This window comes from Escherichia sp. MOD1-EC6162 (assembly GCF_002965125.1).
Classification (GTDB): Bacteria; Pseudomonadota; Gammaproteobacteria; order Enterobacterales; family Enterobacteriaceae; genus Escherichia; species Escherichia marmotae.
This window is the reverse complement of sequence record NZ_PTSB01000015.1, coordinates 56563-113537: the sequence shown is the minus strand read 5'-3', so window position 1 is coordinate 113537 and position 56975 is coordinate 56563. Positions and strand designations below refer to the sequence as shown.

Sequence of the window (56975 nt, the reverse complement as noted above, 5' to 3'; positions counted from 1 at the left end):
TCATTTTTAGTGCATGGGCAAGGGCGTGGGAGGATTCCAGCGCCGGGATGATCCCTTCATGCAGGCACAGTGTTTTGAACGCTTCCAGTGCTTCATCATCGGTAATTGAAACGTAATCTGCGCGCCCAATGCTGTTGAGATACGCATGTTGTGGGCCGACGGACGGGAAATCCAGACCGGCAGAAATGGAGTAAGACTCTTCAATCTGCCCGTCTTCGGTCTGCATCATCGGTGATTTCATACCGAAATAGATGCCCACGCGACCATGTTTCAACGGTGCACCGTGCTCGCCGGTTTCGATGCCATGACCACCTGGCTCAACACCTATCAGACCGACGTCAGTTTCATTAATGAAATCAGCAAACATACCGATAGCATTCGAGCCGCCGCCAACGCAGGCAATGACGGCATCCGGCAGGCGACCTTCTCTTTCCAGAATTTGCGCTTTCGTTTCTTCGCCAATCATCCGCTGGAACTCTCGCACAATGGTTGGGTAAGGGTGCGGGCCGGCAGCAGTACCCAGCATATAGTGAGCAGTTTCGTAGCTACCAGACCAGTCGCGTAACGCCTCGTTACAGGCATCTTTCAGTGTTGCGGAACCGCTATGTACAGGAATCACTTCTGCACCCATTAAGCGCATCCGAAAAACGTTTGGCGACTGGCGTTCGACATCTTTGGCACCCATATAGATGCGACATTTCAGACCGAGCAGGGCGCTGGCAAGCGCAGAAGCCACACCATGCTGACCGGCCCCGGTTTCCGCGATGATTTCGGTTTTACCCATCCGCTTTGCCAACAATGCCTGCCCCAACACCTGGTTGGTTTTATGCGCGCCGCCGTGGAGTAAATCTTCACGTTTCAGGTACAGCGTGGTGTTAGTTCCCGCCGTGATGTTCTGGCATTTGGTGAGTGCGGTCGGACGCCCGGCATAATTTTTCAGCAGGTCGTTAAACTGCGCCTGAAACTCAGGATCTTTTTGCGCGCTGACGAAGGCTTCTTCCAGTTGGCGCAGAGCAGGCATCAGGATTTGTGGCACGTACATGCCGCCAAATTCACCAAAATAGGGGTTAAGTAATGTTGTCATTGTTCCTTTCCTTAATATGCGCGCAGTGTCTGGAAAACCGAGGCCAAAACGCGTGCATCTTTAATGCCCGGTTGAGACTCTACAGCAGAATTAAAATCAAGCCCGGCGCAGCCGGTTTGTGCCGCTTCCACGCAGTTATCTGCGCCTAAACCACCCGCCAGCAGAACGTTGCTTAGCGATTGACCATGTAACAGTGACCAGTCGAAACGTTGTCCGCTGCCGCCCTGGCCGTTGTCGAAAATATATTTATCGACGAACTGAAGATCGCGTGCAGGCAGGACTTCACCGACGCTTAATGCTTTCCAGATGGCAACATTTTCAGGCAGAGCGTCACGTAGGGCGTCGATATACTCCTGATCTTCACTGCCATGCAGTTGTACTGCCGCCAATGCCAGGGTATTCGCTTTATCAACGACCTCATTAATATCGTGATTGCGGAACACGCCGACATATTGCAATGGTGCTGCAGCTATCACTTCCAGCGCCTGTTCAACGCTGATATAGCGCGGTGATGTGGCAACAAAAATCAATCCGCCGTAAATAGCACCAGCGTCATAAGCCGCTCTGGCATCTTGCCCACGAGTCAGGCCACACACTTTATTCTCACCCAGTAACACCCGACGCACGGCGGCGTTCAAATCGTCATGGGCCATCAGCGCCGAACCAATCAGAAAGCCGTTAGCAAAGTGGCTCAACTCGCGCACCTGAGCATAAGTATTGATGCCGGATTCGCTGATCACCGTCACGTTGTGCCCCAGTTTCGGCGCAAGCTCACGGGTACGGTTGAGATCAATCGACAAATCACGCAGATCGCGGTTGTTGATGCCAACGACTTTTGCTCCCAGCACAATGGCGCGTTCCAGTTCCTCTTCATTACTGACTTCGGTCAGCACGCCCATACCCAGACTATGGGCGACGGCGGAGAGCTGGCGATACTGTTCATCGTCCAGCACTGAAAGCATTAATAAGCAGGCATCAGCCTGATAATAGCGAGCCAGATAGATCTGGTAAGGGTCGATAATAAAGTCTTTACATAAAATTGGCTGTGGTGCGATTTGGCTGACAATAGGGAGGAAATCAAAACTCCCCTCGAAATATTTTTCATCAGTCAGCACCGAAATTGCTGAAGCGTAATGTTTATAAATGGAGGCAATACGTGCAGGATCGAAATCATCACGGATCACACCTTTTGACGGTGATGCTTTTTTGCACTCCAGAATAAACGCGGTGCGTGCGCCCTGCAGCGCATCATAAAAATGTCGTGTGCTCGGCTGAATTTCATTCTGGAAACTGGCCAGCGGTTGTTGCTGTTTGCGGGCTTCTACCCAAATCGCCTTGTCTGCGACAATTTTCGCTAAAACGGTTTGCATCATTTACCCTCGTGCCGCCAGTGCGGTGACTCTGTCGTAAGCGGAACCACTGCGCAGTACCGCAAGAACGGTTTGCGCATTGGCTTGCAGATCTTCATGGCCATGCAGGCGCATTAACATGGCGACATTCGCCGCGACGGCTGCTTCATGAGCGGCGTCACCTTTACCTTGTAACAAGCGTGTTAAAATGTCACGGTTTTCTTCCGGAGTCCCACCAGCCAGTTGCTCCTGGTGGTAGGGCGTCAGGCCAAAATCTTCAGCAGTCAGTTGATAACTTTTGATTTCTCCATCGTGCAATTCCGCAACAATCGTTGGCGCGTGCAAAGAAACTTCATCCATTCCGCCGCTATGCACCACTGCTGCACGTTGATACCCCAGTACGCGCAGGGTTTCGGCAATAGGCAGTACCAGTTCCGGGCTATAAACACCTATTAACGCCAGCGGCGGATGCGCCGGGTTAATCAATGGCCCCAGCACGTTAAACAGGGTGCGGGTTTTCAGTTGCTGGCGAACTGGCATCGCGTGGCGAAAACCGCTGTGGTACTTCGGCGCGAAGAGGAAACAGACACCTAACTCGTCCAGCGCCTGGCGCGATTTATCGGCATTCATATCCAGGTTAATACCAAATGCTGCCAGCAGATCGGACGAACCGGATTTACTGGAAACGCTGCGGTTGCCGTGTTTCGCAACTTTCAGTCCACAAGCCGCGGCGACAAAAGCACTGGCGGTAGATATGTTGATGCTGTTGCTGCCGTCACCGCCGGTGCCGACGATATCGGCAAACAGATAATCAGGTCGCGGGAACGGCGCAGCATTTTCCAGCAGGGCAGTTGCCGCCCCGGCGATTTCATTCGGGTGCTCGCCGCGAATTTTCATGCTCACCAGCGCCGCCGCCAGTTGTTCGGACTTCAGTTCGCCGCGAACTACGGCTGAAAACAACAGGTGGCTCTCCTGCTGGCTAAGCGTCTGTGCCTGATACAGCTTTTCCAGAATCGGTTGCAGCGTGTTGGCCGGTTCCAGCTTCTGTTGCGCCCACGCCAGCGTTTGCTCCAGCAGTTGTGCGCCCTGGGTGGTGAGAATCGATTCCGGATGGAACTGGAAACCGCAAACGCGATCTGCATCATGACGCACCGCCATCACCATGCCATTAAAATGGGCGTTGATGGTTAAACCGGCCGGAATGTTACTGCCAACCAGCGAGTGATAACGCGCCACCGGCAGCGGGTTGCTTAACCCGGCAAACATCGCCTGACCATCATGTTCAATACTGGAAGCTTTGCCGTGGAGTATTTCCCCCGCCTGGCCGACATAACCGCCGTAAGCCTCGACAATCGCCTGATGACCGAGGCAAATACCGATAATCGGCAGCTTGCCACGCAGACGGGTGAGTAGCTCCGGCATACACCCGGCTTCACTCGGCACACCGGGGCCGGGTGAAAGCATCAGCACCGGATTGCTCATCGTCGCCAGACGTTCAATTAAGGTTTGCGCCGGAATATGGTTGCGGTAAATCACCACGTTATGACCATTGCTGCGCAACTGATCTGCCAGGTTGTAAGTAAAAGAGTCGATATTATCGAGCAGCAGAATGTCAGCCATCAGAAAATCTCCTGTGCATGATGCGCGGTGGCGATAGCGCGCAGTACAGCGCGGGCTTTATTACGGGTTTCGTCGGCTTCCGACTGCGGAACAGAATCAAGCACCACGCCAGCACCGGCTTGCACGGTAGCGACGCCGTTTTCCACCAGCGCCGAACGGATGACAATGCAGGTATCGAGATCGCCGTGCGCGGTGAAATAACCTACCGCGCCGCCGTAGCTGCCGCGTCGACGACCTTCTGCTTCGGCAATTAACTGCATGGCGCGCACTTTCGGCGCACCGCTTAACGTGCCCATATTCATACAGGCGCGGTAAGCGTGCAGGGCGTCAAGGTCGTGGCGCAGTTCACCGACCACGCGGGAGACGAGGTGCATCACGTAGGAATAACGGTCAACTTTGGTGAGGTCGGCTACGTAGCGGCTGCCGGGGGTGCAAATGCGCGCGAGGTCGTTACGGGCGAGATCCACCAGCATCAGATGCTCGGAAAGCTCTTTATGGTCGGTACGCATCGATAGTTCAATCCGGCTGTCGAGGTCTCTGTCCAGTGAACCATCGGCGCGACGACCGCGTGGGCGTGTTCCGGCAATCGGGTAGATTTCAATCTGACGACTGGTGGCGTCGTATTTGAGTGAACTTTCCGGCGACGCGCCGAACAGAGTGAAATCATCATCCTGCATAAAAAACATGTACGGGCTGGGGGTACTCTTTTTCAGCACGTAATAAGCTGCCAGCGGTGACGGGCAGGGCAGTGAGAAACGGCGAGATGGCACGACCTGGAAAATCTCTCCGGCGCGAATCGCTTTTTGCAACGAACGCACGACACCGCCGAACTCTTCATCGCTCTGATTACATTCACAACGCATATGCGGCACGGAAACCACTGGCAGTGGCGGCGCGATTTCGGTGAGTTGCTGGCGAAGTTCGTTCAGGCGAGCAGTGAGGCGCTGTTTTTCTTCTTCATTCTGACCAAAAAGGCTGGCCTGGATGCGTGTGCTTTTCTTCTGATGGTCAATCACCATCAGCGTTTCAGCAAGATAAAAACAGAAATCAGGGCAGTTATTTTCAGCCGCCAGTTGCGGTAAATCTTCAAATCCTGCGACCAGGTCGTAAGAGAACAGGCCGCCAAAGAACATCGCTTCTCGTTCTTCCTTCGGCACATTCACCAGATCCTGCAACAAACGAAAAGTGTCAAAAACCGAAAGGGAGCATAAACGGGCATCTTCATCCAAAAGAGTGCTGACGGGCGGAAAACGCAGCACGCGACAATCTGGCGATTGTTCATTTTCTACGCCAGCAGGCAGAGTGCTATCCAGCAATGCAAGCAGAGATGTCCCATTGTCAGTTAGCGCTTTAATTGTGACAGTGTCACCTAATGCGGTAATACGCAGCGCACTATCCACTAACAGCAGACTTTTCAGATCATCTTTGCTGTCAATATCTGCCGATTCCAGCAGCAGCGTAGCAGAGCGTGCTCCGCACAACTGGTGAAAAAGCGCGGTCGGATTATCGCGATAAGCACCTGCGCAGGTTAACAGTTCGAGAGTCGGTTTTTGTGTTTGCATTGTTATTCTCTAATTTTGTTCAAAAAAAAGCCCGCTCATTAGGCGGGCTGGGTATCTGGTTGCTTTACGCATGGTGAATACACTGCCCGTTTCAGGAAGTGCGCCACCAACCTTTCAGTACGAAAATCGATTTCATTGTCGATACCCTTTTTACGTGAACTTTCGTACTAGTTAACTAGTTCGATGGTTAATTGTCAACAGCTCATTTCAGAATATTTGTCAGAACCGTTATGATGACGACGCAAAAAACATTATCCAAAATGGGAGTGCGCCTTGAGCGACACGAATTACGCAGTCATTTATGACCTGCACAGCCATACTACGGCTTCCGATGGCTGCCTGACACCGGAAGCGCTGGTACACCGTGCCGCAGAAATGCGCGTCGGCACTCTGGCGATCACCGACCATGACACCACGGCAGGGATCTCGCCAGCAAGAGAAGAAATTTCACGTTCGGGACTGGCACTGAATCTTATTCCTGGCGTGGAAATTTCCACCGTATGGGAAAATCATGAAATTCATATTGTCGGGTTGAATATTGATATTTCTCATCCGGCAATGTGTGAATTCCTGGCACAGCAAACTGAACGGCGTAATCAGCGGGCGCAGTTAATCGCAGAAAGGCTGGAAAAAGCGCAAATACCGGGCGCGCTGGAAGGGGCGCGAAGACTAGCGCAGGGCGGCGCGGTAACTCGCGGACATTTTGCTCGTTTTCTGGTCGAGTGTGGCAAAGCCAGTTCAATGGCGGACGTCTTTAAAAAATATCTGGCGCGCGGGAAAACCGGATACGTTCCGCCACAGTGGTGTACAATAGAACAAGCTATTGATGTCATTCATCATTCTGGCGGTAAGGCGGTGCTGGCTCATCCAGGGCGGTACAATCTTAGTGCTAAATGGCTGAAAAGATTGGTTGCGCATTTTGCCGAACATCACGGCGACGCGATGGAAGTCGCGCAATGCCAGCAATCGCCCAATGAACGCACCCAACTGGCGACACTTGTACGCCAGCACCATTTATGGGCATCACAAGGCTCTGATTTTCATCAGCCGTGCCCGTGGATTGAACTGGGGCGTAAACTCTGGCTGCCCGCAGGCGTTGAAGGCGTCTGGCAGCTTTGGGAACAGCCACAGAACAAGACAGAGAGGGAAGTATGAGTCAGTTTTTTTATATCCATCCAGATAATCCGCAACAGCGTCTGATCAACCAGGCGGTGGAGATTGTGCGTAAAGGTGGGGTGATTGTTTATCCTACCGATTCAGGCTACGCACTGGGCTGTAAAATTGAAGATAAAAACGCGATGGAGCGTATTTGTCGCATTCGCCAGTTGCCGGACGGTCACAACTTTACCCTGATGTGTCGTGATCTTTCCGAACTCTCGACCTATTCCTTTGTTGATAACGTCGCGTTTCGCCTGATGAAAAACAACACGCCAGGTAACTACACCTTCATCCTGAAGGGAACGAAAGAGGTGCCGCGCCGACTGTTGCAGGAAAAACGTAAAACCATTGGTATGCGCGTGCCATCTAACCCCATCGCCCAGGCATTACTTGAGGTGCTGGGTGAACCGATGCTTTCTACCTCGCTGATGCTACCTGGCAGTGAATTTACCGAATCCGATCCGGAAGAAATTAAAGATCGTCTGGAAAAACAGGTGGATTTGATTATTCACGGCGGCTATCTCGGACAGAAACCGACAACGGTTATCGATCTCACCGATGACACACCAGTCGTGGTGCGTGAAGGCGTAGGTGATGTGAAACCTTTCTTATAAGAAATTGCGTTCCACGGATGGAAGATTATGGCAGGGATATATCGCTGCATTTTGCTGTTGATAGTTGGGCTTTTTTTCTCTTCGTTGAGTTATGCGAAAAACACGGAGATCCCTTCATATGAAGAAGGGATCTCGCTCTTTGATGTTGAAGCCACTCTGCAACCGGATGGGGTGCTCGACATCAAAGAGAATATTTATTTTCAGGCGCGAAATCAGCAGATTAAGCACGGATTTTCTCGTGATTTTCCACGACTATGGATGCAGTCTAATGGGGACACTGCACTGCTGAACTATCGTATTGTTGGCGTTACCCGTGACGGCGTTCCTGAACCCTGGCATCTTGACTGGCATATTGGGTTAATGAGTATTGTCGTGGGCGATAAACAACGTTTCTTGCCTCAAGGCGACTATCATTATCAAATTCATTATCAGGTTAAAAATGCTTTCCTGCGTGAGGGAGATTCTGACCTGCTAATCTGGAACGTGACCGGTAGCAACTGGCCGTTTGAAATCTATAAGACCCGATTTTCACTCAAGTTCTCTAATATTGCGGGTAATCCATTTAGTGAAATCGATATCTTTACCGGAGATGAGGGCGACACATATCGAAATGGCCGCATCCTTGAGGACGGAAGAATTGAATCTCGCGATCCGTTTTATCGAGAAGACTTCACGGTTCTCTACCGTTGGCCTCATGCCTTGCTGGATAATGCCCCGGCACAACACACAACGAATATTTTTAGCCATCTTTTTTGGCCCTCAACATCGTCTCTTATCATTTGGTTACCGTGTTTGCTCCTGGCGTGTGGATGGTTATATCTCTGGAAGCGCAGGCCGCAATTTACGCCGGTAGATGTGATTGAAACCGATGTCATTCCGCCAGATTACACGCCCGGAATGTTACGTCTCGATGCGAAGATGGTTTACGACGATAAAGGTTTTTGTGCCGATATCGTAAATCTGATTGTGAAAGGAAAAATTCATCTGGAAGATCAGTATGACAAGAATCAGCAAACCCTGATCCATGTTAATGAAGGCGCCACCAGAAATAATGCGGTATTACTGCCCGCAGAGCAGTTATTACTGGAAGCGTTATTTCGTAAAGGCGATAAGGTCGTTCTCACGGGGAGGCGCAACAGCGTCTTACGCAGAGCATTTTTACGGATGCAGAAATTTTATCTGCCGCGTAAAAAGTCTTCCTTTTACCGACCTGATGCGTTTTTGCAATGGGGGGGAATGGCGATATTGGCGGTCATTCTCTACGGTAACCTGAGTCCCATAGGTTGGGCAGGAATGAGTCTGGTGGGCGATATGTTTATTATGATCTGCTGGCTTCTTCCTTTTTTATTTTGTTCCCTTGAGCTTTTGTTGGCCCGCGATGATGACAAGCCTTGCGTTAATCGTGTAATAATCACTTTGTTTTTACCACTGATTTGTTCAGGCGTGGCCTTCTATTCTCTCTACATCAATGTCGGAGATGTATTCTTTTACTGGTATATGCCAGCGGGTTATTTTAGCGCTGTTTTCCTGACCGGTTATCTCACTGGCATGGGGTATATTTTTCTGCCAAAGTTTACCCAAACTGGGCAGCAACGTTATGCCCACGGTGAAGCTATCGTTAACTATCTTGCGCGTAAAGAGGCGGCAACGCACAGTGGGCGGCGGCGGAAAGGGGAAACACGGAAACTGGATTACGCTTTGTTAGGTTGGGCTATATCAGCAAATTTGGGGAGGGAATGGGCGTTACGCATCGCCCCTTCGCTCTCTTCGGCTATTCGCGCTCCAGAGATTGCCCGTAACGGCGTTTTATTCTCATTACAGACGCACCTGAGTTGCGGGGCCTATACCAGTTTGTTGGGGCGGAGCTATTCCGGTGGTGGTTCTGGCGCTGGTGGCGGTGCGGGAGGTGGAGGCGGTGGTGGTTGGTAACCAAACCGATGTTAATCGAAACAAGCTTTAACCATAAAGATAGTGTAGTATGTTGCGCCTCAAAGCCAGGCCAGTTAAAACGTCGAGTCGTTTACTTAAGGCCTGAAGAGTTCAAACAGACTTTACTATCAGTGAGTCAGATGTAAGTTCTGACTCATTGTTGCACAAAAGCATATCAGACGCCTGGGAAGGCGACACCAAAAGGAAGCTCTATGAGCGAAAAGCTACAGAAAGTGCTGGCGCGTGCCGGCCACGGTTCTCGCCGTGAAATTGAATCTATTATTGAAGCCGGTCGTGTGAGTGTTGATGGCAAAATTGCTAAACTCGGCGATCGCGTTGAAGTTACCCCTGGGCTGAAAATCCGTATCGATGGTCACCTGATTTCGGTACGCGAGTCCGCTGAACAAATTTGTCGCGTTCTGGCCTATTACAAGCCAGAAGGCGAGTTGTGTACTCGTAATGACCCGGAAGGGCGTCCGACCGTGTTTGATCGTCTGCCGAAGCTGCGTGGGGCGCGCTGGATTGCCGTTGGCCGTCTCGACGTTAACACCTGTGGTCTGTTGCTGTTCACCACCGATGGTGAACTGGCAAACCGCTTAATGCACCCAAGCCGTGAAGTTGAACGTGAATATGCCGTGCGTGTATTTGGTCAGGTTGACGACGCGAAACTGCGTGATTTGAGTCGCGGCGTGCAACTGGAAGATGGTCCGGCAGCCTTTAAAACCATCAAGTTTAGTGGCGGTGAAGGGATCAACCAGTGGTATAACGTCACTCTTACCGAGGGCCGTAACCGTGAGGTTCGTCGTCTTTGGGAAGCGGTTGGCGTGCAGGTTAGCCGCCTGATTCGTGTGCGTTACGGTGATATCCCACTGCCGAAAGGTCTGCCACGTGGTGGCTGGACGGAGCTGGATCTCGCCCAGACTAACTATCTGCGTGAGCTGGTGGAACTGCCGCCAGAAACCAGTTCTAAAGTTGCCGTAGAAAAAGATCGTCGTCGTATGAAGGCGAATCAAATTCGACGTGCGGTGAAACGTCACAGTCAGGTGAGCGGCGGTCGTCGTTCTGGCGGACGTAATAATAACGGTTAATTTAAGTTAAGTATAAAATAAAGGCCCTGCGGGGCCTTTTCTTCATTTGAAGCATGATAAATAGTCGCAGCATTTTAATTTAATTTCATACTTGCTTATGAATAATGCCCGGAAATAGCCACATTACTATTTAATTATCTGAGATAAACTCAACGTCAAGAGGTGGGTTATGATTAGATATAGTGGAGTATTTCTATCGCTGTTAATGATTTCAGGTTGTGCAACCGATGCTTTGAAAAATGAACAAGCTGAAACTGTTATTACTGCGGGTAACAAGGCGGTGGCGGCGAATGCAAGTTTCTTTAAACAATACTATGCTTCTCGTGAAAACTTTCTTGTTAATTTTTATGCGACTAATCCGGAGTGTGCACCCCGACCAGATTATGAGGTAGTTATTGAAAACAGTACCAGTAATGAGTCATTGTGTCAGCAACCTGGAGATAAGCACAAAAAATCTCAAGAAGATCTTTTTACTACAAAGATAGTCACTACTGAAAAAGAAAGATTGCTGGCTTCTATGGAAATCATTAGCAGTATGAGTTCTTATGTCGAACTTTTGAATGAGGATTTAGATGTTAAAGACAGCAAACAGTTCATATTGCTTAAACAAGCTCTGGATCACGCGAATAATGCGGGGGCACTTCTGGGCATCAATGATGGTGGAACATTAACAAAATCTGCAGCAGCGGTTAAAGATTTAGTGGTTTATTTCAATGGGTTGTATAATACAAGGGTAAGCGCAGGGAATATAGGTAGTACGGTAAATAATCATTGGCAAAGAATAAAAAATGATCTAACTGATATACGAAACGATATCGCGACAAAAGGTAAACAAACCGGAAGAAATACCTTTGCGACGGTACATAATAATCTCGTTTATTACAATGCCTCCTTAAAAAAAGGAGGAGGTAATGAATTTAAGACATTGAAGAGCAGACAAGAATTCCTGGCTGCGATTATCAGCATTAATGAAACACGTCTTCGTGCAGCAGATCCTGCAATTCCAGCAATACAAGCACTGAACTCATTTCTTGACGAGGGGAATCACCTTAAGGATTTATACACTAATAAAACACGCACAGCGGCTGAACAAAAAAGGCTAAATGAAATATTACGTGCACAAGTAATTAGTGGGTTAAAGGCGTCTGAGGGGCTGGCAAAACTACTTATTGCTAGCGGAATAATGTTATAGGAGGCTTTTTATGAACGATGTACAAAATCGTAGAATACTGGCATTACTCGACATGCTGTATAATACCCTGGGCAATAAAACCACATGTAAGGTTTGTCATAAATATTTTATCCTTATCCTCTCGATTATGAACAACCTGACGATTAACTATGGTTCTGAAACCTCACCAGAGTTAAGCGGAATTAGTTATGAAGATGCGAATGCGTTAATTACTGAACTGATATTATTTATTGAAGATGTTGACGCTGAGAATCATGAAGCATATCCGGGACATTTGAATGAGATTAAACGCATTCTGAATTTCGCTATTGCCGCTTGAATATAATTATGATTAAAGCACCTCAAGAGGCAATCTTTTGAGGTGCTTTCACTTAATAATCAATCCCGATTTGTGCTTTAACTCCTGCATCAAACGCATGTTTGACGGGGCGTAATTCACTGACGGTATCTGCCAGTTCAAGTATATCCCGATGACAGCCACGACCCGTGATAATCACCGTTTGCTGATGTGGACGCTCATTTAAGGCTTGCACCACTTCTTCCAGTGGCAAATAGTCATACGCCACCATATACGTCAGCTCATCGAGCAAAACCATATCCAGCGAGGAATCAGCCAGCATTCGCTTTGCATGTTGCCAGACTTCACGGCAGGCAGCGGTATCAGCTTCGCGGTTTTGCGTATCCCAGGTAAAACCTGTTGCCATCACCTGAAACTCGACGCCGTGTGGTTCCAGTAGATTGCGCTCGCCGTTAGGCCAGGTGCCTTTAATAAACTGCACGACGCCCACTTTTTTTCCGTGACCTACCGCGCGTGTTGCCGTACCAAATGCCGCAGTGGTTTTGCCTTTTCCATTGCCAGTAAAAACAATAATAATGCCGCGCTCATCCTGGGCCTGCGCCACGCGGGCATCCACTTTTTCTTTAACACGTTGCTGACGCTGTTGGTAGCGTTCGTCACTCATTGGGAAATTCCTGGTTTACGGCCCGGTTGGGCGTCAAAGGTCATACCGGTTTTACGGCGGCTGTCATCGCCCATCAGCCAGAGGTATAGCGGCATGATATCGGCGGGTGTTTTGAGCTTCAGCGGATCTTCCGTAGGGAAGGCACTGGCACGCATGGCGGTGCGCGTACCGCCCGGGTTAATGCAGTTCACACGCAGACGCTGCTGATATTCATCGGCCAGTACCTGCATCATCCCTTCGGTGGCAAATTTAGAGGCAGCATATGCGCCCCAGTTGGCACGCCCCTGACGTCCAACGCTTGATGAGGTAAAGACCAGCGAACCGGCGTCCGATTTGAGTAATAAAGGAAGAAGTGCCTGGGTCAGCATAAAGGTAGCATTTACGTTGACCTGCATGACATCCTGCCAGACCTGCGGATTTTGTTCGCTCATCGGGCAAACTTCGCCAAGCAATCCGGCATTATGCAGAACGCCGTCCAGACGCGGATAATTAACGGCAATGCGCTGTGCCAGTTGATGGCAATCTTCGGATGTGCAGGTCAGCAAATCGAGAATAAACCACTGTGGCTGGTGTCCGGTCTCTTCGAACATACGCCGGGCGACCTGACGTAATTTTTCTTCGTTACGACCCAGTAAAATCACCGTCGCGCCATAACGCGCATAAGTCTGAGCGGCTTCACGACCAATTCCGTCGCTGGCACCGGTCACCAGGATAATACGATCATTGAGTAAATCTTGTTTTGGTTGGTAATGCATGGCTACTCCTCAACGACATTATCCGTCGCGTTGCCAGTGTACTTATGACTTTGAGGGGTTATGCCTTAAACAGAGGCGCATTTCAATCAGCCAGGAGCGATAACGCCGTAAAATGAATACTTTGTCATACTTTCTCGTCAAGAATATCTCTGCGAGACGGCTTAACATGCCTGTTGTAAACTGTGAAGCAAAGCGTTGTTTAACCAAGGTGGGACTCGTGGAATTGTTGTCTGAATATGGTTTGTTTTTGGCGAAAATTGTCACTGTTGTGGTGGCGATTGCGGCTATTGCCGCCATTATTGTCAATGTTGCCCAACGTAATAAGCGCCAGCGTGGCGAGTTACGGGTTAATAATCTCAGCGAACAATATAAGGAGATGAAAGAAGAACTGGCCGCAGCGCTGATGGATACACATCAGCAAAAACAGTGGCATAAAGCGCAGAAGAAAAAGCACAAGCAAGAAGCGAAAGCAGCGAAAGCGAGAGCCAAACTGGGCGAGGTGGTGACTGACAGTAAGCCCCGTGTCTGGGTGCTGGATTTCAAAGGCAGCATGGACGCGCATGAAGTGAACTCGCTGCGTGAAGAGGTCACAGCGGTACTCGCGGCATTTAAGCCGCGTGACCAGGTGGTTTTGCGTCTGGAAAGCCCCGGCGGTATGGTTCATGGTTACGGTCTGGCAGCCTCGCAGTTGCAGCGTCTGCGCGATAAAAACATTCCTTTAACCGTTACGGTAGACAAAGTGGCTGCCAGCGGCGGCTACATGATGGCCTGTGTTGCGGATAAAATTGTTTCCGCACCGTTTGCCATTGTTGGCTCCATCGGTGTGGTGGCGCAAATGCCCAACTTTAACCGCTTCCTGAAAAGTAAAGATATTGATATCGAACTGCATACTGCCGGGCAATATAAGCGGACGTTGACATTGCTGGGTGAAAACACCGAAGAAGGGCGTGAGAAATTCCGTGAAGAACTGAACGAAACACATCAGCTATTTAAAGCTTTTGTAAAACGTATGCGTCCGTCTCTGGATATTGAAGAGGTGGCTACTGGCGAACACTGGTACGGGCAACAGGCGGTAGAGAAAGGTCTGGTTGACGAAATAAACACCAGTGATGAAGTGATTCTGAGTCTGATGGAAGGCCGTGAAGTGGTTAACGTGCGTTATATGCAGCGTAAACGGTTAATAGACCGATTTACCGGCAGTGCGGCAGAGAGCGTCGACCGATTGTTGTTACGCTGGTGGCAGCGCGGGCAAAAGCCTTTGATGTAAAAGACAAACGCGAGGTTCAGGCCTCGCGTTTTGCTTTAATCTACCAGATGATATTTTTCCGAGAGCACGTGAGCCAGGTGTTTAAACATATTAAACACCGCGGTGCTTTTCGCAGTCGGCAATCCTTGTTCATCTAAAAAGTAATCGCCGGTAAACACCAGTACGCCATTACGCTGCGTAACGCCGGTGGCTTCAATTCCTGCGAGCGTATCCTCATGCTCACGAATGATTTTGTTGGCCTCTTTCAACAGCGTTTCGCGGTCGATGGGTTGTGTCTCTTTGTTCATTATTTACTCCTTAAACAAGGACATTAGTCTACGCCAGGCATGGCTTGCAGACAAATATACCACGCTGGCGTCAGGTGCGCCTTACTGGCAACTTTGGATTTTGCATGCTAATAAAGTTGCGTAACGGATTTTATCAGGTACAGTGTGACGCTTTCGTCAATCTGGCAATAGATTTGCTTGACATTCGACCAAAATTCCGTCGTGCTATAGCGCCTGTAGGCAAAGACCTGCTAACTCAGTCACCTGAATTTTCGTGAACAGAGTCACGACAAGGGGTTGATATCCGCAGAGAGCGAGTCCATATCGGTAACTCGTTGCCAGTGGAAGGTTTATCAATGTGCGACGCATTCCTGGAAGAATCAAATTAGGTAAGGTGAATATGGGTAAAGCTCTTGTCATCGTTGAGTCCCCGGCAAAAGCCAAAACGATCAACAAGTATCTGGGTAGTGACTACGTGGTGAAATCCAGCGTCGGTCACATCCGCGATTTGCCGACCAGTGGCTCAACTACTAAAAAGAGTGCCGACTCTACCTCCACCAAGACGGCTAAAAAGCCTAAAAAGGATGAACGTGGCGCTCTCGTCAACCGTATGGGGGTTGACCCGTGGCACAATTGGGAGGCGCACTATGAAGTGTTGCCTGGTAAAGAGAAGGTCGTCTCTGAACTGAAACAACTGGCTGAAAAAGCCGACCACATCTATCTCGCAACCGACCTTGACCGCGAAGGGGAAGCCATTGCATGGCACCTGCGGGAAGTGATTGGTGGTGATGATGCGCGCTATAGCCGGGTGGTGTTTAACGAAATTACTAAAAACGCGATCCGCCAGGCTTTCAACAAACCTGGCGAGCTGAATATTGATCGTGTTAATGCCCAGCAGGCGCGTCGCTTTATGGACCGTGTGGTGGGTTATATGGTTTCTCCGCTGCTGTGGAAAAAGATTGCTCGCGGTCTTTCTGCCGGACGTGTGCAATCAGTGGCGGTTCGCCTGGTGGTCGAGCGTGAACGAGAAATTAAAGCGTTCGTACCGGAAGAGTTCTGGGAGGTGGATGCCAGCACGACCACACCATCAGGCGAAGCGTTGGCCTTGCAGGTGACCCATCAGAACGACAAACCGTTCCGCCCGGCGACTAAAGAACAAACTCAGGCAGCGGTAAGTCTGCTGGAAAAAGCGCGCTATAGCGTGCTGGAACGTGAAGACAAACCGACAACCAGTAAACCTGGCGCGCCTTTTATTACTTCCACATTGCAACAGGCTGCCAGTACCCGTCTTGGTTTTGGCGTGAAAAAAACCATGATGATGGCGCAGCGTCTGTATGAAGCTGGCTATATCACTTACATGCGTACCGACTCCACTAACCTGAGTCAGGACGCGGTAAATATGGTTCGTGGATATATCAGCGATAATTTCGGTAAGAAATATCTGCCGGAAAGCCCGAACCAATACGCCAGCAAAGAAAACTCTCAAGAAGCGCACGAAGCGATTCGTCCTTCTGACGTCAATGTAATGGCAGAATCGCTGAAAGATATGGAAGCGGATGCGCAGAAACTGTACCAGTTAATCTGGCGTCAGTTCGTTGCATGTCAGATGACCCCGGCGAAATATGACTCCACCACGCTGACCGTTGGCGCAGGTGATTTCCGCCTGAAAGCGCGCGGACGTATTTTGCGTTTCGACGGCTGGACGAAAGTGATGCCCGCGCTGCGTAAAGGCGATGAAGATCGTATTTTACCGGCTGTCGATAAAGGTGACTCACTGTCGCTTGTTGAGCTGACACCTGCTCAGCACTTTACCAAACCGCCAGCCCGTTTCAGTGAAGCTTCGCTGGTTAAAGAACTGGAAAAGCGCGGTATTGGTCGTCCTTCCACCTATGCGTCGATCATTTCGACCATTCAGGATCGTGGTTATGTGCGCGTAGAAAACCGTCGTTTCTATGCGGAAAAAATGGGTGAGATCGTAACTGATCGCCTGGAAGAAAATTTCCGTGAGTTAATGAACTACGACTTTACCGCGCAGATGGAAAACAGCCTCGACCAGGTGGCGAATCACGAAGCAGAGTGGAAAGCCGTACTGGATCACTTCTTCTCGGATTTCACCCAGCAGCTCGATAAAGCGGAAAAAGATCCGGAAGAGGGCGGTATGCGGCCGAACCAGATGGTTCTGACCAGTATCGATTGCCCGACCTGTGGCCGCAAAATGGGTATTCGTACTGCCAGTACCGGGGTATTCCTCGGCTGTTCCGGCTATGCGCTACCGCCGAAAGAGCGTTGCAAAACCACCATCAACCTGGTGCCGGAAAACGAAGTGCTTAACGTGCTGGAAGGCGAAGATGCTGAAACCAACGCGCTGCGCGCCAAACGTCGTTGCCAGAAGTGTGGCACGGCGATGGATAGCTATCTCATCGATCCGAAACGTAAATTGCATGTCTGTGGTAATAACCCAACCTGCGACGGTTACGAGATCGAAGAGGGCGAATTCCGCATTAAAGGTTATGACGGCCCGATCGTTGAGTGTGAAAAATGTGGTTCTGAAATGCATCTGAAAATGGGGCGTTTCGGTAAATACATGGCCTGCACTAACGAAGAGTGTAAAAACACGCGTAAGATTTTACGTAACGGTGAAGTCGCGCCGCCGAAAGAAGATCCGGTTCCGCTGCCAGAATTACCGTGCGAAAAATCGGATGCTTATTTCGTGCTGCGTGATGGTGCTGCCGGTGTGTTCCTGGCTGCCAATACCTTCCCTAAATCACGTGAAACGCGTGCACCGCTGGTGGAAGAGCTTTATCGCTTCCGCGACCGTTTACCGGAAAAATTGCGTTATCTGGCCGATGCGCCGCAGCAGGATCCGGAAGGTAATAAGACAATAGTTCGCTTTAGCCGTAAAACCAAACAGCAATATGTTTCTTCGGAAAAAGATGGAAAGGCAACTGGCTGGTCAGCATTTTATGTAGATGGCAAATGGGTTGAAGGGAAAAAATAACCTTTAACTTTTTCCGGTTTTTATAAACAAAGGGTCGCGAAAACGGCCCTTTTTTATTACATATTATTTTTTCTGCACACCTATACACTAAAGCTATAAATGATATAGTGGTTATAGTTATCGCTTTTTTTATTATTAAATCGTATTAGTCACCCGCCAGGTGTGACGAAAAAACGATGTTCAGATGGCGTCTAAGTGGATGGTTTAACATGAAATTACAACAACTTCGCTATATTGTTGAGGTGGTCAATCATAACCTGAATGTCTCATCAACGGCTGAAGGACTTTACACATCACAACCTGGGATCAGTAAGCAAGTCAGAATGCTGGAAGATGAGTTGGGCATTCAAATTTTTTCCCGCAGCGGCAAGCATTTGACGCAGGTTACTCCAGCCGGGCAGGAAATAATTCGTATTGCTCGTGAAGTCCTGTCGAAAGTAGATGCCATTAAATCGGTTGCCGGAGAGCACACCTGGCCAGATAAAGGCTCATTATATATTGCCACTACTCACACTCAGGCACGCTATGCGTTACCAAACGTCATCAAAGGTTTTATTGAGCGTTATCCTCGCGTTTCTTTGCATATGCACCAGGGATCACCGACACAAATTGCCGATGCAGTCTCTAAAGGTAATGCCGATTTCGCTATTGCCACGGAAGCACTTCATTTGTATGAAGATTTGGTGATGCTGCCATGCTATCACTGGAACCGGGCTATTGTGGTGACCCCGGACCACCCACTGGCAGGCAAAAATGCAATCACCATTGAAGAACTGGCGCAGTATCCGTTGGTGACGTATACCTTCGGTTTTACCGGACGCTCTGAACTGGATACCGCTTTTAACCGCGCAGGGTTGACGCCGCGTATCGTCTTCACGGCAACGGATGCTGATGTCATTAAAACCTACGTCCGGTTGGGACTGGGGGTAGGGGTGATTGCCAGCATGGCGGTCGACCCGGTTGCTGACCCTGACCTGGTTCGTGTCGATGCACACGACATTTTCAGCCATAGCACAACCAAAATTGGTTTTCGTCGCAGTACGTTTTTACGCAGTTATATGTATGATTTCATTCAGCGTTTTGCCCCGCATTTAACGCGAGACGTCGTTGATGCCGCTGTGGCACTGCGTTCTAATGAAGAAATTGAGGTCATGTTTAAAGATATCAAGTTGCCTGAAAAATAATTACCTGCGTTATTTCCGGCACCTTTATGTTACTAGGGGGCCGGAATATATTCTCTGCTCCTTCTTATTCGTACGCACCCACAATATAATTACCCCTGAAATCTTTATGGTAAATCGATCATAAAGTAGTGCCTAATTACCCGCCTCGCAAACTTCAATCTTCAAATATCTATATCAGGTCAAAAGATTGAATTATTCACTGGATACGATTCGTAAATTAGCTGGATTTTTGGCTAAAGTTTCATTAGGATTTGTCTCATCGTTTGATTAATTTTACCAATTGGTTAACGTCTTACTGATAAGTGATGGCGATCATATGAGGTTAGCAATGCCTTCTGGAAATCAGGAACCCCGCCGGGACCCTGAATTAAAACGCAAAGCCTGGCGTGCAGTATTTCTTGGTTCTGCACTCTTCTGGGTGGTTGTCGCACTACTGATATGGAAAGTGTGGGGATAACGATGGTTGTTCAGGAGCAGCATCAGGAATCGTCACCATTATGTCAGCATAGTGACAACGAAATGGAAACGAAACGAGAATGTTCCGTCGTTATTCCAGATGACTGGAAACTAACGTCGCAGCAGCAAGCCTTTATAGAGATGTTTGCTGAAGATGATCAGCAGAAACAATAATTATCATCATTCTTATTATCCGATATATTCGTGAATTAAACGCTTTTTAATACACCACTGCAATAAAAGGTTGAGTAATTTCAACATAAAGTAATAACAAATAAAGGGTGTAGCCTATGATCATCACAAATACGAAATACTGGTCCTGGATGGGCGCATTTTCTCTGTCGATACTCTTCTGGTCCGAACTCATCTGGATAGTTGCTCACTAATCTCTGACCTCGCTGCGGCGAGGTTTTTCTTTGTGTGCCGGGCATGTTCAGCAGCTCGGGGGTGAAAGTCCCCTGTCCAGCCTGATGGTGGCGAAGGACTAGCGAAGCGCAAGGGCGTCGTCGTGAGGCGGGGTCTGAAGGAAGCGTGAAGCAAATCCATGACCTGACGAACAGAAATCCGATACGAGGCCTACCCGGTTGGCGGAGCAAGCAAAGAATTGCGAAGGCCATAACCATCAAGAACCGGGGTGGTAAATCGGACAGGTGTGTGGTGAAGGCGGCTGAACTTACCCCGGGAGGCCTGTCCGTCGTTCTGTATCCAGAACTGAGCGTACCGTAAGGGGCGCTGACCGGCGGACAGGAGTCAGCAGAGGGCATAGTAGGGCATGACACCCGAAGGCCCGAACGGTAATGAGTGACGAGTATCAACGGAGGTTCTGAACGTTCATGCAGCAGAAAACGCATCGCGACCCTGAGGCCGGGGAACGGGGTGAAGCCCCGAACGCCGCCCTTCCGGGGGCTGAAACCGTGCAGGCACCGACGAACAGAGAAAGTCCGTCGTCAACAGTGTGGCTGATGGAAGCCATTTGTGAACCAGTCAATCTCAGGCAAGCCCTGAAAAGAGTTAAAGCCAACAAAGGTGCAGCGGGAGTCGATGGTATGCGCGTAAGCGAACTGCCGGACTACCTGAGGCACCACTGGCCAGAGCTGAAAGCGCAACTGCTGTCCGGCAGATACCGCCCATCTCCTGTGAGAAGAGTGTCCATACCGAAGCCCGGCGGCGGCGAACGTCTGCTGGGCATCCCGACGGTGGTGGATCGCTTCATCCAGCAGGCGATGATGCAGGTATTGCAGGCACAGTGGGATAGCTCGTTCAGCGACAACAGCTACGGGTTCCGTCCCGGTCGTTCGGCCCATCAGGCAGTGATACAAGCCCGGGAACATATCGGGGCCGGGTATCACTGGGTGGTCGACCTCGATCTGGAGAAGTTCTTCGACCGGGTAAATCACGATGTGCTGATGAGCCGGATAGAGAAACGAGTATCGGATAAACGGGTGTTGTCACTTATCCGCAGGTTCCTGAATGCAGGGGTGATGGACGCAGGTCTGGTAAGGCCGGTGACAGAAGGAATGCCGCAGGGCGGCCCACTGTCGCCGCTGCTATCGAACCTGCTGCTTGACGACCTCGACAAGGAACTGGAGAAACGTGGTCTGAAGTTCGTGCGGTACGCAGACGACTGTAATGTCTACGTGAAAAGCGAACGGGCAGGCAACCGGATCATGGCGGGGTTGACGCACTGGCTGAGCCATAAACTGAAGCTGAAGGTCAACGCGAAGAAGAGTGCTGTAGCACGCCCTGAAACGCGCAAGTTCCTTGGATACAGCTTCATAAGGGGGCGGAAGGTATGGTGCGTGGTATCGCCGGAGTCGATAAAACGGTTCAAAATGCGGATAAGAGCACTGACCGGACGCAACACAGGGAGAAGCCTTGAACAGCTAACTCAGCCGCTAAGACGATATCTGACGGGCTGGAAAAGTTACTACGGGCTGAACCAGAGGCCATCGCTGATGCGAGAGCTGAACGGATGGATAAGGCGCAGGCTGCAAAGCATACTCTGGAAACAGTGGAAAACGGGCCGCAACCGCTTCAGGGAGTTGCGCAGTCGAGGCGTAAGCAAGGACCTTGCGGCGCAAACAGCAGGAAGCTGCCATAAAGAGTGGCGGATAAGCTGTAGTCCGGCACTGAATATAGCACTCCCCAATAAGCTGTTCTCCAGACTGGGCCTGCCAGAAGTATAGGCAGGCGACGATCAACATAACCGAACCGCCGTATACGGCCCCGTACGTACGGTGGTGTGGGAGGAAGCTGATCGTGAGATCAGCTCCTATCCCGATTTATCCCTGTAAGGCCTCTCCTCTTTTATCAATTTGGGTTGTTATCAAATCGTTACGCAGTGTTTGTGTTATCTTTAATATTCACCCTGAGGAGAATCAGGGTATCGCAACCCTGTCATTAAGGAGGAGCTATGTCGTCAACCCTACGAGAAGCCACTAAGGACACGTTGCAGGCTAAAGATAAAACCTACCATTACTACAGTCTGCCGCTTGCTGCCAAATCACTGGGCGATATTACCCGTCTGCCTAAGTCACTCAAAGTTTTGCTCGAAAACCTGCTGCGCTGGCAGGATGGCAACTCTGTTACCGAAGAAGATATACATGCGCTGGCAGGATGGCTGAAAAATGCCCATGCTGACCGTGAAATCGCTTACCGTCCGGCAAGAGTGCTGATGCAAGACTTTACCGGCGTGCCTGCTGTCGTTGACCTTGCGGCGATGCGTGAAGCGGTAAAACGTCTCGGCGGCGATACCGCGAAGGTGAACCCGCTCTCACCCGTCGATCTGGTGATTGACCACTCGGTGACCGTCGATCGGTTTGGTGATGATGAGGCCTTCGAGGAAAACGTGCGCCTGGAAATGGAGCGCAACCACGAACGTTATGTATTCCTGAAATGGGGACAGCAGGCATTCAGTCGTTTTAGGGTGGTGCCGCCAGGCACTGGGATTTGCCATCAGGTTAACCTCGAGTATCTCGGTAAAGCGGTGTGGAGCGAATTGCAGGGCGGTGAGTGGATTGCTTACCCGGATACGCTTGTCGGCACCGACTCGCACACCACGATGATCAACGGTCTTGGCGTGTTGGGGTGGGGTGTTGGTGGGATCGAAGCGGAAGCAGCAATGTTAGGTCAGCCGGTTTCCATGCTTATCCCGGATGTTGTGGGCTTTAAACTCAGCGGAAAATTACGTGAAGGTATCACCGCCACAGACCTGGTTCTTACCGTCACTCAGATGCTGCGTAAACATGGCGTAGTGGGTAAATTCGTCGAATTTTACGGCGATGGACTGGATTCGCTGCCGCTGGCAGATCGCGCGACGATTGCCAACATGTCACCGGAGTACGGCGCGACCTGCGGCTTCTTCCCAATAGATTCGGTTACCCTCGATTACATGCGTTTAAGTGGACGCAGTGAAGATCAGGTCGAACTGGTCGAAAAATACGCCAAAGCGCAAGGAATGTGGCGTAACCCGGGCGATGAACCGATTTTTACCAGTACATTAGAACTGGATATGAATGACGTTGAAGCCAGTCTTGCCGGACCAAAACGGCCGCAGGATCGCGTTGCGCTGGCAGATGTACCAAAAGCTTTTGCCGCCAGTAACGAACTGGAAGTGAATGCCACGCATAAAGATCGCCAGCCCGTCGATTATGTTATGAACGGGCATCAGTATCAGTTGCCTGATGGCGCAGTGGTTATTGCCGCAATAACATCGTGTACCAACACGTCTAACCCCAGCGTGTTGATGGCTGCCGGGTTGCTGGCGAAAAAAGCCGTAACTCTGGGGCTGAAACGACAACCGTGGGTTAAAGCGTCGCTGGCTCCCGGCTCGAAAGTGGTTTCTGACTATCTGGCAAAAGCCAAACTGACACCGTATCTCGATGAACTTGGCTTTAATCTTGTAGGCTATGGCTGTACAACCTGTATCGGTAACTCTGGCCCATTACCCGATCCTATCGAAACGGCGATCAAAAAAGGTGATTTAACCGTTGGAGCGGTGCTGTCTGGTAACCGTAACTTTGAAGGGCGTATTCATCCACTGGTTAAAACCAACTGGCTGGCCTCGCCGCCGCTGGTTGTTGCTTATGCGCTGGCGGGCAATATGAACATCAACCTCGCTTCCGATCCACTTGGACATGATCGCAAAGGCGATCCGGTATATCTGAAAGATCTCTGGCCATCAGCACAAGAAATTGCTCGCGCGGTTGAGCAAGTCTCAACAGAAATGTTCCGTAAAGAATATGCGGAAGTTTTTGAAGGCACGGCGGAGTGGAAAGAGATTAACGTTGCGCGATCAGATACCTACGGATGGCAGGATGATTCGACCTATATTCGGTTATCGCCTTTCTTTGATGAGATGCAGGTAACACCAGCGCCAGTGGAAGACATTCACGGTGCGCGAATCCTGGCAATGTTGGGGGATTCGGTTACCACTGACCATATTTCTCCGGCAGGCAGTATTAAGCCCGACAGCCCGGCAGGGCGATATTTGCAGGGTCGTGGCGTTGAGCGTAAAGACTTTAACTCCTACGGTTCGCGGCGTGGTAACCATGAAGTGATGATGCGCGGCACGTTTGCCAATATTCGCATTCGTAACGAAATGGTGCCTGGCGTTGAAGGAGGGATGACGCGCCATTTGCCTGCCAGCGAGGTTGTCTCTATTTACGATGCAGCGATGCGCTATAAGCAGGAGAAAACACCGCTGGCGGTGATTGCCGGGAAAGAGTATGGATCTGGTTCCAGCCGTGACTGGGCAGCAAAAGGTCCGCGTCTGCTCGGTATTCGTGTGGTTATTGCCGAATCGTTTGAACGTATTCACCGTTCGAATCTAATTGGTATGGGTATTCTGCCGCTGGAGTTCCCTCCAGGCGTGACGCGTAAAACGTTAGGGCTGAGCGGGGAAGAAAAGATTGATATTACCGATCTACAAAGTCTACAACCGGGCGCGACGGTTCCGGTGACGCTAACGCGAGCGGAGGGGAGTCAGGAAGTTGTGCCGTGCCGTTGTCGTATCGACACCGCGACGGAATTAACCTATTACCAGAACGACGGTATTTTGCATTATGTCATTCGTAATATGTTGAAGTAACTGTGCTTTACTTGCCGGATGAGGGGCATCCGGCAAGCAGGCCGAATTTGCATTAAACGAGGATTATTTGTTCAGCAAATGGCCCATTTTTTCCGCTTTGGTATCGAGATAATGCTCGTTATTTGGGTTACGACCGACAATCAACGGCACGCGTTCAACAATGTTAATCCCTGCTTCGGTCAGAATTTCGACTTTTTTCGGGTTGTTGGTTAACAGACGGACTTCGTTGACACCAAGTAACTTGAACATATCGGCGCAAAGAGTGAAATCGCGTTCATCAGCGGCGAAGCCTAACTGGTGATTAGCCTCTACGGTATCGTAGCCTTGATCCTGCAACGCGTAAGCGCGAATTTTATTCAGCAGACCAATGTTACGTCCTTCCTGACGGTGATACAGCAAAATACCACGGCCTTCTTCGGCTATTTGTGTCAGTGCCGCTTCAAGCTGGAAGCCACAATCGCAGCGCAAGCTGAACAGGGCGTCACCGGTCAGACATTCGGAATGGACGCGCGCAAGTACCGGGGTATGCCCGGAAATATCGCCATAGACTAGCGCGACATGATCGTGTCCGGTTGCCAGTTCTTCAAATCCCACCATCAGGAAATCGCCCCAGGGGGTTGGCAGTTTAGCTTCTGCCACACGTTTAAGCTGCATGAAATTCTCCAGATAATGCTGGTTCTGTATCGGCTTATTTTGCCATAACGCGAAGGTGTTCACCTAATCACGACGCGTCAATCGTTCACTGAATGGCACAAATCTGTCAATTTTTCCAGGTCAGAGCATTTTCAGTTATGATTGTGAGACTTATAAGGAAGGAGAGACCATGCGTTCGATTGCCAGACGTACCGCAGTTGGAGCAGCACTATTACTTATCATGCCGGTAGCGGTATGGATTTCTGGCTGGCGTTGGCAACCTGGAGATCAAAGTTGGCTGTTAAAAGCGGCCTTTTGGGTCACTGAAACCGTCACTCAGCCCTGGGGCGTCATTACGCATCTTATTTTATTCGGCTGGTTTCTCTGGTGTCTGCGTTTTCGCCTCAAAGCCGCAGTTATGTTATTTGCTATTCTGGCAGCGGCAATTCTTGTCGGACAGGGAGTTAAATCCTGGATCAAAGGTAAAGTTCAGGAGCCACGCCCTTTTGTTATCTGGCTGGAAAAAACACATCATATTCCGGTTGATGAGTTCTACACTTTAAAGCGAGCAGAGCGCGGTAATTTAGTGAAAGAACAGTTGGCTGAAGAAAAAAATATCCCGCAATATTTACGTTCTCATTGGCAGAAAGAGACGGGGTTTGCCTTTCCTTCCGGCCACACGATGTTTGCCGCCAGTTGGGCCTTGCTCGCCATTGGGCTGTTGTGGCCACGTAGGCGAACTTTAACCATTGCGCTCTTGCTGGTCTGGGCAACGGGAGTAATGGGAAGCCGCTTGCTGCTGGGGATGCATTGGCCGCGCGATCTGGTGGTGGCTACGTTGATTTCGTGGGCGCTGGTGGCGGTGGCAACCTGGCTCGCGCAACGTATTTGTGGGCCATTAACACCACCGCCGGAAGAAAATCGTGAGATAGCGCAGCGAGAACAAGAAAGTTAAAACTGGTTGAATTTCCGAATTTAACCCTCAAATCATCAACAATGATTGTGGCTACCATTTCGCAGACGTCGTGAAAATGGTACTTTAAAGGGCTATTGCGGTAAGTTGACCATAATTTATTCGCTCTAACCACATAACGGGAAGTAATGTGAAATATTTACTCATTTTCTTACTGGTGTTAGCGATTTTTGTGATTTCTGTCACGTTAGGTGCGCAGAATGATCAGCAGGTAACGTTTAATTATCTGTTAGCGCAAGGGGAGTATCGTATCTCTACTTTGCTGGCGGTATTGTTTGCTGCGGGGTTTGCTATCGGTTGGTTGATTTGTGGCCTGTTCTGGCTGCGAATTCGTGTTTCTCTGGCACGCGCTGAACGTAAAATAAAGCGACTGGAAAACCAGCTTTCACCTGCGACTGGCGTGGCGGTAGCGCCTGATTCGTCAGTAGCGAAGGAATAACTTTCTATGCTGGAGTTGTTGTTTCTGCTCTTGCCTGTAGCCGCTGCCTATGGCTGGTATATGGGCCGCAGAAGTGCGCAACAAAACAAGCAAGATGAAGCCAACCGCCTGTCACGTGATTACGTAGCAGGGGTTAACTTCCTGCTTAGTAATCAACAGGACAAAGCGGTGGATCTGTTCCTCGATATGCTGAAAGAGGATACAGGCACCGTTGAAGCCCACCTTACGCTCGGAAACTTATTCCGTTCGCGTGGCGAAGTCGATCGCGCTATTCGTATTCATCAAACCTTAATGGAAAGTGCCTCGTTGACCTATGAGCAGCGTCTGCTGGCAATTCAGCAACTGGGGCGTGATTACATGGCGGCGGGTTTATACGATCGCGCGGAAGATATGTTTAATCAACTGACTGATGAAACCGACTTCCGAGTTGGCGCATTGCAACAACTGTTGCAAATCTATCAGTCCACCAGTGAATGGCAGAAAGCAATTGATGTTGCAGAACGCCTGGTGAAGCTTGGTAAAGATAAACAGCGAGTCGAAATCGCCCATTTCTACTGTGAATTAGCCCTTCAGCACATGGCCAGTGACGATCTCGATCGCGCTATGGCCTTGTTGAAAAAAGGGGCGGCAGCCGACAAAAACAGCGCCCGCGTGTCCATTATGATGGGACGTGTTTTCATGGCAAAAGGGGAGTACGCAAAAGCGGTCGAGAGCCTGCAACGCGTTATCTCCCAGGACAGAGAGCTGGTCAGCGAAACGCTGGAAATGCTGCAAACCTGCTATCAGCAACTGGATAAAACTGCCGAATGGGCAGAGTTTCTCCAGCGTGCGGTGGAGGAGAATACGGGGGCAGATGCTGAACTGATGCTTGCCGACATCATTGAAGCGCGCGATGGCAGCGAAGCCGCACAGGTCTATATTACGCGCCAGCTACAACGCCATCCGACGATGCGCGTGTTCCACAAGTTGATGGATTACCACCTTAACGAAGCGGAAGAAGGGCGCGCCAAAGAGAGCCTGATGGTGTTGCGTGACATGGTGGGCGAGAAGGTGCGTAGTAAGCCGCGTTACCGCTGCCAGAAGTGTGGTTTTACTGCATACACGCTTTACTGGCATTGTCCATCCTGCCGTGCCTGGTCAACCATTAAACCGATTCGTGGCCTGGATGGACTGTAATTTATAAAAAAAACTATCTTTAGTTACAACATACTAATGGTTATTTTTACAAATAGCTTCGGTAACGCCTGAGCAGAAAAAGACTGGCAGGGGGAAAATCGTAACTGTTAATTTTTTATTTCCACGGGTAGAATGCACGCCGTTTACCTGTTTTGCGCCACTTCCGGTGCCCATCATCAAGAAGGTCTGGTCATGACGTTAACTGCTTCATCTCCTTCCCGCGCTGTTACTCATTCTCCTGTTGTTGTTGCCCTTGATTATAATAATCGTGACGCTGCGCTGGCGTTTGTCGACAAGATCGACCCACGCGATTGCCGTCTGAAAGTAGGCAAAGAGATGTTTACCCTGTTTGGGCCGCAGTTTGTTCGTGAACTGCAACAACGTGGTTTTGATATCTTCCTCGACCTGAAATTCCACGATATTCCCAATACCGCAGCGCACGCCGTGGCAGCGGCGGCTGACTTAGGCGTGTGGATGGTAAACGTTCATGCCTCTGGCGGCGCACGTATGATGACCGCAGCACGTGAGGCGTTGGTTCCGTTTGGCAAAGATGCGCCGCTATTAATCGCTGTGACTGTACTCACTAGTATGGAAGCTAGCGATCTGGCCGATCTTGGTGTGACACTGTCACCGGCAGATTATGCAGAGCGTCTGGCGGCGCTGACGCAAAAATGCGGCCTTGACGGTGTTGTGTGTTCAGCCCAGGAAGCTGTGCGGTTTAAACAAGCATTTGGTCAGGATTTCAAACTGGTGACGCCGGGTATTCGCCCGCAGGGGAGCGACGCTGGCGATCAGCGCCGCATCATGACCCCGGAACAGGCGCTGGCGGCAGGCGTTGATTATATGGTGATTGGTCGCCCGGTAACGCAATCGGCGGCCCCGGCGCAAACGCTGAAAGCGATCAACACCTCGTTACAACGGAGTGCATGATGAGTGATTCTAACAGCCGTCTGGTCTACTCAACGGAAACTGGACGTATTGATGAACCCAAAGCGACCCCTGTACGACCAAAAGGCGACGGAGTGGTGCGCATCCAACGGCAAACCAGTGGGCGTAAAGGTAAGGGCGTATGCCTGATTACCGGCGTCGATCTCGATGATGCCGAACTGATAAAGCTGGCGGCTGAACTGAAGAAAAAATGCGGCTGCGGCGGGGCAGTAAAAGATGGAATTATCGAAATCCAGGGGGATAAGCGTGATTTATTAAAATCACTGCTTGAAGCGAAAGGGATGAAGGTAAAACTCGCAGGCGGTTAACAAAAAAAGCCACGGAAATATTTTCGTGGCTTTCGTTTATTTCACTGTGTGTATTATTCAGTTATTTCGTACTGAACAGAGTCAAGCGTATTATAATAGCGAGTTGCTAATCGACATTTATTTACGATTATTTACCGACCTGGTGACCGATAATACCACCAACTGCTGCACCACCTAATGTACCCAGCGTGCTGCCATCAGTCAGTACTGCACCGCCTAAAGCCCCTGCACCTGCACCGATTGCGGTGTTTCGGTCCCGTTTAGACCAGTTAGAACAGGCACTTAGAGACATTGCCAGTGTAATTGCCAGAACAGCCGCGGTCATTTTTTTGCTCGTTACAAACATAATACTCTCTCCTGAATTTATGATTCACGGAAGTAAGCTCTCTATAACTATAATAGTTCAGAATAGGCCATGTAAAATTATTCCGTGAAATCCTCTCGCGCGCAGGGTTATATCACGCAGGTGATAGTGACTTCCTGTTATATCGCTGATAATAAGTTTATAACGTTAGGGTGTTAATAACAGGTAAATAGTCTTAATTATCAACCAGGAATCATCTTAGTGCGGATGATTTGCGTTAGAGCAAATCATCCGTAAGGAAGGAAAGTGATTATATGTCAACGACGTGAACGATTAATTTACGGTGTTCCAAAGACATCAGATCGCTGGCGCTAATCTTTGAATCGGTTATAACGCGTTTGATTCTCTCAACAGGGCCGATGGAGTAAGAATGTACGGCACCAAACTTTGAGCTGTCAGTCAGGACAATGGTTTCGCACTCTTTTTCCAGTACAGCATTGACCACATCGGTACGCATCATGTCGCGACCTGTAAACCCGGTTTCAGGTTGCCAGCCATCGATACCAATAAATGCCTTACTGAAATGCACCTGTTGGATACACTGACGTGTCAGAGGACCAACCATACTTTCGCTTTTTTTCTGGTACACACCGCCAAGTAAAATGACTTCACAAGGGGCGTCTTTCAATAAATGCGCTATATAGCTGCTGACCGTAATGATGGTGACATTTTTCTTTTGCTCACCCAATGTGCGGGCCAGAAGGGCATTACTGCTGCCATTCTCGATAAAGATGGTTTCTCCCGCTTGAACCAGTGAGGCGGCAAACTCAGCGAGTTCACGTTTCAGCGTATAATTATTCATCATACGGGTTTCGACATCATCGCTATCAAGCGAAACAGCAAAACCATGTGCACGGCGTAGATAGCTAAGTTTTTCGAGGGTGTTGAGATCCTGGCGGATAGTAACTTCGGAAACTCCAGTGGCTTTCGCCAGATCGGTTACGCTAACCTGACCCTGGTCAATGACCATCTGTAGAATAGTTTGTTGTCGGGAATTCATCGCTGTAATTCTTATAACGTTATAATACTCAATAAAAAATGCTGACGCGCCGGGCATCCTTAAATAGGGAAAACTGAAAGCACGATTGTTAAATCTCCCATGGTGCCTTCGGGATGTCTGGCGTAGATGCAGCAACCTGGCGCAAGAGTTCTGCTTTAAGTATCTCAAGATTATGGATCGCAGAGTGGTAATCGCCTGCCACAAGGATATCTAACACAATATCAATACGTTCGGCAACGCGCTGGGCATCAAATTCAGACATCAAGGGTATCCTTAAGGCAAAAAAGGTGAAAATAAATAATGCAAAAATTGCCGCTAAAAGAGAAGTGCTTAACGGCAAAGGTTAATTATCATTCACGAATACGATATGTAATGGAATTATATACCGTTAAATATATATATTCGTCTCTTTATGCGCGTTTCAGATAACGTTTATACCAGCGTTCAAACGCTACGGCGGGCATCGGTTTGGCAAACAAGAATCCTTGTCTCTCATTGATGCCGTTTTTGGTTAAAAAAGCATCTTCTTTTGCGCTTTCTACGCCTTCGGCAATAACCTGCAGGTTCAAGGCCTGAGCTACGGCGACAATTGCCCGTACCAGCGACTGTGAGACAGGTTGTTTGTGAATATCACGGACAAAAACCTGGTCGAGTTTAATGGCATCGATAGGAAATCGTGCCAGTTGAGAAAGGGAAGAGTAGCCAGTGCCGAAATCATCCAGGTGAACCTGTGCGCCTAATTGACTGAACTGCTGAATAACGGAAAGCGCCAGCTCGTCGTTTTCAATCAGGCAGCTTTCAGTCAGCTCGACATCAATAGGGCAATACTCAAATTTAAGTTCCTGGAGTACCTGTTTCAGGTCAGTGAAAATAGTTTGATCAGCGAGTTGGCGTGCTGAGACATTGACTGCCACCCGAAGATTGATGCCTTTATCTCGCCATTTTGCCACCTGGCGAACGACGTCAAGAATAACCCAACGACCCAGAGGCACAATCAGACCGGACTCTTCCGCATAGGAAATAAAGTCCAGTGGGGGAATTAGTCCGCGTTCGGGCGACTGCCAGCGTACCAGAGCTTCCAGACTGCGCACTTCACCGCGCCAGGTGATTTTCGGTTGATAGTGAATAACTAACTGATCGTTTTCCAGTGCTTTACGCAGGTTGGTATCCAACCACAGATATTCAAATACCCGTTGATTCATTTCCGGTGAAAAAACGCAAAATTGCCCTCGACCGCCTTCTTTGGCACTGTACATTGCCGTATCGGCGTGGCGAATAATTGCCGCACTGTCTGGGCCATGTTGCGGTGAAAGTGAAATACCGATCGAACAGCCAGTATAAACTTCGATTAAACCAATGCGAAAAGGCTGACGCAGGCGGGTCAAAATCCGCGATGCCATTGCTTCCAGGGCACTTTGTGAGGTGTTTGGTGCGAGTACCAGAAATTCATCGCCGCCAGAGCGCGCCAGTACCTGATCCGGCTCAAGACAGCTTAAAATGGCCAGTGAAACCTCGCGTAACAACTGGTCGCCAAACAAATGCCCGTAGGCATCGTTCACTTTTTTAAAATTGTCTAAATCGAGATAAACCACGCCGACTTTACTTTCATCCACCTGATTAATGGCGTGATCGATTAATTCCTGCATAGCGTTACGATTCGGCAGCCCTGTAATGCTGTCGGTGTTAGCCAGAATTCGCAAGCGCTCCTGGGCGTGGCGTTCTTCGGTGATATCGGTGCCGGAGCAGATTAAATAGATCTCATTTTTGCCGCTGCCGCTATGCACGAATTTGTTGCGAAACAGAAACAGCCGCTGGCCTTTACGCGTGGGTATCCAGATTTCTACCTCATATGCATTGCCGTTTCGAAAAAATCCACGGTTATTGCGCATGGATGCCGCAGCTTCACGACGACTCATAAACAGTTTAAACACACTTTGCCCGATGACATCGTGTTCTTTCAGCCCCGTGTACTCTTCACATAACCGGTTAAAACGCTGGATATTTCCCCGACTGTCCAGAATCACTATTGCAGAGTGGGCTTCAGAAACCACTTGTTCTGCAAAGGACAGTCCGTGTGATAAATCACGAGCTACCGCCGGTGTGTCATGCCATGCTGACGCGTTTCCACCCCATTCACGCTTATTGATTTTTCGTCCCACCAGATGAACAGAAAGATCACTCTCATCGACTGTCAGGCTCATCATCAGGCTGGAGGTGATAACCGTCATTTCCCGGATACGAGCAGCCTGTTCGGCAGATAACTGCAGAGTACGTTCAGGTTCCGTTGTTTCGGTGGCGGAAAAACGCAAAACATCACTGTTTTCCGACAACCGCCAGTATGGGTTGTGCGATCCGAGAAAGTTGTACAACGTTGTGGACTCCCTAATGGTTTTCATGATGCATACCCTCCGGTTAACAGCGGAGTCCCGCAGTTAAATGAACGGTTCATATGGCTTACATGAAATTAATGGCGGTTAAACGTATTGTTTTTTTTATATATTTATTTGTAATCCAGTTTTGGGAAAACGCCAGTTTTCAAACGGATGTCATTAAAAAAAATCTGCTGAGATAAACGAATGTGGGGGAAGGGAAAAGCAAACGGCCCATCCGTAATGAATGGGCCGTAAAAAGAGATTACGCGACAGGGCGCGCAATAATGCTGCGGGTTTCCATGCGTACTTCGGCAATGGTGACGTCGATAACGTCGGTTACTTTGTAAACTGTTTCACCTTTAATTTGTACGGTGCCGTTTTCCTGACTGCAAACCAGCTCATCGCGCACGGCGTGTAAGAACGGTGCAGGGATAAAGGCGATAGCGCCGTTATCGACCAGACGCACACGCATACCGCCCCGGCTGATATCGACGATTTCTGCCGCAAAACGGGTGTCAGTGCCCGCTTTGTCTTTCAGGAAACGCGCGTACAACCAGTCCCCGACATCACGTTCTGCCATCCGGTTGAGACGACGACGCTCTGCCATTTGGGTGGTGATCTCATCCTGCGGACGCGTCGCCGTTTCGCCTTTGATGATCGCTTTCAGCAAACGATGGTTGATCATGTCGCCATACTTGCGAATTGGTGAAGTCCAGGTGGCATACGCTTCCAGACCGAGGCCAAAGTGAGGACCCGGTTCGGTGCTGATTTCCGCAAAAGACTGAAAACGGCGAATGCGGCTGTCGAGGAAGCCAGTCGGTTGCGCATCCAGCTCACGACGCAGTTTGCAGAAACCGTCCAGTGTGAGCACTTCTTCGGCATCAACATGCAGGCCATGCGTTTTCAGCAATGCTGCCAGCGCCTCGGCATTTGCCGGATCAAAGCCCATATGCACGTTATAGATACCGAAACCGAGCTTATCGCGCAGCACGCGGGCCGCACAAATGTTAGCGGCGATCATCGCTTCTTCGACAATACGGTTAGCAATACGGCGTGGTTCAGCGACGATATCCAACACTTCACCTTTTTCACCGAGAATAAAACGGTAATCCGGGCGATCTTTAAACACCAACGCATGGTTATTACGCCATTCGCCGCGACGCTGGCAAATTTGCGCTAACAGGCGGATTTGTCCGGCAATCGCATCACTTTCTGGCTGCCAGTCGCCGGTGTTTTCCAGCCAGTCGGAAACCTGGTCATAAACCAGTTTGGCTTTGGATTCGATGGTAGCGGCAAAAAATTCGATGTTGTCTTCAATGGTGCCATCAGCAGACAACGTCATCCGACATGCCAGTACCGGGCGCACTTCATTGGCACGCAGTGAGCAGAGATCGTCAGAAAGCTCGCGCGGCAGCATCGGGATGTTGAAGCCTGGCAGATAGTTGGTGAATGCGCGAATTTTCGCTGCTTTGTCCAGCTTGCTGCCTTCGGCAATCCACGCGGTTGGATCGGCAATTGCGACAATTAACTGCAGTTTGTCATCCGGTAACGCCTTCGCGAAGAGGGCATCATCCATATCTTCCGTGCTGGCACTGTCGATGGTGACAAAGTCCAGCGCGGTGAGATCTTCACGAACCAAACCCTCATCGAGCATTTCGGTGGCGACGCCATCTGGTGCTTCTTTTTCCAGGTTATGGCGCGCCAGGGTTACCCACCAGGGCACGAAGTGGTCATCACCAAAAGTGATGTATTGAGTCAGGTCAGCATAGAAAGAACGATCGCCTTTCAGCGGATGGCGGCGCATTTCGGCAACCGCCCAGTCGCCTTCTTTAAACTCATGATTCAGCCCGCGGGCAGCGCGGCAAGGAATAGCGTCTTTTAAGAGTGGATGATCAGGCACGATGGCCAGACGGTCATTCTTGCCCTGAACTTTACCCACGAAACGAGTCAGAAACGGTTCAACCAGTTCTTCTGGCTCTGCGGATTCACGATCTTTTTCACTGTGGATCACCGCGATAATTCGGTCGCCATGCATGACTTTTTTCATCTGCGGCGGCGGAATGAAATAACTTTTCTGTGCGTCGACTTCCAGGAAGCCAAAGCCTTTTTCAGTGGCTTTTACCACCCCTTCAGCGCGGGGCGTCTGGGAGTGCAGTTGCTGTTTAAGCTGCGCTAGCAGCGGGTTGTCCTGAAACATAATTGTCTATTTTGGTGGCCATTAGAGCGGCTGACAGTTTTACGCGATTCTGCCTGACGCAGCAAGGTTAATGTGTCTCACCCAACGCGATTTTTAAGCGATTTATCCAACCACAAAACCCGCTCCATACCAGCAGATTGATAACCTGCGCTGATGATGTTTCATGTTCGAGTAACGGGCTAAACTGGGCGGCGCTAAAGCGATCGGGTGCTCGTGTCAGCCATTGTATCGCCTGAACCGTAGCACGCTCAACAAAATGGCAGTCAGCCCACTGGTTTATTTCGTTTTCGCCCTGACGCAGAATGGATATTGCTTCTTTATATTCAAATGTTGAATGTATGAGAGAGGTGAAACAGGCAGCACTGCCGTTAATTCGTGCGCTGAGTAAAGCAGCAAGTTGATGGCTGGATTTTGTTGTTACCAACGGGCTGGATAACAACGCCACAAAGAGTGAAAACGAGGCAGGATGCAGATTCAGGATTGCTGCCAGTTGGCGAAGTTCAGAGCCTGGCAACAGGAGAGCATTCGTCTCTTGCTCTCCAGAGAATTTTTCCCCTTCGTAGCAGGCACGCCAGCCGGTTGATACTTCAGCAAAAAGTGAGCTGTCAGCGTAGCTTTGCACGTCCAGACCGGGTAACCAGCGTACAGGTTGTCCAAGATAAGCCTGAAAAGTCGCAATTGCTCGCGCCTGAAAACCAACAAAACCAATAATTTGATTGATAATCACACAGTCCCGGGCGGTAAGCCCGACATCGTGAAGATGCTGGCGCGATCGGTTGTCGATAATCGATGGAGAGCCGGCCAGTTGACGGGCATATTGCGTGATTTGTGCCAGACGATGATTACTTTCCCTGGAGGAGTCTGGTCCGGGAAGCGGTGTCAGACGCGCGGAATAGTAGTTGCATAAACGCTGGACGCCGCAGACCTGAGCAACGGTCAGAGCGGTCGACAGGCGTTCATAGGCGGTGAATGTCTGTAAATGGGTCACCGCAAGCTGATTGGGAAATAGCTCTACAGCAAGAGTACGCGCCGGGATCAGCCACGAATGAAAGGGATCAAGTGTTTCTTCGTCAAGGATCACGTCGAGCAGAAAAGGATCGGTAACCTGTGCAGCTTCCGGAACCAGAGGCAGAACGTCATGTTCTGCAGTGCTGGATTGCGTTTCGTGATACCAGTGGCTTTTGCCTGAACTGTGGCGTTGTTCCATGGGCGTTCCTTGGTCATAACGGAAATCGTTATCCTGACGCAAGGCGGAGAGGGGAGAAAGACGGATCGGTGATAACAAATATCAGAAAGGTATAACAGAGAAATGGGCGGCGCAACGCCGCCCATCATTACCCACAGAACGATTATTTCAGTTCCAGCTCGTTCATTGCAGCGATGCTGAAACCGCCGTCAACGTGAACCACTTCACCGGAGATACCGGCAGAGAGATCGGAACACAGGAACGCTGCGGAGTTACCCACATCCTCAATGGTAACCGTACGACGAATCGGAGTAACCGCTTCGCAGTGTGCCAGCATTTTACGGAAGTCTTTGATGCCAGAAGCGGCCAGAGTGCGGATCGGGCCAGCAGAGATGGCGTTAACACGCACACCTTCCGGACCCATCGCGTTAGCCATATAGCGCACGTTCGCTTCCAGAGACGCTTTCGCCAGACCCATAACGTTGTAGTTCGGGATAGCGCGCTCAGCGCCCAGATAGGAAAGAGTCAGCAGGGCAGAACCCGGATTCAGCATAGAACGGCAAGCTTTTGCCATTGCAACGAAGCTGTAAGAGCTGATGTCGTGGGCAATTTTGAAGCCTTCACGAGTCACGGCGTTAACATAGTCGCCATCCAGCTGATCGCCAGGTGCAAAACCAATAGAGTGTACGAAACCGTCAAATTTCGGCCAGACTTTACCCAGTTCTGCGAACATGGTGTCGATGCTGGCATCTTCGGCAACATCGCACTGCAGAACGATGCTGGAACCTAATTGAGCGGCAAATTCTTCTACGCGGCCTTTCAGTTTATCGTTCTGGTAGGTGAATGCCAGTTCAGCTCCTTCGCGGTGCATCGCCTGAGCGATACCGTAGGCGATGGACAGTTTACTGGCAACACCGGTTACCAGAATGCGCTTACCGGAAAGAAAACCCATAGCTTTAATCCTTATTGTTGATGCTTGTTGTGCCTGAAAATCAGGCGATTCGTCGTTTTAGTAAACAGTACGAACAGATAAACGGTTATTATAATCAACCTGGCTGTGGGTGGCTATAGTTGCGCTTTCTGTACGGGGGAGAAGCTACAGTACAGAACATTTTGTTCTATCTGATCCTGACATCTTCAGGGGCAGGTTATGGGAATATCTCATAGAATCTGGCGACAACACGTCGCTGCCTTTCTCTGATGAACTGACATCAACGTAATATTTCAACCATCTTCACAGAATCTCCACAATCTCTTCATTATCAGAATATGCATCATGAATAAGATAAAAATACTTTCCATTACTTTGGAGAAACGTATAATTAGCCAAAATGAGAATGATCATTCTCACCAAGTGGAAGGCCAGGAGACAGAAATGACTAGCAAGCTGGAGATACGTCACAAACAGCGCCAGGATGAAATCATCAACGCCGCCCGTCGGTGTTTTCATCGCTGCGGTTTTCATGCCGCCAGTATGTCGCAAATTGCCAGCGAAGCTCAGCTTAGCGTCGGGCAGATCTACCGTTACTTCGCCAATAAAGACGCCATTATTGAAGAGATGGTTCGCCGTATCATCGACTTTCGTATTGCTCAGATGGACATTGACGCGCGTACCGATCGCTTCCCGGAAGTCCTTGCCTTGCGGAAATCCTTAAATGAAGACGACGACGCGTTGATGCTGGAAGTGGCCGCAGAAGCAACACGCAACCCGCGGGTGATGGCAATGCTCGAGGAAGCTGACGCCAGAATGTTCGCTAACGGTTGTGCGCATATGAAAAGAATGCATCCCCATCTTAGCGATGAGCACATTCGTTGTTGCGTTGAGGTGCTCGCCACTATGATGGAAGGTACGGTTTATCGTCGTTTAACACCGCAAAAAAGCGATCCACAACGTCTGCAGGAAATATATCAGGATATTATTAATATGTTGATAAATAAATAAGAACAGAATTAACCGATAGCGGGGGATATTAATCCCCCTTATTTCATTGCGAAATTTATTTCGCGATGCGGGTTCGTTATATCTGAATATCCCTGACATATCCTCATTAATTTTAATGAGGAGGGTATTGTTCACCCTGGAGAAAATAATGAAGTATATAGCAACGTCTGTAGTGGCAATGCTGCTCTTATCTGGTTGTGATAATACGCAAAATAACAATTCATCCCCGTCGGAAACAGAGGTGGGCGTTGTTACGCTCAAATCTCAACCGGTTTCTGTAGTCAGTGAATTAACCGGGCGCACCAGTGCGGCACTCAGTGCTGAAGTACGTCCGCAGGTTGGGGGAATTATCCAGAAACGCTTGTTTAAGGAAGGTGATCTGGTTAAGGCCGGACAGCCGCTCTACCAGATTGATTCGGCCAGTTATCGGGCGGCATGGAATGAAGCCCGTGCTGCGTTGCAACAGGCGCAGGCACTGGTAAAAGCCGATTGCCAGAAAGCGCAGCGTTATGCCCGACTGGTGAAAGATAGCGGCGTGTCACAACAGGATGCTGATGATGCTCAGTCTACCTGTGCACAAGATAAAGCCAGTGTAGAAGCGAAAAAAGCTGCACTGGAAACCGCGCGAATTAATCTTGACTGGACCACGGTCACCGCGCCGATTTCCGGGCGCATAGGCATTTCGTCGGTGACGCCTGGCGCACTGGTAACCGCGTCGCAGGATACGGCGTTAACGACTATTCGTGGTCTGGAAACGATGTACGTTGATCTCACTCGCTCCAGTGTCGATTTACTGCGTCTGCGCAAACAGTCGCTGGCAACCAACAGCGATACCATGAGCGTCTCACTTATCCTGGAAGATGGTACAACGTATAGCGAAAAAGGTCGGCTGGAACTCACCGAAGTGGCCGTTGATGAATCTACCGGTTCGGTGACATTACGGGCGATTTTCCCTAATCCACAGCAGCAGTTGTTACCGGGTATGTTTGTTCGCGCTCGTGTCGATGAAGGCGTGATGGAAAACGCTATTCTCGCGCCGCAACAAGGTGTTACGCGTGATGCTAAAGGTAATGCTACCGCGCTGGTGGTGAATAAAGACAATAAAGTAGAGCAGCGCACGCTCGAAACGGGAGAAACCTACGGTGATAAATGGCTGGTGTTGAACGGCCTGCACAACGGTGACCGACTGATTGTCGAAGGTTCCGCCAAAGTAACTTCAGGGCAGACCGTCAAGGCCGTTGAGGTTCAGGCTAATGGAGGCAATGCCTGATGTTTTCGCGTTTTTTTGTTCGCAGACCCGTCTTTGCCTGGGTTATCGCCATTTTGATTATGTTGGCGGGGATTCTGGCCATTCGCACATTACCCGTCGCGCAATATCCTGATGTTGCGCCGCCGACCATCAGAATTTCAGCTACTTATACCGGTGCTTCTGCCGAAACGCTGGAAAACAGCGTAACTCAGGTTATCGAACAACAACTTACCGGGCTGGATAATTTGCTCTACTTCAGTTCCACCAGTAGTTCGGATGGCTCAGTCAGTATTAACGTGACGTTTGAACAAGGCACTGACCCTGATACCGCGCAGGTGCAGGTACAAAATAAAATACAGCAGGCAGAGTCACGTTTACCGAGCGAAGTACAGCAAACCGGTGTCACGGTGGAGAAATCACAAAGCAACTTTTTGCTGATTGCTGCCGTATATGACACTACCGACAAAGCGACCAGTTCCGATATTGCTGACTGGCTGGTGAGTAATCTTCAGGACCCGCTGGCGCGTGTTGAAGGCGTAGGGAGTCTGCAAGTTTTTGGGGCTGAATATGCGATGCGCATCTGGCTTGATCCAGCCAAACTGGCCTCATACTCGCTGATGCCATCCGATGTACAAAGTGCAATTGAAGCGCAAAACGTGCAAGTTACTGCCGGGAAAATCGGTGCTTTACCGTCATCGAACACGCAACAATTGACGGCAACAGTTCGTGCTCAGTCACGCCTGCAAACCGTTGAGCAATTTAAAAATATTATTGTTAAAAGCCAGTCAGACGGCGCGGTTGTTCGCATCAAGGATGTGGCTCGCGTTGAGATGGGTAGCGAAGATTATAACGCCATCAGTAAGTTGAACGGTCATCCGGCCGCAGGGGTAGCCGTGATGCTCTCACCGGGAGCGAATGCGTTAAACACGGCGACGCTGGTAAAGGATAAAATCGCAGAATTTCAGCGCAACATGCCACAGGGATACGACATCGCTTACCCAAAAGACAGCACTGAATTTATTAAAATCTCCGTAGAGGACGTAATTCAGACGCTGTTTGAAGCCATCGTACTGGTGGTTTGTGTGATGTATTTATTCCTGCAAAACTTGCGCGCTACGCTGATCCCGGCGTTAGCCGTGCCGGTCGTCTTGCTGGGGACGTTTGGCGTTCTTGCGTTGTTTGGCTATTCGATTAATACCCTGACGTTATTTGCAATGGTACTGGCGATCGGCCTGTTGGTGGACGATGCCATTGTGGTGGTGGAGAACGTCGAACGTATTATGCGTGACGAAGGACTGCCTGCGCGTGAAGCAACGGAAAAATCAATGGGCGAAATTTCTGGCGCTCTGGTTGCTATTGCTCTGGTACTGTCTGCCGTATTTCTGCCAATGGCGTTCTTTGGGGGATCTACGGGGGTAATTTATCGTCAGTTTTCGATAACCATTATTTCCGCCATGCTGCTTTCCGTGGTGGTCGCATTAACGCTGACTCCTGCGCTTTGTGGTTCTGTCCTCCATCATGTTCCACCGCATAAAAAAGGTTTTTTCGGCGCATTCAACCGCTTTTACCGTCGTACTGAAGAAAAGTACCAGCATGGCGTCCTTTATGTTTTGCGTCGTGCGGTGCGGGCTATGGGTGTCTATGTCGTGCTGGGCGGTGGAATGGCTCTGATGATGTGGAAACTGCCGGGCAGTTTCTTACCCACTGAAGACCAGGGCGAAATCATGGTGCAGTACACGCTGCCAGCCGGAGCGACCGCAGCTCGTACAGCAGAAGTAAACCGCCAGATTGTTGACTGGTTCCTGGTAAACGAAAAAGCAAACACTGATGTCATTTTTACCGTTGATGGTTTTAGTTTTAGTGGTAGCGGGCAGAACACCGGGATGGCGTTTGTCTCGTTGAAAAACTGGTCACAACGTAAGGGTGCAGAAAATACCGCCCAGGCCATTGCCTTACGGGCAACCAAAGAGTTGGGGGCAATTCGTGATGCTACGGTATTTGCCATGACTCCACCTGCGGTTGATGGTCTGGGGCATAGCAATGGCTTTACGTTTGAATTAATGGCAAGTGGTGCTACTGACCGTGAAACCTTACTTCAAATGCGTAACAAGTTGATTGAACAGGCTAATCAAAGCCCTGAGCTGATTTCTGTACGTGCCAATGACCTGCCGCAAATGCCGCAATTGCAGGTAGATATTGATAACAATAAAGCTGTATCGCTGGGTTTGAGTTTAAGTGATGTCACCGATACGCTGGCCAGCGCGTGGGGCGGTACTTATGTGAATGACTTTATTGACCGTGGCCGTGTGAAAAAAGTCTACATTCAGGGCGACAGTGAGTTTCGTTCTGCGCCGTCAGACTTAGGGAAATGGTTTGTGCGCGGTAGCGATAACGCCATGACGCCATTCTCTGCTTTTGCTACTACGCGCTGGATCTATGGCCCGGAAAAACTGGTGCGTTACAACGGCTCCGCGGCTTATGAAATTCAGGGGGAAAACGCGAGTGGTTTTAGTTCTGGCGACGCGATGGCAAAAATGGAAGCTCTGGCAAACAACCTTCCGGCAGGGACAACCTGGGCCTGGAGTGGCTTGTCATTGCAGGAGAAACTGGCCAGCGGTCAGGCACTGAGTCTGTATGCGGTCTCTATTCTGGTGGTTTTCCTCTGCCTTGCAGCACTGTACGAAAGTTGGTCAGTTCCGTTCTCGGTCATTCTGGTGATCCCGCTGGGGCTGCTCGGTGCGGCGCTGGCGGCCTGGATGCGTGATTTAAACAACGACGTTTACTTCCAGGTGGCGTTATTAACCACTATCGGTTTGTCGTCGAAAAACGCCATTCTGATTGTGGAATTTGCCGAAGCGGCGGTTGCTGAGGGCTATTCCCTGAGTCGTGCGGCATTACGCGCGGCGCAGACCCGTTTACGTCCAATCATCATGACCTCGCTGGCGTTTATTGCGGGGGTTATGCCGCTGGCGATGGCGACCGGTGCAGGTGCGAACAGCCGCATCGCCATTGGTACGGGCATTATTGGCGGTACGCTGACCGCTACATTACTGGCCATCTTCTTCGTTCCTCTGTTTTTTGTGCTGGTTAAACGTTTGTTTGCCGGTAAACCGCGCCGTCAGGAGTAAGTTATGTTGCGTCGTTCTCTAATTTTTCTGGTGCTGTTGAGTGCGGGATGTGTCTCGCTCGATCCCCACTACAGCACGCCCGAATCCCCAATCCCGGCGAGCTTGCCGGGAGCACAGGGGCAGGGGAAGGCAATCAGCCATGACTGGCAACAGGTGATCCACGATCCCCGATTGCAGCAAGTGGTGACCATTGCACTGAACAGTAACCGCGATGTGCAAAAAGCGATTGCTGATATTGACTCAGCGCGGGCGCTCTATGGGCAAACTAATGCGTCGTTATTCCCGACGGTGAATGCAACCTTAAGTTCGACCCGCAGTCGTTCGCTGGCGAATGGCACGGGGACCACTGCTGAGGCTGACGGTACGGTGTCCAGTTTTACGTTAGATCTGTTTGGTCGTAATCAGAGTTTGTCACGGGCAGCGCGAGAAACCTGGCTTGCCAGTGAATTTACAGCCCAGAACACCCGTTTAACGCTGATTGCCGAAATCAGCACCGCCTGGCTGACCCTGGCGGCCGATAACAGCAACCTGGCTCTGGCAAAAGAAACGATGGCCAGCGCAGAGAACTCATTGAAAATTATCCAGCGCCAGCAGCAGGTTGGCACGGCGGCAGCGACAGATGTCAGCGAGGCGATGAGTATCTATCAGCAGGCGCGCGCCAGCGTTGCCAGCTATCAGACGCAAGTGATGCAGGATAAAAATGCCCTGAACTTACTGGCGGGTACAACACTTACGGAAAATCTGCTACCGGGAACACTGGAAAGCCTGCCGGAGCAGATGATAAGCCTGGTTCCTGCGGGAGTGTCATCTGACGTTTTGCTGCGTCGCCCGGATATCCAGGAAGCGGAACATAATCTGAAGAGCGCCAATGCTGATATTGGTGCCGCGCGGGCTAACTTTTTCCCGACGATTTCGCTGACTGCAAGTGCTGGCGTCGGCAGCGACGCATTATCGTCGCTGTTCAGCCACGGAATGCAGGTCTGGTCATTTGCGCCCTCGGTAACATTACCGCTGTTCACCGGCGGTAGTAATCTGGCGCAGCTTCGTTACGCAGAAGCACAAAAGCGCGGGCTTGTTGCCACCTATGAGAAAACCGTTCAGAGCGCTTTCAAAGATGTTGCTGACGCGCTGGCTCGTAGAGCAACAGTTGAAGAACAACTGGATGCACAGCGTCAGTATGTTAAAGCTGAACAACAAACGGTCGATATTGGCCTGCGCCGCTATCAGGCCGGTGTCGGTGATTACCTGACCGTGTTGACGGCACAACGCACTTTGTGGAGCGCACAGCAGGCGTTACTGGCATTGCAACTGACTGATTTCACAAACCGGGTAACACTTTGGCAGTCGCTGGGCGGCGGCATGTCATCACTTAAGTAAGGAATAGTATGGCTAGAGTCTCTCTTTCATGGGCATTGATTCTTGGTCTTTTAGCCGGTATCGGCCCGATGTGTACTGACCTTTATTTGCCCGCATTACCTGAGATGTCGGAGCAACTGGCGACAACCACGACCATAACGCAATTGACGTTGACCGCGTCACTAATCGGTCTTGGCGTAGGGCAACTGTTATTTGGCCCTCTGAGCGACAAAATAGGGCGTAAACGCCCGTTAATCTTGTCGTTACTATTGTTTATTGTCTCCTCCATTTTGTGCGCGACAACTAACAATATTTACTGGCTGGTGGTCTGGCGTTTTATTCAGGGGATCGCGGGGGCAGGTGGTTCGGTGCTCTCTCGTTCTATTGCTCGTGACAAATATCAGGGGGTAACGCTGACCCAGTTCTTTGCACTGTTAATGACGGTGAATGGCCTGGCTCCGGTATTGTCGCCAGTGCTGGGAGGTTACATTGTCAGCACCTTTGACTGGCGCACTTTATTCTGGGTAATGGCTGAAATTAGCACCGTACTGTTGCTGGGCTGTCTGTTATTTATCCATGAGACATTGCCAGAAAATAAAAGGGGCTCATCATTACTATTAACCGGACGAAGTGTGGTGCAGAACCGCCGTTTCATGCGTTTTTGCCTGATTCAAAGTTTTATGCTGGCTGGCTTGTTTGCGTACATCGGTTCTTCGTCTTTCGTATTACAGAAAGAATTTGGCTTTAGCCCAATGCAATTCAGCCTGGTGTTTGGCCTTAACGGCATCGGGCTTATCATCGCTTCATGGATCTTCTCACGACTGGCCCGACGACTTAACCCGATGAAATTGTTGAGAGTCGGCCTGGTAGCGGCGATTCTGTGTGCATTGCTCACTGTCTTATGTGCATGGTTGCAGTTACCCATTCCGGCACTGGTGGCATTATTTTTCACCATCGCATTTTGTAGCGGCATAGGCACTGTTGGTGGGGCTGAGGCAATGAGTGCTGTAGGGGCGCAAGAATCAGGAACGGCATCTGCGCTGATGGGGATGAGTATGTTTGTCTTTGGCGGTATAGCTGCGCCGTTATCGGGAGTAGGTGGGGAAACTCTGTTAAAAATGAGTCTGGCGATTACGGTGTGTTACACGTTGGCATTGCTGGTTGCTCTCACCAGAATCGACAGTCAGAAGTAATGGATTAATGAATGCCTCATTCTGACGGGGATTTCCCCCTGTCAGAATGAGGCGCCGAAGATTAACGATCTTTGCGCCACGCATCTGCCGTCAACGCTTCGCCAAAGTGCCCGGAAATGAGCCGCTTGGTGAGTTCATGTAGCGGCGATGCCAGCACGTCAGCCGTACTGCCGCGCTCGACCACTTCGCCCTGATGCATGACCAGAACCTGGTCGCTGATATGCTTCATCATCCCAATGTGTTGGGTAACATAAATATAAGAAATGCCCTGTTTTTCTTGTAACTCCAGCATCAGGTTAATCAACTGCGAACGCATCGACATATCCAGCGAGGCGAGAGCTTCATCCGCGATAATGACTTTAGGGCGCAATATTAGTGCGCGAGCCAGACCCAGACGCTGTTTTTGCCCTGGTGCCAACATATGCGGATAGTAACTGACGTGATCCGGCAGCAGTCCGACCATACGCATCGTTTCAATAATCTGTTTGCGCCGCTGCTCAGGCTCGAGGTCAGTGTTCAGGCGCAGCGGAAAATCCAGGATCTGCGAGATACGCTGACGTGGATTCAACGAGGTCGACGGGTCCTGAAAGATCATGCGAATCCGCTGGCTGCGGAAAGAGTAATCGCCAAAATGCAGCGGATGATCGTCAATCAATAACTCACCGCTGGTTGGCTCAATCATTCCCGCCAGCATTTTCGCCAGCGTCGATTTTCCGGAACCGTTCTCGCCAATAATCGCCAGCGTCTGGCGTTCACGCAGCGTAAAGCTCAAGGGTTTTACGGCTTCTACGGTCTGACGACGAAACCAGCCGGTTCGGTAGCGGAACGTTTTGCTTAAATTACGCACTTCGAGCAGGGTTTCTATCATCTCACTCTTTCTCCATGTTCAGCGGGAAATGACAGGCATAGAGATGATTTTTCGCCCCCGTCAAACGCGGCGTCACAATACATTCTCGTTGTGCATACGGGCAACGTGGTCCCAGACGACAGCCAATCGGTAATTGTTCCAGCAGAGGGATGGCACCGGGCAGCGTATTGAGGCGACTTTTATGCGGCATCGCGCTGCCGAAGTCCGGTATCGCGCGGATCAACGCCTGGGTATAAGGATGATGCGGCATCGTCACCAGCTCCTTACTTGGCGCGGATTCCACCGTTTGGCCACAGTAAAGCACGTTAATTTTATCCGCCCATTGGCTAAGCATTTGTAAGTCATGGCTGATAAGCAAAATGGTGGTGTTACTGTTCTGATTCAGACGCGTCAGCAGGCGAAAAATTTGCGCCTGGGTGGTTGGCTCCATCGAGTTTGTCGGTTCGTCAGCTATCAGCAGACGTGGTTGATTTGCCAGCGCGATGGCAATCATCACTTTCTGGCATTCACCTTCGGTTAACTCATACGGAAAGCTGCGCATCGCATCTTTGTGATCTTTAATCCCCACACGGTGCAGCAGCTCAATGGCACGGCGTTTGCGCCAGCCAAAACGCTGCCACCAACGCCCTTTGTAGGTCCAGGCCGGGATATTTTGCATCAACTGACGACCCACACGTTCAGAAGGGTCGAGACACGATTGCGGTTCCTGAAAGATCATCGATACATTGTGCCCAACCAGCTTGCGCCGTTCGCGCGCGGAGAGACGCAACAGATCGATATCATCAAAACGCATACGGTCAGCGGTAACACGCCAGTTATCTTTATTAACGCCACAAATCGCTTTCGCAATCAAACTTTTGCCGGAGCCAGACTCGCCAACAAGGCCACGGATTTCACCTTCGGTTAAGGTCATACTCACGCGGTCAACGGCTTTAACCCACTCATCACCGGTTTTAAATTCAATGGTCAGGTTACGAATATCCAGTAACGGCATTATTCCACCCCCGCAATAATCGCACGACGTACACCATCGCCAAGGAGGTTAACCAACAACACACTGATCATAATTGCCGCTCCAGGCAGCATCACGGTCCACGGGGCGACATAAATCAGCTCCAGTGCATCGCCAAGCATCGCTCCCCATTCAGGCGAGGGGAGTTGCGCGCCGAGATCGAGAAAGCCCAGCGCGGCGATATCAAGAATTGCCATCGACAGTGCGCGGGTGATCTCTGTGACCAGTCCGGCGGTAATGTTCGGCAACACGGCAAACCAGAGAATATTCAGCGTCGTTGCGCCATCCAGACGGGCAGCAATAACGTACTCTTTTTCCAGCTCATCATGCACCATGCTGTAGACCGAACGCACCATACGCGGCAGTAACGCCAGCCAGACGGCAAACATTGCGTGCGACAAACTCGGCTCGGCAAACGCGACGACGATAATCGCCAGCAGCAGGGACGGGATCGCCAGTAAAGTATCCAGAATATGGTTAAGCACCGCTGACCGTAAACCATGCGTAGCACCGGCGAAGGTGCCGAGCACAAGACCACAGATTGTCGCGGCAAGCGTCACCACAAATGCGCCGCCGACGGTAGGCGCAGCACCGCTCAGTAAACGGCTTAAAACATCGCGACCAAGGTCATCGGTGCCGAGGAAAAAAGAGACTTCTCCGTAGCGCGACCATGACGGCGGCAACAATTGATAACCGAGAAATTGCTGGTCGATGTCGTAAGGCGCAAACCAGCCGCCAAAAATACACAACACAGCCAGCCCCGCGCAGCCGTACAGGCCGACCATTGCAGCGGCATCACCATAGAATTTGCGCCAGGCGGTACGCAGCGTGCCGGGCGGGCGCTTCTCGCTGTATACGCTATCGTAAGGCATACCATTCCTTATGTTTCAGAGGGTTAGCCATGGCACCCAAAATATCAGAAATCACGTTAACAATAATGACCAGTGAACCGCAGACCATCACTCCGGCGGAAATGGCTGCGTAATCCTGCTGGCGGATGGCGTTAATTAACCAGCGGCCAAGTCCAGGCCAGCTAAAGACCATTTCGGTGATCATCGCCAGTGTCAGCATGGTGGAGAACTGTAATCCCAGGCGAGGGATGACAGGAGGTAACGCGTTATGTAACACGTGGCGACGCAAAATAGTAAAGCGCGACAAACCGCGGGTTGCCGCTGCTTTCACATAGTTCTGGTCATACACTTCGATGGTGCTGATACGCATCAGACGGATCACTTCGGTAGTCGGTGCAACCGACAGGGTGATGACTGGCAATACCATATGACGCATTGCGCTCATGATCATTTCATCCCGCCACGGTGAGTCCGAAAGCCAGGCATCAATCAACGCAAAACCGGTAATCGGTTTCACTTCGTAGAGCAGATCGAAACGCCCTGAAACGGGCAGCCAGCCTAATGTAAGCGAACAAAACAGCGTCAACAGAAGTGCCAGCCAGAAAACAGGGATTGAAAAGCCCAATAACGCGATGGCGTTGATCAAATTATCCTGCCACTTATGGCGTGTAATTCCGGCAATCATCCCCATGGGGATCCCAACAATCAGCGCAAAACCGAAGGCGAGAATGCACAGCTCCATCGTCGCCGGGAAGACCTCTTTTAACTGCTCGGCAATCGGCTGACCGTTAATGCTGGAAACGCCAAAATCCCAGTGGATCAGGCCGTTAAACCAGAACACCCATGCATTCCACAGCGACGCGCCTTGTAACGGCGCATGTGGCGTGAAATAGCTCAAACTGAAGCCAACAAAGGTCAGCAGGAACAAGGTCACGATCAATAACAAAATGCGGCGTAAGGTGAAGATAATCATGGTTTTTTCACCTCATTTTGCTTTTCGCGGTACACCCCTGCGAAGGAGGCGTTACCAAACGGGCTAAGAACCAGCCCTTTGATATCGTAACGGTAGGCCTGCAAGCGCAGTGACGAGGCCAGCGGCAGAATGGGCAACTCCTGCGCCAGAATACTTTGCGCTTCGTCATAGGCTTCAATACGCGCAGCCAGTTGCTGCGAGGAGAGCGCCTTACGCAATACGCTGTCAAATTTCGGATCGCACCAGTGGGCAAGGTTGGTCTGGGAGTGAATGGCCGCACAGCTCAGTAACGGACGGAAGAAACTGTCCGGATCATTACTGTCCGTCGCCCAACCGGATAACGTCAGATCATGGCTCATATCCATCAATCGCGCCTCCTGAAAACGACCTTCTACCGGTACAATCACCACTTTCACGCCGGCCTGCGCCATATCCGCCTGAATGAGTTCGGCGGTCTTCAGCGGGCTGGGGTTCCACGCCTGTGAGCGCGTCGGCACCCACAGTTTCAGCGTTAAGTTTTCCAGCCCCAACGCCTTCAACTGTTCGCGTGATTTCGCTGGATTGTATTCGGTAATTTTAGCCTCGTTGTCATAAGCCCACGAGGCGCGCGGTAAAATTGAGGCCGCAGTTTCAGCCGTACCGTAATAGATAGATTGCATCAGGCGCTGGTTATTGATCGACAACGCCAGCGCGTGGCGGACTGCTGGATTATTTAGCGGCGGTTTGGCGGTGTTAAACGCCAGATAGGCAACGTTCATCCCCGGACGCAGCGTTAAACGCAAACGCGGGTCATCGCGCAAAATAGATAGCTGACTGGCAGCGGGCCAGGCCAGAACGTCACATTCACCGGTCAAGAGTTTCGACAGCCGTCCGGTGCCGCCAGAGCCTAAATCCACCACCACCTGCGGCATCAACGGCTTGCCTCGCCAGAATTCATCATGACGTTGTAAGCGAATATATTGCCCCGTGCGATTTTCCGACAGTTTATACGGTCCGGTGCCGACGGGCTGGCGGTCGAGTTGCTCCTGGCGATCTTCTTGCTCTAACTTCTGGGCGTATTCGGCAGACATTACCGACGCATAGTGGGTTGCCAGGTGCCATAAAAAGGAGGCGTCAGGCTGGGACAGACGGAACTCAACGGTGTGATTATCCAGCTTGCGGACGCTTTTAACGTTGTCGGCAAATTGCAGACTGTCGAAATAGGGGAAGTTGCTACCGTTGACGTTATGCCACGGGTTGCTGCGGTCAAAAATTCGCTGGAAGGTAAACACCACATCATCGGCATTCATTTTGCGTGTGGGAGTAAACCAGGCCGTTTTTTGAAACGGGACATCGCGGCGCAGGTGGAAGCGATAGGTCGCGCCGTTGTCGAGCACTTCCCAGCTTTCGGCAAGTTCCGGCATCAGACGATAGGTATAAGGATCGACATCCAGCAGTCGATCATAAAACTGGGCGGCAAGGGTATCGACAATTAACCCACTGCTCGCTTTGGATGGGTTAAAGGTGTTGACTTGTCCGCTGACGCAATAGACAAAACCGCTGTCGCGGATATCAGCGTGCGGGGTGGGTTCAGGCGCGGCGATTGCCTGACCACTCACAAGTCCAGCAATCACCAAAAGAGACGATAATACCTGGCGCATAATATTAAGGGATTTTATGTAAATAGGCTATCTTACTAATATTTAATGACATTTGCCATTACCGTTTGTGTTCAGGGGTCGTAATGAGGGCCGTGTGGTTGGTCGTTGAACAGGTGGCGTCGCCATCTGTTCAACATTCGTCCCCATGATTTCTTTATAACTATAACTCACAGAACAACTTAGCGAGGTGCAGACAGGCGCGATCGTGAGACTGACTGCAGATTGCTGACAAGGTGTGTCTCATTTTTAGCCGGATGCGGTACGGCCTACAATCCTGGCCGGGCGTCCACTATTAAATGATTACTCATTACCCCATTGATTCAAGAACTCTGCGATCTCATCAATGTGCGCGGGATTAATCCCTGCTTCAGCGGCCATTTCATGCTGGGCTTCTTCGCTGATCTCTTCATTGTTCATCAAACGGGTGAGCAGTAACTGGAAGTAGTGGGCCAGCGCCGTGCGCTCAGATTCTGCGACAGATTTTGCGCATTCGCTCGCGTATTCATCGGCAATATCGAAATATTTCAGTGGGATATCGTGGTTCATGGTTTACCCTGGGGTTAATGCGTTAAGCATAGGGGCGGATGATAGCACTCGTGATCCGGGTCATACATCTTTTTATAGATAACGGCGCTGCGCACCGCCAGTGCGCCAGGCTGCGTCTGGCGAAACCCGTATCATGCACTAGCTGACAGTATATTGAATTTAAACGGTTTTGTTGGTCGAACAGGACGTTTACGCCGCATCCGGCAAGTGACATTGCCTAACCCCGCTAAATCTGGTGCTTTTTCAACAATGCGCGGAACTGATGATAGGTTAATCCCAGTAATTCAGCCGCGCGTTTCTGGTTATATTTCCCCTGTTGCAAACTGAGCTGAAGTAACTCTTTTTCCTGCAGCATCTGAAATTCGCGCAAATCCACCGGCAACGCCGGAAGTGATGTCGTTTCTGAAACGGCGATAGCTTCTTCCGGTGGACGCTGTTTAAAGGGATCAATAATGATGTCATCAAGCGGATAATCGCTGGTGCCGTGGCGATACACCGAACGTTCCACCACGTTTTTCAATTCACGAATATTTCCCGGCCAGCGATAATTTAGCAGCGTTTCTCTGGCGCGTTCCGTAAAACCCGGGAATAGAGGCAGTTTGATTTCCCGACACATCTGGATGGCAAAGTGTTCCGCCATCAGCATAATATCGCCTTCACGCTCACGTAGCGGCGGCAGTTGCACCACGTCGAAAGCCAGACGGTCGAGCAGGTCGGCGCGAAAAGTGCCTTCATTGACCATCGCCGGAAGGTCGGCGTTCGTGGCACATACCAGCCGCACATTGACCTGTAATGGCTGACTACCGCCGACGCGTTCCAGTTCACCATACTCGATCACGCGCAACAATTTTTCCTGCACCATCATCGGTGCCGTAGCGAGTTCATCAAGAAACAACGTGCCGCCGTCTGCGCGTTCAAATCGTCCCGGATGACGTTTTTGCGCGCCGGTAAACGCGCCAGCTTCATGGCCAAACAGTTCGGAATCCAGCAGATTTTCATTTAACGCCGCGCAGTTAAGAGAAATAAACGGCCCTTGCCAACGCGAAGAAAGGTAGTGCAGGCGGCTGGCGATCAACTCTTTACCGGTGCCGCGCTCGCCAATAATCAACACTGGTTTGTCCAGCGGCGCGAGATGCGAAACCTGTTCCAGCACTTCGAGAAAGCTGTTCGCTTCACCGAGTAAGTTATCTTTGTATTCAGCCATGATGAAATTCGCCACTTGTTAGTGTAATTCGCTAATTCATCCTGGCATGTTGCTGTTGAATCTTCAATCAGATCTTTATAAATCAAAAAGATAAAAATTGGCACGCAAATTGTATTAACAGTTCAGCAGGACAATCCTGAACAAAGAAATCAAGAGGACAACATTATGGGTATTTTTTCTCGCTTTGCCGACATCGTGAATGCCAACATCAACGCCCTTTTAGAGAAGGCGGAAGACCCGCAGAAACTGGTGCGTCTGATGATCCAGGAGATGGAAGACACTTTGGTTGAAGTGCGTTCTACTTCGGCGCGTGCGCTGGCGGAAAAGAAACAACTGACTCGCCGGATTGAACAAGCGTCGGCTCGTGAAGTTGAGTGGCAGGAAAAAGCCGAACTGGCACTGCTGAAAGAGAGAGAAGATCTGGCGCGTGCAGCGTTAATTGAAAAACAGAAACTGACCGATCTGATTAAGTCCCTGGAACATGAAGTGACGTTGGTGGACGATACGCTGGCGCGCATGAAGAAAGAGATAGGCGAACTGGAAAACAAGTTGAGCGAAACCCGCGCTCGCCAGCAGGCATTAATGCTGCGTCATCAGGCGGCGAATTCGTCGCGCGATGTGCGCCGTCAGTTGGATAGCGGAAAACTTGATGAAGCGATGGCGCGTTTCGAATCTTTCGAACGTCGTATCGACCAGATGGAAGCAGAAGCAGAAAGCCACAGCTTTGGTAAACAACGATCGCTGGATGAGCAATTTGCTGAACTGAAAGCCGATGACGCAATCAGCGAGCAACTGGCGCAATTAAAAGCCAAAATGAAGCAAGATAATCAATAATAACACCCCAGGCGGCGTCTGAACGCGCCGCCGCTCATCGTCTAAGGAGTACTTATGAGCGCGCTATTTCTGGCTATTCCGTTAACCATTTTTGTGCTGTTTGTTTTGCCTATCTGGTTATGGCTGCATTACAGCAACCGCTCCAGCCGTGGTGAATTGTCGCAAAGTGAACAGCAGCGATTAGCGCAACTGGCAGATGAGGCAAAACGGATGCGTGAGCGTATTCAGGCGCTGGAGTCCATTCTTGATGCTGAACATCCGAACTGGAGGGATCGCTAATGGCGGGTATTAATCTCAATAAAAAATTATGGCGCATCCCACAACAGGGCATGGTGCGTGGTGTCTGCGCAGGGATTGCCAATTATTTTGATGTGCCCGTAAAACTGGTGCGTATTCTCGTGGTGCTGTCGATATTCTTCGGCCTGGCGCTGTTTACCCTGGTCGCTTACATCATCTTGTCATTTGCCCTTGACCCGATGCCGGACAACATGGCGTATGGTGAACAACAACCTTCCAGCAGCGAATTGCTGGATGAAGTCGACCGTGAACTGGCGGCCAGTGAAACGCGTTTACGCGAGATGGAACGTTATGTCACTTCCGACACTTTCTCGCTACGTAGTCGTTTCCGTCAACTGTGAGGAAAGTTATGAATATTCGCTGGCAACAGGCCGGGCAAAAGGTGAAGCCTGGTTTCAAATTAGCAGGCAAGCTGGTACTTCTTACCGCACTGCGCTACGGCCCGGCGGGCGTTGCTGGTTGGGCGATAAAATCTGTTGCTCGTCGGCCGCTGAAAATGTTGCTGGCTGTGGCGCTGGAACCGCTGTTAAGTCGGGCCGCTAATAAACTGGCACAGCGCTATAAAAGGTGAGGGGAGTTTCGCAAAAATTGTTAAATCTCAGGCGTATAATGGATAGCAATTTTCATCCATAGAAGGACGCTTACATGTTTAAAAAAGGGTTACTAGCGCTGACGCTGGCGTTTTCACTGCCTGTTTTTGCCGCTGAACACTGGATCGATGTTCGTATTCCAGAACAGTATCAGCAAGAGCACGTTCAGGGAGCCATCAATATTCCCCTGAAGGAAGTGAAAGAGCGTATTGCCACCGCCGTTCCGGATAAAAACGACACCGTTAAAGTGTATTGCAACGCAGGGCGTCAGTCCGGACAGGCAAAAGAAATCCTCAGCGAAATGGGGTACACCCACGTTGAAAACGCCGGTGGTCTTAAAGATATTGAGATGCCGAAGGTCAAAGGTTAAAAGAATTACTCATTGAGCGGTGTAAATAACACCGCTTATTTATTTGATAAATCAAAATTAACCCACATTATTACCTCCAGCATCTCATCCTTTCTACAGCTTTCTGGCACAGGACAGCAATGAAGCGACTCAAAAATGAACTTAATGCGCTGGTGAATCGTGGTGTCGACAGGCACTTGCGACTGGCCGTAACCGGTCTTAGCCGCAGTGGGAAAACAGCGTTTATCACCGCGATGGTTAATCAGTTGCTCAATATTCATGCCGGAGCACGTTTGCCGCTATTAAGTGCGGTGCGTGAAGATCGTCTGCTGGGCGTAAAACGCATTCCCCAGCGTGACTTTGGCATTCCGCGCTTCACCTATGATGAAGGTCTGGCGCAATTATATGGCGATCCTCCGGCCTGGCCGACGCCAACGCGCGGCGTCAGCGAAATCCGCCTGGCATTGCGTTATAAATCGAATGATTCTCTGCTGCGTCATTTCAAGGACACCTCCACGTTGTATCTGGAGATTGTTGATTATCCCGGCGAGTGGCTACTCGATTTGCCAATGCTGGCTCAGGATTATTTAAGCTGGTCGCGGCAGATGACGGGCTTGCTTAATGGTCAGCGTGGCGAGTGGTCGGCAAAATGGCGGATGATGTGCGAAGGGCTGGACCCGTTAGCGCCTGCCGACGAAAATCGTCTTGCGGACATTGCCGCCGCGTGGACCGATTATCTCCACCATTGCAAGCAGCAGGGGCTGCACTTTATCCAGCCTGGTCGCTTTGTCTTGCCTGGCGATATGGCGGGAGCGCCTGCGTTGCAGTTCTTCCCGTGGCCGGATGTTGACGCCTGGGGTGAGTCCAAACTGGCACAGGCCGATAAACACACCAACGCCGGGATGCTGCGTGAGCGGTATAACTATTACTGCGAGAAAGTGGTGAAAGGTTTCTATAAGAATCACTTTCTGCGCTTCGACCGCCAGATTGTACTGGTGGATTGCCTGCAACCGCTCAACAGTGGTCCGCAGGCTTTTAACGATATGCGCCTGGCGCTGACGCAACTGATGCAGAGTTTTCATTATGGGCAGCGCACGCTGTTCCGGCGCTTGTTCTCGCCGGTTATCGACAAATTACTGTTTGCTGCGACGAAAGCGGACCATGTGACCATCGATCAGCACGCCAATATGGTTTCATTACTGCAACAACTGATTCAGGACGCCTGGCAAAATGCGGCGTTTGAAGGGATCAGCATGGATTGTCTGGGGCTGGCCTCAGTTCAGGCGACCACCAGCGGCATTATCGACGTTAACGATGAGAAAATTCCGGCGCTGCGCGGCAATCGATTGAGCGATGGCGCACCGCTCACTGTTTATCCTGGCGAAGTTCCCGCACGTTTGCCCGGTCAGGCGTTCTGGGATAAGCAAGGTTTCCAGTTTGAGGCGTTTCGTCCGCAGGTAATGGATGTCGACAAACCGCTGCCGCATATTCGTCTTGATGCCGCGCTGGAATTTTTAATAGGAGATAAATTGCGATGACCGAACCGTTAAAACCACGTATTGATTTCGACGGTCCGCTGGAGGTCGATCAGAACCCTAAATTCAGGGCGCAGCAGACCTTTGACGAAAGTCAGGCGCAAAATTTTGCACCGGCGACGCTCGACGCAGCACAGGAAGAAGAAGGGCAAGTTGAAGCGGTGATGGATGCCGCATTACGCCCGAAACGCAGTCTGTGGCGCAAAATGGTGATGGGCGGGCTGACGCTGTTTGGCGTGAGCGTTGTTGGTCAGGGGGTGCAGTGGACGATGAATGCCTGGCAAACCCAGGACTGGGTGGCGCTGGGCGGTTGTGCCGCTGGGGCATTGATCATCGGTGCTGGCGTTGGCTCTGTGGTGACGGAGTGGCGGCGGTTATGGCGCTTGCGCCAGCGTGCTCATGAGCGTGATGAAGCGCGAGATTTGCTGCATAGCCACGGTACTGGAAAAGGGCGAGTTTTTTGTGAAAAGCTGGCGCAGCAGGCGGGGATCGATCAGTCGCATCCGGCGCTGCAACGCTGGTATGCCTCGATCCATGAAACGCAGAACGATCGCGAAGTCGTCAGTTTGTATGCCCATCTGGTTCAGCCGGTGCTGGATGCGCAGGCGCGCCGTGAAATCAGCCGTTCAGCGGCAGAATCTACGCTGATGATTGCCGTCAGTCCGCTGGCGCTGGTGGATATGGCGTTTATTGCCTGGCGCAATCTGCGGTTGATTAATCGCATCGCCACGCTGTATGGCATTGAACTGGGTTATTACAGCCGTTTGCGTCTGTTTAAACTGGTGCTGCTGAATATCGCTTTCGCCGGGGCCAGTGAACTGGTGCGCGAAGTGGGGATGGACTGGATGTCGCAGGATCTCGCAGCACGCTTGTCGACGCGCGCTGCCCAGGGAATTGGTGCCGGGCTACTGACTGCGCGTCTGGGAATTAAAGCTATGGAACTTTGCCGTCCGTTGCCGTGGATTGACGATGACAAACCCCGTCTGGGTGATTTCCGTCGTCAGCTTATCGGTCAGGTAAAAGAGACGCTGCAAAAGGGCAAAACGCCCAGCGAAAAATAACGCAATATCGGGTACTGATCGGATATCTTTACGCCGAAGTGCCCGTTTATTCGTCTTTGTGTCAATGTTTGTTGACAGAAACCTTCCTGCCACTCGAATAGTGTCATATCATCATATTAATTGTTCTTTTTTCAGGTGAAGGTTCCCATGCGTCTGGAAGTCTTTTGTGAAGACCGAC

Annotated in this window: 57 protein-coding genes and 1 other annotated feature (2 of these 58 only partly in view); of the genes, 34 read left to right on the top strand and 23 right to left on the bottom strand. The window is 50.5% G+C overall.

Translation table 11 applies throughout. The annotated features are described in order from the left end of the window. From trpB to trpL, 5 genes are all read right to left on the bottom strand, one after another. Positions 1-1084, bottom strand: partial view of a tryptophan synthase subunit beta gene (gene trpB / locus A9587_RS14360; RefSeq protein ID WP_000209515.1) — the 5' portion only. 110 nt of this gene lie to the left of the window's left edge; the window shows 1084 of its 1194 coding nt (coding positions 1-1084); the start codon lies at positions 1082-1084; its stop codon lies beyond the left edge, outside the window. Positions 1085-1095: 11 nt separating this feature from the next. Beyond that, positions 1096-2457: a bifunctional indole-3-glycerol-phosphate synthase TrpC/phosphoribosylanthranilate isomerase TrpF gene (trpCF, locus tag A9587_RS14355; RefSeq protein ID WP_077688154.1), complete on the bottom strand. Its 1362-nt coding sequence runs from the start codon at positions 2455-2457 to the stop codon at positions 1096-1098. After that, complete coding sequence (gene trpD / locus A9587_RS14350) at positions 2458-4053, bottom strand: bifunctional anthranilate synthase glutamate amidotransferase component TrpG/anthranilate phosphoribosyltransferase TrpD (protein WP_000763504.1); 1596 nt, start codon at positions 4051-4053, stop codon at positions 2458-2460. After that, on the bottom strand, positions 4053-5615 hold the full coding sequence (trpE, locus tag A9587_RS14345; protein ID WP_105263581.1) for an anthranilate synthase component I: 1563 nt from the start codon (positions 5613-5615) through the stop codon (positions 4053-4055). The genes trpD and trpE overlap by 1 nt, the downstream gene beginning before the upstream one ends. Before the next feature lie 21 nt (positions 5616-5636). Continuing rightward, positions 5637-5730, bottom strand: a sequence feature (Trp leader region). Then, positions 5707-5751, bottom strand: a complete 45-nt coding sequence (trpL, locus tag A9587_RS14340; RefSeq protein ID WP_071779122.1) for a trp operon leader peptide — start codon at positions 5749-5751, stop codon at positions 5707-5709. It overlaps the preceding feature by 24 nt. 137 nt (positions 5752-5888) lie before the next feature. Between trpL and rnm the strand changes: the two genes are divergently transcribed. The 6 genes from rnm (at position 5889) to A9587_RS14310 (ending at position 11915) form a co-directional block, all read left to right on the top strand. Further along, on the top strand, positions 5889-6770 hold the full coding sequence (gene rnm, locus A9587_RS14335; protein WP_001285652.1) for an RNase RNM: 882 nt from the start codon (positions 5889-5891) through the stop codon (positions 6768-6770). Then, positions 6767-7387 (top strand): L-threonylcarbamoyladenylate synthase, encoded by a 621-nt coding sequence (locus A9587_RS14330; RefSeq protein WP_001516499.1) that lies wholly within the window; start codon positions 6767-6769, stop codon positions 7385-7387. Before rnm ends, A9587_RS14330 begins: the two co-directional genes overlap by 4 nt. 27 nt (positions 7388-7414) lie before the next feature. Beyond that, on the top strand, positions 7415-9316 hold the full coding sequence (locus A9587_RS14325; RefSeq protein ID WP_105263580.1) for a DUF2207 domain-containing protein: 1902 nt from the start codon (positions 7415-7417) through the stop codon (positions 9314-9316). Between the two features lie 212 nt (positions 9317-9528). Then, on the top strand, positions 9529-10404 hold the full coding sequence (gene rluB, locus A9587_RS14320) for a 23S rRNA pseudouridine(2605) synthase RluB (protein WP_001291217.1): 876 nt from the start codon (positions 9529-9531) through the stop codon (positions 10402-10404). Between the two features lie 169 nt (positions 10405-10573). Continuing rightward, on the top strand, positions 10574-11596 hold the full coding sequence (locus A9587_RS14315) for a hypothetical protein (RefSeq protein ID WP_001516497.1): 1023 nt from the start codon (positions 10574-10576) through the stop codon (positions 11594-11596). Between the two features lie 10 nt (positions 11597-11606). Continuing rightward, positions 11607-11915 (top strand): hypothetical protein, encoded by a 309-nt coding sequence (locus tag A9587_RS14310; protein ID WP_001516496.1) that lies wholly within the window; start codon positions 11607-11609, stop codon positions 11913-11915. A 52-nt stretch (positions 11916-11967) separates the two neighbouring features. Here A9587_RS14310 and cobO read toward each other — a convergent pair whose 3' ends face one another. Together cobO and A9587_RS14300 are read right to left on the bottom strand one after the other, a co-directional pair. Then, complete coding sequence (gene cobO, locus A9587_RS14305) at positions 11968-12558, bottom strand: cob(I)yrinic acid a,c-diamide adenosyltransferase (RefSeq protein ID WP_001516495.1); 591 nt, start codon at positions 12556-12558, stop codon at positions 11968-11970. Continuing rightward, positions 12555-13313, bottom strand: a complete 759-nt coding sequence (locus A9587_RS14300) for a YciK family oxidoreductase (RefSeq protein ID WP_000559299.1) — start codon at positions 13311-13313, stop codon at positions 12555-12557. Before A9587_RS14300 ends, cobO begins: the two co-directional genes overlap by 4 nt. 217 nt (positions 13314-13530) lie before the next feature. Between A9587_RS14300 and sohB the strand changes: the two genes are divergently transcribed. Beyond that, complete coding sequence (gene sohB / locus A9587_RS14295) at positions 13531-14580, top strand: protease SohB (RefSeq protein ID WP_000422073.1); 1050 nt, start codon at positions 13531-13533, stop codon at positions 14578-14580. A gap of 35 nt (positions 14581-14615) precedes the next feature. Here sohB and A9587_RS14290 read toward each other — a convergent pair whose 3' ends face one another. Further along, positions 14616-14867 (bottom strand): YciN family protein, encoded by a 252-nt coding sequence (locus tag A9587_RS14290; protein WP_001031530.1) that lies wholly within the window; start codon positions 14865-14867, stop codon positions 14616-14618. A gap of 379 nt (positions 14868-15246) precedes the next feature. Here A9587_RS14290 and topA point away from each other — a divergent pair, with 379 nt between their 5' ends. The 7 genes from topA to acnA all read left to right on the top strand — a co-directional run bounded on the left by topA (position 15247) and on the right by acnA (position 24573). Then, positions 15247-17844 (top strand): type I DNA topoisomerase, encoded by a 2598-nt coding sequence (topA, locus tag A9587_RS14280; RefSeq protein WP_105263579.1) that lies wholly within the window; start codon positions 15247-15249, stop codon positions 17842-17844. A 209-nt stretch (positions 17845-18053) separates the two neighbouring features. Next, on the top strand, positions 18054-19028 hold the full coding sequence (gene cysB / locus A9587_RS14270; protein WP_000776256.1) for an HTH-type transcriptional regulator CysB: 975 nt from the start codon (positions 18054-18056) through the stop codon (positions 19026-19028). 316 nt (positions 19029-19344) lie between these two features. Then, entirely contained in the window at positions 19345-19485 is a 141-nt protein-coding gene (locus A9587_RS14265) for a YmiA family putative membrane protein (protein ID WP_077627674.1), read from the top strand. A 2-nt stretch (positions 19486-19487) separates the two neighbouring features. Further along, a complete protein-coding gene (yciX, locus tag A9587_RS14260; protein ID WP_000261428.1) occupies positions 19488-19658 on the top strand; it encodes a protein YciX in 171 nt (56 codons plus the stop codon). A 116-nt stretch (positions 19659-19774) separates the two neighbouring features. Next, on the top strand, positions 19775-19870 hold the full coding sequence (ymiC, locus tag A9587_RS24475; RefSeq protein WP_122983110.1) for a small membrane protein YmiC: 96 nt from the start codon (positions 19775-19777) through the stop codon (positions 19868-19870). A gap of 447 nt (positions 19871-20317) precedes the next feature. Continuing rightward, positions 20318-21670 carry a group II intron reverse transcriptase/maturase gene (gene ltrA / locus A9587_RS14255; protein WP_105263578.1) on the top strand — a complete coding sequence of 451 codons (1353 nt, stop codon included), beginning with the start codon at positions 20318-20320 and terminating at the stop codon, positions 21668-21670. A gap of 227 nt (positions 21671-21897) precedes the next feature. Further along, complete coding sequence (gene acnA, locus A9587_RS14245; protein WP_001516489.1) at positions 21898-24573, top strand: aconitate hydratase AcnA; 2676 nt, start codon at positions 21898-21900, stop codon at positions 24571-24573. 63 nt (positions 24574-24636) lie between these two features. On the opposite strand, the gene ribA is transcribed toward acnA, so the two are convergent. Beyond that, positions 24637-25227, bottom strand: coding sequence for a GTP cyclohydrolase II (gene ribA / locus A9587_RS14240; RefSeq protein WP_001176295.1), 591 nt, complete (start codon positions 25225-25227; stop codon positions 24637-24639). Between the two features lie 169 nt (positions 25228-25396). Between ribA and pgpB the strand changes: the two genes are divergently transcribed. The 5 genes from pgpB (at position 25397) to yciH (ending at position 29050) form a co-directional block, all read left to right on the top strand. Beyond that, entirely contained in the window at positions 25397-26161 is a 765-nt protein-coding gene (gene pgpB / locus A9587_RS14235; protein WP_105263577.1) for a phosphatidylglycerophosphatase B, read from the top strand. A gap of 148 nt (positions 26162-26309) precedes the next feature. Next, positions 26310-26618 carry a lipopolysaccharide assembly protein LapA gene (gene lapA, locus A9587_RS14230; protein WP_000876278.1) on the top strand — a complete coding sequence of 103 codons (309 nt, stop codon included), beginning with the start codon at positions 26310-26312 and terminating at the stop codon, positions 26616-26618. 6 nt (positions 26619-26624) lie between these two features. Next, positions 26625-27794, top strand: a complete 1170-nt coding sequence (lapB, locus tag A9587_RS14225; protein WP_000891363.1) for a lipopolysaccharide assembly protein LapB — start codon at positions 26625-26627, stop codon at positions 27792-27794. A 192-nt stretch (positions 27795-27986) separates the two neighbouring features. After that, a complete protein-coding gene (pyrF, locus tag A9587_RS14220; protein ID WP_000176253.1) occupies positions 27987-28724 on the top strand; it encodes an orotidine-5'-phosphate decarboxylase in 738 nt (245 codons plus the stop codon). Then, complete coding sequence (gene yciH / locus A9587_RS14215; RefSeq protein ID WP_001516486.1) at positions 28724-29050, top strand: stress response translation initiation inhibitor YciH; 327 nt, start codon at positions 28724-28726, stop codon at positions 29048-29050. The genes pyrF and yciH overlap by 1 nt, the downstream gene beginning before the upstream one ends. A 127-nt stretch (positions 29051-29177) precedes the next feature. On the opposite strand, the gene osmB is transcribed toward yciH, so the two are convergent. The 3 genes from osmB to A9587_RS14200 form a co-directional block, all read right to left on the bottom strand. Continuing rightward, positions 29178-29396: an osmotically-inducible lipoprotein OsmB gene (gene osmB / locus A9587_RS14210; protein ID WP_000498252.1), complete on the bottom strand. Its 219-nt coding sequence runs from the start codon at positions 29394-29396 to the stop codon at positions 29178-29180. 268 nt (positions 29397-29664) lie between these two features. Next, positions 29665-30414 carry a DNA-binding transcriptional regulator YciT gene (gene yciT / locus A9587_RS14205; protein WP_105263576.1) on the bottom strand — a complete coding sequence of 250 codons (750 nt, stop codon included), beginning with the start codon at positions 30412-30414 and terminating at the stop codon, positions 29665-29667. An 88-nt stretch (positions 30415-30502) separates the two neighbouring features. Then, on the bottom strand, positions 30503-30676 hold the full coding sequence (locus tag A9587_RS14200) for a YciZ family protein (RefSeq protein WP_001288366.1): 174 nt from the start codon (positions 30674-30676) through the stop codon (positions 30503-30505). Between the two features lie 38 nt (positions 30677-30714). Between A9587_RS14200 and A9587_RS25065 the strand changes: the two genes are divergently transcribed. After that, entirely contained in the window at positions 30715-30843 is a 129-nt protein-coding gene (locus A9587_RS25065) for a hypothetical protein (RefSeq protein WP_214678595.1), read from the top strand. Here A9587_RS25065 and pdeR read toward each other — a convergent pair. Then, positions 30825-32810 (bottom strand): cyclic di-GMP phosphodiesterase, encoded by a 1986-nt coding sequence (pdeR, locus tag A9587_RS14195; protein ID WP_000849463.1) that lies wholly within the window; start codon positions 32808-32810, stop codon positions 30825-30827. The two genes, A9587_RS25065 and pdeR, sit on opposite strands and share 19 nt — an antisense overlap. A gap of 53 nt (positions 32811-32863) precedes the next feature. Here pdeR and A9587_RS14190 point away from each other — a divergent pair, with 53 nt between their 5' ends. Further along, a complete protein-coding gene (locus A9587_RS14190; protein ID WP_000323866.1) occupies positions 32864-32986 on the top strand; it encodes a hypothetical protein in 123 nt (40 codons plus the stop codon). A 62-nt stretch (positions 32987-33048) separates the two neighbouring features. Here A9587_RS14190 and A9587_RS14185 read toward each other — a convergent pair whose 3' ends face one another. From A9587_RS14185 to fabI, 3 genes are all read right to left on the bottom strand, one after another. Beyond that, positions 33049-34983, bottom strand: a complete 1935-nt coding sequence (locus tag A9587_RS14185; RefSeq protein WP_000484960.1) for an exoribonuclease II — start codon at positions 34981-34983, stop codon at positions 33049-33051. 67 nt (positions 34984-35050) lie between these two features. Beyond that, positions 35051-36190 carry a CMD domain-containing protein gene (locus tag A9587_RS14180; protein ID WP_105263575.1) on the bottom strand — a complete coding sequence of 380 codons (1140 nt, stop codon included), beginning with the start codon at positions 36188-36190 and terminating at the stop codon, positions 35051-35053. Between the two features lie 142 nt (positions 36191-36332). Next, positions 36333-37121, bottom strand: coding sequence for an enoyl-ACP reductase FabI (gene fabI, locus A9587_RS14175; RefSeq protein WP_000506507.1), 789 nt, complete (start codon positions 37119-37121; stop codon positions 36333-36335). A 423-nt stretch (positions 37122-37544) separates the two neighbouring features. Here fabI and A9587_RS14170 point away from each other — a divergent pair, with 423 nt between their 5' ends. From A9587_RS14170 to A9587_RS14150, 5 genes are all read left to right on the top strand, one after another. Then, complete coding sequence (locus tag A9587_RS14170) at positions 37545-38111, top strand: TetR/AcrR family transcriptional regulator (RefSeq protein ID WP_105263574.1); 567 nt, start codon at positions 37545-37547, stop codon at positions 38109-38111. Positions 38112-38259: 148 nt separating this feature from the next. After that, positions 38260-39381 carry an efflux RND transporter periplasmic adaptor subunit gene (locus A9587_RS14165; RefSeq protein WP_001516483.1) on the top strand — a complete coding sequence of 374 codons (1122 nt, stop codon included), beginning with the start codon at positions 38260-38262 and terminating at the stop codon, positions 39379-39381. Beyond that, complete coding sequence (locus tag A9587_RS14160) at positions 39381-42488, top strand: efflux RND transporter permease subunit (RefSeq protein ID WP_000492824.1); 3108 nt, start codon at positions 39381-39383, stop codon at positions 42486-42488. The genes A9587_RS14165 and A9587_RS14160 overlap by 1 nt, the downstream gene beginning before the upstream one ends. Positions 42489-42491: 3 nt before the next feature. Beyond that, positions 42492-43865 (top strand): efflux transporter outer membrane subunit, encoded by a 1374-nt coding sequence (locus A9587_RS14155; RefSeq protein ID WP_105263573.1) that lies wholly within the window; start codon positions 42492-42494, stop codon positions 43863-43865. 8 nt (positions 43866-43873) lie between these two features. After that, entirely contained in the window at positions 43874-45037 is a 1164-nt protein-coding gene (locus A9587_RS14150) for a multidrug effflux MFS transporter (protein ID WP_105263572.1), read from the top strand. A gap of 61 nt (positions 45038-45098) precedes the next feature. On the opposite strand, the gene sapF is transcribed toward A9587_RS14150, so the two are convergent. The 7 genes from sapF to pspF form a co-directional block, all read right to left on the bottom strand. Beyond that, a complete protein-coding gene (gene sapF / locus A9587_RS14145; protein ID WP_000573415.1) occupies positions 45099-45905 on the bottom strand; it encodes a peptide ABC transporter ATP-binding protein SapF in 807 nt (268 codons plus the stop codon). Between the two features lies 1 nt (position 45906). Further along, positions 45907-46899, bottom strand: a complete 993-nt coding sequence (sapD, locus tag A9587_RS14140; protein ID WP_001128856.1) for a peptide ABC transporter ATP-binding protein SapD — start codon at positions 46897-46899, stop codon at positions 45907-45909. After that, positions 46899-47789 carry a peptide ABC transporter permease SapC gene (gene sapC / locus A9587_RS14135; RefSeq protein WP_105263571.1) on the bottom strand — a complete coding sequence of 297 codons (891 nt, stop codon included), beginning with the start codon at positions 47787-47789 and terminating at the stop codon, positions 46899-46901. Before sapC ends, sapD begins: the two co-directional genes overlap by 1 nt. Continuing rightward, positions 47776-48741, bottom strand: coding sequence for a putrescine export ABC transporter permease SapB (gene sapB, locus A9587_RS14130; RefSeq protein WP_105263570.1), 966 nt, complete (start codon positions 48739-48741; stop codon positions 47776-47778). Before sapB ends, sapC begins: the two co-directional genes overlap by 14 nt. Then, positions 48738-50381, bottom strand: a complete 1644-nt coding sequence (gene sapA, locus A9587_RS14125) for an ABC transporter substrate-binding protein SapA (RefSeq protein WP_105263569.1) — start codon at positions 50379-50381, stop codon at positions 48738-48740. Before sapA ends, sapB begins: the two co-directional genes overlap by 4 nt. 300 nt (positions 50382-50681) lie before the next feature. Further along, a complete protein-coding gene (locus A9587_RS14115) occupies positions 50682-50927 on the bottom strand; it encodes a YmjA family protein (RefSeq protein WP_001015094.1) in 246 nt (81 codons plus the stop codon). A gap of 226 nt (positions 50928-51153) precedes the next feature. After that, a complete protein-coding gene (gene pspF / locus A9587_RS14110) occupies positions 51154-52131 on the bottom strand; it encodes a phage shock protein operon transcriptional activator (protein ID WP_001516479.1) in 978 nt (325 codons plus the stop codon). Positions 52132-52296: 165 nt separating this feature from the next. On the opposite strand from pspF, the gene pspA reads away from it, so the two are divergent. The 8 genes from pspA to tyrR form a co-directional block, all read left to right on the top strand. After that, positions 52297-52965, top strand: a complete 669-nt coding sequence (gene pspA / locus A9587_RS14105) for a phage shock protein PspA (protein ID WP_000511027.1) — start codon at positions 52297-52299, stop codon at positions 52963-52965. Positions 52966-53019: 54 nt separating this feature from the next. Then, the gene (pspB, locus tag A9587_RS14100; RefSeq protein ID WP_001274965.1) at positions 53020-53244 is read left to right on the top strand and encodes an envelope stress response membrane protein PspB; all 225 of its coding nucleotides are present in this window, start codon (positions 53020-53022) and stop codon (positions 53242-53244) included. Next, on the top strand, positions 53244-53603 hold the full coding sequence (gene pspC / locus A9587_RS14095) for an envelope stress response membrane protein PspC (protein WP_016248746.1): 360 nt from the start codon (positions 53244-53246) through the stop codon (positions 53601-53603). Before pspB ends, pspC begins: the two co-directional genes overlap by 1 nt. An 8-nt stretch (positions 53604-53611) precedes the next feature. Then, entirely contained in the window at positions 53612-53833 is a 222-nt protein-coding gene (gene pspD / locus A9587_RS14090; protein WP_001469239.1) for a phage shock protein PspD, read from the top strand. Between the two features lie 74 nt (positions 53834-53907). Next, positions 53908-54222 (top strand): thiosulfate sulfurtransferase PspE, encoded by a 315-nt coding sequence (gene pspE, locus A9587_RS14085; protein WP_000473116.1) that lies wholly within the window; start codon positions 53908-53910, stop codon positions 54220-54222. 119 nt (positions 54223-54341) lie between these two features. Beyond that, positions 54342-55739 (top strand): YcjX family protein, encoded by a 1398-nt coding sequence (locus A9587_RS14080; protein ID WP_105263568.1) that lies wholly within the window; start codon positions 54342-54344, stop codon positions 55737-55739. Next, positions 55736-56797, top strand: a complete 1062-nt coding sequence (locus A9587_RS14075) for a YcjF family protein (RefSeq protein ID WP_000138736.1) — start codon at positions 55736-55738, stop codon at positions 56795-56797. Before A9587_RS14080 ends, A9587_RS14075 begins: the two co-directional genes overlap by 4 nt. A gap of 147 nt (positions 56798-56944) precedes the next feature. Then, positions 56945-56975 carry the beginning of a transcriptional regulator TyrR gene (gene tyrR, locus A9587_RS14070; RefSeq protein ID WP_001516475.1) on the top strand. It continues 1511 nt past the right edge of the window, so the window shows 31 of its 1542 coding nt (coding positions 1-31); its start codon is at positions 56945-56947; the stop codon falls past the right edge of the window.

Excerpts from the sequence above, each read along its gene's own strand:
- trpD (WP_000763504.1), bottom strand. The coding sequence starts at position 4,053 with ATGGCTGACATTCTGCTGCTCGATAATATCGACTCTTTTACTTACAAC.
- A9587_RS14150 (WP_105263572.1), top strand. The coding sequence starts at position 43,874 with ATGGCTAGAGTCTCTCTTTCATGGGCATTGATTCTTGGTCTTTTAGCC.
- fabI (WP_000506507.1), bottom strand. The coding sequence starts at position 37,121 with ATGGGTTTTCTTTCCGGTAAGCGCATTCTGGTAACCGGTGTTGCCAGT.
- A9587_RS14160 (WP_000492824.1), top strand. The coding sequence starts at position 39,381 with ATGTTTTCGCGTTTTTTTGTTCGCAGACCCGTCTTTGCCTGGGTTATC.
- cobO (WP_001516495.1), bottom strand. The coding sequence starts at position 12,558 with ATGAGTGACGAACGCTACCAACAGCGTCAGCAACGTGTTAAAGAAAAA.
- lapB (WP_000891363.1), top strand. The coding sequence starts at position 26,625 with ATGCTGGAGTTGTTGTTTCTGCTCTTGCCTGTAGCCGCTGCCTATGGC.
- yciH (WP_001516486.1), top strand. The coding sequence starts at position 28,724 with ATGAGTGATTCTAACAGCCGTCTGGTCTACTCAACGGAAACTGGACGT.
- pdeR (WP_000849463.1), bottom strand. The coding sequence starts at position 32,810 with ATGAAAACCATTAGGGAGTCCACAACGTTGTACAACTTTCTCGGATCG.
- trpE (WP_105263581.1), bottom strand. The coding sequence starts at position 5,615 with ATGCAAACACAAAAACCGACTCTCGAACTGTTAACCTGCGCAGGTGCT.
- A9587_RS14190 (WP_000323866.1), top strand. The coding sequence starts at position 32,864 with ATGGCTTACATGAAATTAATGGCGGTTAAACGTATTGTTTTTTTTATA.
- yciX (WP_000261428.1), top strand. The coding sequence starts at position 19,488 with ATGGTTGTTCAGGAGCAGCATCAGGAATCGTCACCATTATGTCAGCAT.
- A9587_RS14080 (WP_105263568.1), top strand. The coding sequence starts at position 54,342 with ATGAAGCGACTCAAAAATGAACTTAATGCGCTGGTGAATCGTGGTGTC.
- yciT (WP_105263576.1), bottom strand. The coding sequence starts at position 30,414 with ATGAATTCCCGACAACAAACTATTCTACAGATGGTCATTGACCAGGGT.
- pyrF (WP_000176253.1), top strand. The coding sequence starts at position 27,987 with ATGACGTTAACTGCTTCATCTCCTTCCCGCGCTGTTACTCATTCTCCT.
- A9587_RS14115 (WP_001015094.1), bottom strand. The coding sequence starts at position 50,927 with ATGAACCACGATATCCCACTGAAATATTTCGATATTGCCGATGAATAC.
- A9587_RS14165 (WP_001516483.1), top strand. The coding sequence starts at position 38,260 with ATGAAGTATATAGCAACGTCTGTAGTGGCAATGCTGCTCTTATCTGGT.
- A9587_RS14200 (WP_001288366.1), bottom strand. The coding sequence starts at position 30,676 with ATGTCTGAATTTGATGCCCAGCGCGTTGCCGAACGTATTGATATTGTG.
- pspB (WP_001274965.1), top strand. The coding sequence starts at position 53,020 with ATGAGCGCGCTATTTCTGGCTATTCCGTTAACCATTTTTGTGCTGTTT.
- A9587_RS14155 (WP_105263573.1), top strand. The coding sequence starts at position 42,492 with ATGTTGCGTCGTTCTCTAATTTTTCTGGTGCTGTTGAGTGCGGGATGT.
- topA (WP_105263579.1), top strand. The coding sequence starts at position 15,247 with ATGGGTAAAGCTCTTGTCATCGTTGAGTCCCCGGCAAAAGCCAAAACG.
- A9587_RS14315 (WP_001516497.1), top strand. The coding sequence starts at position 10,574 with ATGATTAGATATAGTGGAGTATTTCTATCGCTGTTAATGATTTCAGGT.
- A9587_RS14075 (WP_000138736.1), top strand. The coding sequence starts at position 55,736 with ATGACCGAACCGTTAAAACCACGTATTGATTTCGACGGTCCGCTGGAG.
- A9587_RS25065 (WP_214678595.1), top strand. The coding sequence starts at position 30,715 with ATGCAAAAATTGCCGCTAAAAGAGAAGTGCTTAACGGCAAAGGTTAAT.
- pspC (WP_016248746.1), top strand. The coding sequence starts at position 53,244 with ATGGCGGGTATTAATCTCAATAAAAAATTATGGCGCATCCCACAACAG.
- A9587_RS14330 (WP_001516499.1), top strand. The coding sequence starts at position 6,767 with ATGAGTCAGTTTTTTTATATCCATCCAGATAATCCGCAACAGCGTCTG.
- trpCF (WP_077688154.1), bottom strand. The coding sequence starts at position 2,457 with ATGATGCAAACCGTTTTAGCGAAAATTGTCGCAGACAAGGCGATTTGG.
- A9587_RS14290 (WP_001031530.1), bottom strand. The coding sequence starts at position 14,867 with ATGAACAAAGAGACACAACCCATCGACCGCGAAACGCTGTTGAAAGAG.
- sapC (WP_105263571.1), bottom strand. The coding sequence starts at position 47,789 with ATGCCTTACGATAGCGTATACAGCGAGAAGCGCCCGCCCGGCACGCTG.
- acnA (WP_001516489.1), top strand. The coding sequence starts at position 21,898 with ATGTCGTCAACCCTACGAGAAGCCACTAAGGACACGTTGCAGGCTAAA.
- A9587_RS14185 (WP_000484960.1), bottom strand. The coding sequence starts at position 34,983 with ATGTTTCAGGACAACCCGCTGCTAGCGCAGCTTAAACAGCAACTGCAC.
- ribA (WP_001176295.1), bottom strand. The coding sequence starts at position 25,227 with ATGCAGCTTAAACGTGTGGCAGAAGCTAAACTGCCAACCCCCTGGGGC.
- ltrA (WP_105263578.1), top strand. The coding sequence starts at position 20,318 with ATGCAGCAGAAAACGCATCGCGACCCTGAGGCCGGGGAACGGGGTGAA.
- sapD (WP_001128856.1), bottom strand. The coding sequence starts at position 46,899 with ATGCCGTTACTGGATATTCGTAACCTGACCATTGAATTTAAAACCGGT.
- sapA (WP_105263569.1), bottom strand. The coding sequence starts at position 50,381 with ATGCGCCAGGTATTATCGTCTCTTTTGGTGATTGCTGGACTTGTGAGT.
- osmB (WP_000498252.1), bottom strand. The coding sequence starts at position 29,396 with ATGTTTGTAACGAGCAAAAAAATGACCGCGGCTGTTCTGGCAATTACA.
- rluB (WP_001291217.1), top strand. The coding sequence starts at position 9,529 with ATGAGCGAAAAGCTACAGAAAGTGCTGGCGCGTGCCGGCCACGGTTCT.
- cysB (WP_000776256.1), top strand. The coding sequence starts at position 18,054 with ATGAAATTACAACAACTTCGCTATATTGTTGAGGTGGTCAATCATAAC.
- sapF (WP_000573415.1), bottom strand. The coding sequence starts at position 45,905 with ATGATAGAAACCCTGCTCGAAGTGCGTAATTTAAGCAAAACGTTCCGC.
- A9587_RS14180 (WP_105263575.1), bottom strand. The coding sequence starts at position 36,190 with ATGGAACAACGCCACAGTTCAGGCAAAAGCCACTGGTATCACGAAACG.
- A9587_RS14325 (WP_105263580.1), top strand. The coding sequence starts at position 7,415 with ATGGCAGGGATATATCGCTGCATTTTGCTGTTGATAGTTGGGCTTTTT.
- pspE (WP_000473116.1), top strand. The coding sequence starts at position 53,908 with ATGTTTAAAAAAGGGTTACTAGCGCTGACGCTGGCGTTTTCACTGCCT.
- A9587_RS14300 (WP_000559299.1), bottom strand. The coding sequence starts at position 13,313 with ATGCATTACCAACCAAAACAAGATTTACTCAATGATCGTATTATCCTG.
- sapB (WP_105263570.1), bottom strand. The coding sequence starts at position 48,741 with ATGATTATCTTCACCTTACGCCGCATTTTGTTATTGATCGTGACCTTG.
- A9587_RS14170 (WP_105263574.1), top strand. The coding sequence starts at position 37,545 with ATGACTAGCAAGCTGGAGATACGTCACAAACAGCGCCAGGATGAAATC.
- pspF (WP_001516479.1), bottom strand. The coding sequence starts at position 52,131 with ATGGCTGAATACAAAGATAACTTACTCGGTGAAGCGAACAGCTTTCTC.
- A9587_RS14310 (WP_001516496.1), top strand. The coding sequence starts at position 11,607 with ATGAACGATGTACAAAATCGTAGAATACTGGCATTACTCGACATGCTG.
- A9587_RS14265 (WP_077627674.1), top strand. The coding sequence starts at position 19,345 with ATGAGGTTAGCAATGCCTTCTGGAAATCAGGAACCCCGCCGGGACCCT.
- pspA (WP_000511027.1), top strand. The coding sequence starts at position 52,297 with ATGGGTATTTTTTCTCGCTTTGCCGACATCGTGAATGCCAACATCAAC.
- pspD (WP_001469239.1), top strand. The coding sequence starts at position 53,612 with ATGAATATTCGCTGGCAACAGGCCGGGCAAAAGGTGAAGCCTGGTTTC.
- ymiC (WP_122983110.1), top strand. The coding sequence starts at position 19,775 with ATGATCATCACAAATACGAAATACTGGTCCTGGATGGGCGCATTTTCT.
- pgpB (WP_105263577.1), top strand. The coding sequence starts at position 25,397 with ATGCGTTCGATTGCCAGACGTACCGCAGTTGGAGCAGCACTATTACTT.